The sequence below is a fragment of the Enterococcus silesiacus genome, from assembly GCF_001886225.1.
Lineage (GTDB): Bacteria > Bacillota > Bacilli > Lactobacillales > Enterococcaceae > Enterococcus_L > Enterococcus_L silesiacus.
On sequence record NZ_JXLC01000005.1, the window covers coordinates 1 to 57,671 of the forward strand.

The following is a 57,671-nucleotide window of genomic DNA, read 5'->3' on the forward strand; positions in this document are numbered from 1 at the left end:
CAAGGTCTTATTTTTTCACAACAATAAAAAAGCCTGATAAGAACGTTCTATCCTTATCAGACCTAGATTTCTATTCGGTTATTTGGCTTACCAACACAATTTGACGTAGAACCAAAAAATCCCGATACACCAACATCTAAAAACGTTGATATATCGGGATTTAACACTATGCCAGCTGTAGGAATCGAACCTACGACCTACGCGTTACGAGTGCGTTGCTCTACCGACTGAGCTAAGCTGGCAATACAATGCAAATTATAGAACTAAACCTTCTATTTGTAAAGTCAGGAACACTTCTTTTTTAAGATAAAATTAGTTTTCTGAAATTTTTCTTAATTTGTGGTATAATAGTGGTAGTTAAGAAAGGAAGTTTTTTTGAATGTCTAATTTCGGTAACTTTAATCGTCCTGTTGAGCCTTCTGCAGAAGGGGATTTATTCACTGTTGATACTCAGGTCACTTTCTTGATGCATGGTCAACCGCAAACAGGGATTATCACGAAACAATTAAATAATTCTGCTGTTGTGGAAATTGATGAGAACTCTGATAACACTGATTTGATGGTCAAAAGTAATGGTGTCATCGTCATCAATTACAAAAAATTAAAAAAAGTATAAATCCTTCCATCCATTATTATCGGATGGATTTTTTATTTTAAAAATAACAGACACGCAACCTACTTAGATTGCGTATCTGTTATTTACTTTTTTACTTAGTTCCGAATAAACGGTCACCAGCATCGCCAAGACCTGGAACGATGTAACCATCTTTATCTAAATATTCATCTAATGCTGCAGTATAAATATCGATATCTGGATGTGCTTCTTGTAAAGCTTTCACACCTTCTGGCGCTGCAACTAAACAAACAAATTTAATATTGCTGCCGCCGCGTGCTTTTAACGCATCGATTGCCATAATTGCTGATCCACCTGTAGCAAGCATTGGATCAACGACGAATAATTGACGTGCGTCAATATCTTCTGGCATCTTCACAAAATATTCAACTGGCTCTAATGTATCATGATCACGGTATAAACCGATATGTCCAACTTTTGCCGCTGGAATCAATTCCAAAATACCATCTACCATTCCAATACCTGCGCGTAAAATTGGTACGATTGCGACCTTTTTACCAGATAATGTTTTTTGAGTTGTTTCACAGATCGGTGTTTCGATCACAACGTCTTCTAAAGGCATATCTCTTGAAACTTCATATGCCATCAGCATTGCAATTTCATTCACGACTTCACGAAAAACCTTTGTTCCACAATCCTTATCTCTAATGATTGTTAATTTGTGTTGGATCAGTGGATGATCAATAACTTGGAATTTTCCCATGCTCATTCTCCTTCAATAATTTATTCCTTCCTATTGTAAAACAAAATCGAGCGATTGACTAGTCAATCACTCGATTCTTTTACTTATAAAGTGGATATTTTTTTGTAAGCGCACTAACGGATGCTCGAACTTCGGAAAGAGTCACTTCATTTTCGTGATCATTTAACACTTTAACAATTAATTTTGCGACTTCCACACAATCATCTTCTAAAAATCCTCGTGTTGTGATTGCAGGAGTTCCAATGCGAATACCACTTGTTTTAAATGGACTAAGTTGTTCAAACGGAATTGAATTTTTATTTGCCGTGATATTTACACTGTCCAAAATTGCTTCTGCTTCTTTTCCATTCAAGCCAAATCCACTCACATCGATCAATAATAAATGATTATCAGTCGATCCACTCACTAGACGAGCTTCTGGGGTTTGATTGAACACTTTTGTCATCGCTTTGGCATTTTCAATAACTTGTTCGCTGTATTCTTTAAAACTAATATCCAATGCTTCTTTAAAGGCAACTGCTTTACCAGCAATCACGTGTTCTAAGGGTCCACCCTGAATACCAGGGAAAATATTGCTATTGATTTTTTTCGCTAATTCTTCATTATTTGTTAAAATAAGTCCGCCACGCGGGCCGCGTAAGGTTTTATGTGTTGTTGAGGTTGTAATATCCGCATATGGTACTGGATTTGGATGTAAACCAGCAGCTACAAGCCCTGCGATGTGCGCCATATCTACCATTAATTTAGCGCCAACTTCATCCGCGATTTCACGGAATTTTTCAAAGTCGATCGTACGAGAATACGCACTAGCACCTGCTACGATCAATTTTGGTTGATGTTCACGTGCTAAAATACGCACGACATTATAATCGATTACTTCAGTTGTTGGATCCACGCCGTAGCTGACAAAGTTATAGGTTTTTCCACTAAAATTGACTGGTGACCCGTGAGTTAAATGTCCTCCCGCAGACAAATCCATCCCTAAAACGGTATCTCCTGGTTCAATTAACGAAAGATAGGCAGCTGTATTTGCTTGTGAACCTGAGTGTGGCTGAACATTAGCAAATTTGGCTCCAAATAATTCTTTTGCACGGTCGATCGCCAAATCTTCAACGATATCGATAAACTCACAACCACCATAGTAGCGTTTACCTGGATATCCTTCCGCATATTTATTTGTCAAAATACTACCTTGAGCCGCCATTACCCCTTTTGAAACAACGTTCTCTGATGCAATCAGCTCCAAGTTGTTTTCTTGACGTTCATTCTCTTTGGCAATTGCATCCCATAAATCTGGATCAAATGTTTTATAATCCATTAAACAAGCCTCCATTTCATTTGTTTGTACCGATTGTATCATACTTAAATGCTCTCTACTCAAAAATCGAATCAATTTTTAGAATTTTTTGATTTGCGGCTTTTTTTAGCCGATTCATATATGCTATCCCTAACCCAGATTCGGGAAAAGCTTGGGCAAAAATAACATCTATATCTTGTTCATCAAGGCTTCTAAGTCCAGCAAATAATAATTTAGTCCCTTGTTCTACTGACTCTTCACCAAAAGAAAAAACAGCTGCTACATCAGCTGAAAAAGTCGATGTGATTTGATCATCCGCAAACAAACCGATTCGTTGCTGTTTACTTTTAGCCCATTCGATGGCTTGTTTAAACACTTCCTGGTCACCGTCTATGATCCAAACAGGAACATCGGGAGCATAATGCTTATACTTCATCCCTGGCGCCTTAGGGGCTTCATTTTCGCTAATTAAGTGTTGATCAATCATTACTTTGCCGACAACGTGTTCTAATTGCTCTTTAGTAACAGCTCCTGGTCTTAAGATTACTGGAATACCATCTTTTGCGGTTAAATCTAAAACTGTTGATTCCACGCCGATTTGTGTTGGCCCATCATCTAAAATACCAGCGATTTCCCCTTGAAGATCATGATAGACATGTTGTGCTGTCGTAGGACTAGGTTTGCCAGAAGTATTGGCGCTTGGACCAACCAAAGGAACACCAGCTTTTTTAATCAACTCCAACGTTTTCTGATTATTAGGCATCCGAAAAGCAACCGTATTTAAGCCGCCTGTCACGCTAGTCGAAAAAGTAGTTGGCAATACATTAAAAATCAAGGTCAATGGTCCGGGCCAAAAAGCCTCCACTAAGGATTTTGTATGTTCTGGAAAATCGTTGACATATTGTTTGACCATTTCAAAATCACTGACATGTACAATCAGTGGGTTATCACTAGGACGGCCTTTAACCGCATAAACTTGTTTCACCGCGGTTTCATCTAATGCGTTTGCACCAAGTCCGTAAACTGTTTCAGTTGGAAAAGCGATTAATTCACCCTGTTGGATCAAATCTGCGGCTTGATCGATTTGATCTGCTGTAAATTTTTTTGTTTCCATTTGCTTATCCCTCCTCTTTTTTAGATGAAACGATCACCATGCGATCATTTCCCGATAAGTCTTGGGCAACTTCTACTTGTTTTTGTGGAAAAGTTTGCTGGAAAAGTTGTTTAACAGCTTGACCTTGCTGAAATCCAATTTCTAAGTAAATTTTACCGTTTGGCTTCAGGATCTTTTTGGCTTCTTTAGCTAATTGCTGATAAATTGCTAAGCCATCATTTTCAGCAAATAAAGCTGTCTTGGGTTCAAATATCCGCACACTTTCATCCATTAAATGCCATTCATCGTTACTGATATAAGGTGGATTTGAAATCAAGATGTCGATTTTTGTATCATTCATCGGTTGTAAGCCATTGCCATTTTTAAAGTGCATATCGACTGCTAAGCGTTTGGCATTTTTCTGGGCAATCTTTAATGCTTCTTTTGAAATATCGACAGCGGTTACCTGCCAATTGGGTCGAGCTAATTTTAGACTGATGCCGATTACACCCGTTCCAGTTCCTACATCTACAACAGTTAGGTGTTCATTTAAATTTTCTTTTAAACAACGTTCAACCAACTCTTCTGTTTCTGGTCGAGGAATCAAGGTATGCTCATTGACTAAAAATCGCTGGCCATAAAAGCCGCTATAGCCTAATAAATATTGGGGTGGGTAATTTGCTACAAGTTTTTTTAAGTCTTCTGCGATTTGCTGCTCGTCTTCTGGCAATACTTCTTCTTTCATATGAAGTAGCCAATGCGTTTTTGTCCAGCCTTTTCTTTCTAGAAAAACAAACAAAATGCTATAGCCTTCTTTGCCTTGTTTTTCTAAAAAAGAAGAAGCCCGTTCAAGGACTTCAAAATAACGGTTACCCATTTTGCATCTCTTCTAATTTTGATGTTTGATCGTATAAGACTAATGCATCGACGATTTCATCTAATTTCCCAGCTAGAATTTGATCTAATTTTTGAATAGTTAAACCGATACGATGATCGGTTACACGATTTTGCGGAAAGTTATAGGTACGGATTCGTTCAGAACGATCTCCTGTCCCCACAGCGGATTTACGATTTGCATCATATTCGCTTTGCGCTTCTTGTTGCATTTGGTCATAGACTCTAGCACGTAAAATTTTCATTGCTTTTTCACGGTTTTTGATTTGAGAACGTTCATCTTGCATGGCTACTGCAATCCCAGTTGGAATATGAGTCAAACGAACAGCAGAAGCCGTTTTATTGACGTGCTGACCGCCGGCGCCACTGGCATGGTAAATATCAGTACGGATGTCTTTGTCCGCAAGATCTAATTCGACTTCTTCTGCTTCTGGTAACACGACAACCGTTGCAGTTGACGTATGGATCCGACCTTGTGATTCTGTTGAAGGAACTCGCTGCACACGATGCGCTCCACTTTCATATTTTAGTTTAGAAAAGACATTGTCTCCAGAAATCATCATGATAACTTCTTTATATCCACCAATTCCAGTGATGTTGGCTTCCATGACGTCTGTCTTCCAGCCTTGAGATTCCGCATATTTTTGGTACATCCCGAACAAGTCACCAGCAAATAACGCTGCTTCATCGCCTCCGGCAGCACCACGGATCTCCATAATAATATTCTTGTCATCATTGGGATCTGTTGGTAATAGTAAAATTTTGATTCGTTCTTCAAGAACGTCTTTTTCTTTTTTCAATTCTGATAGTTCTTCTTTAGCCATTTCAGCCATTTCAGCATCTAGTTTTTCACCTAATAATTCTTCGGTATCACTGATCCCTTCGACTACTTGTTTATAGCGGCGGTACACGTCGACTGTTTCACGCGTGTTCGCCTCTTCTTTAGATAATTGCATAAAGCGTTTTGTATCACTGATGACTTCTGGATCGCTTAATAATTCGCCCAGCTCTTCATAGCGATCTTCGATTGATTGTAACTGATCGTACATAGTTAGTTGCTCCTTTTTCGTTAAGTAAGTGTCTTTTATTTTTCATTTTCTTATTAAATTAATCGTTCTCTACTTGTTCACCGTCGATTGGCGGATGAAAATAATGGTTACGGCAGACAGGGTAATAAGCTTCATTACCACCGATTTGGACTTGTGTTCCTTCATAAACGGGCTGACCGTCGATATAATGTAGATTCATCGTGGCTTTCTTGTGACAGAACCAGCAGATCGTTTTTAGTTCTTCTAGTTTGTCAGCATATAACATCAAGTATTTTGATCCTTCAAATAGTTCATTCCGAAAGTCATTCTTCAAACCAAAGGCCATGACAGGAATATTCAAGTCATCTACGACCCGGGCAAATTCGATCACATGTTGTTTCCCTAAAAATTGTGATTCATCCACTAGGATACAATATGGTTTATAGTCTAGTTTTTGGATCAATTCATAGACATTGGTTTCTTTGAAAATGGGGATAGCTTCTCGTCTAAGGCCGATACGGCTTGAAACGACACCCACGCCATCTCTAGTATCAAGTCCGCTTGTCATAATCACAACTGGTTTATCTTGTTCTTCATAATTGTGAGCTACTTTTAAGATCTCAATGGTTTTGCCACTGTTCATTGCGCCATATTTAAAAAATAATTGTGCCATTACTTCGTCGTCACCTCTCGTTTAGTTCCTCTCGTATTTTACTATAAAACCGAAGTTTTTTACAGTGGTAAATTTAATACTTATGTATTCAGTATTCTTTATTCTATAAAAATGTCCATAACTATAGTCACACTTACTTTTTACAGAACAATAATAGACATTTCGTAATAACCAATTCAACCTTTTTATATCCTCAATTTAGAAGTTACAAAAAAATGATGAACCTATATAAGTTCATCATTTTCCATCTTCTGTAATAGTTGTTAGTTTTTTAGAAGTATTTTCAAACGTTGTTTTTGCTTTTGTTACCCATGCACCTTTTGCAGAGGATTGAAAGTTTGAAATATAGTTTGCACTACTACTTTTTAATCGCTCCACTCGAGCTTGTCCCATGCTTTTAACTAGTTGCTTTTTCGTTTCTGCCGTTTGAACACATGGCGGAGCAACCATTCCACGTATCAGAGCTTTTTCTAACTCTTTTCTTAATCTCTTTAGCTCCAGTTTCATTTTTTCACTACTCATTTTCTTTTTTCCTCTCCTTCTCTTTTAAAAGAGTAAGTTCATCTTCTATTAATCGGGTTTGTTTCTTATAATGAATCGTATTTTCTTCTTGTTTATTTTCTAATTCTTTCATCGTTTGATTAACAACCCTATCCCCATCATCTTTACATTGTTCTAATAAATGATAGACTCTGCTCATATTTATTGGTTCACTGTATTCAGCTTGCTGATAATGATAGCGATAATTTTCTGAAAGATTTTCTAACTCACGACCAAATTTTTGCTTTTCATAAAAGGCTTCTTCTAACTCTTCTTCAATCTTTCTTTGGTTCTTTTCATACTCTGATTCTAACTCTGATAATTGATTTATATATGTTCTCTCCATGAGAGTTTATCCCCCTATTTGTCTCGCTAACTCTTGGTCTGTTTCTACTTGTTTATTTATGGATGTTTGTATTTGACCAATTAATTCATAGTATTCTTGTTGTATTGAAGATAATTCTGATATTTTTTGTTCATATTCTTCTTTTGGTTCTATTCGAACAATTGGCTCTGTTGCACCACCACCATTTAAAGAATCTAATACTTCTCCTTGATGTAATGTAGAGCCTATGGAGTCGGCTGTTTTCAACGTATCAGTCCATAATTTATCTGAATCTTTCTTTGCTTCCCGATACATTTTTTTAATATCATCTATTTCTATTTGAAGGGTTTTACTCATTCCTTGTGTTAAAATCAATGCTTCGGACGCATCCAAATAAATTTCTTCTGAAGCAGAAAGTCCTCCACCACTTTTTAGAAATTTTGCTCGGAGTAATTCCAGTCCAATTAGTTTTTTTGTTGTATCAGTTTGAACCTTTTTTTGAGCAACATAAATTTTATTTAAATCAGGGGTATGTTGACGAATAAAATCCTGTTCTTCCTTTGTTAAAAAACCAGTAATATCATGCTCTTTTCCGTTTTTTATGATGATAATTTTTCCTGGATAGATACTTCCAGGAACTCCACCCGCAGCTTTATTTAATGGGTCATTTTCAGATACAAAATAAATGATATTTCCGCTATATCGTCCAAATAAATCAGATAATTCTTGTTGATTCGACTTCTTTAAATTTCCTAATAAATTCATCAGTGGAGCTGAATTATAAAGTATAATATTGGGTATATTGTGTTCCATACCCATAATAGTCCCATTTCTTCCACCTAAAGAGTGCCCTGTGACTGTATCAATATCATAACCATTTGCTTTTAAATCGTTCATAAACTTGTTACTAGCATCAAAATATGCCGAGGAAGGGCCATCTCCTTTAAATGCTATATTCAGCCATTGGCCTATGTCTTTTGCGCTTTCTAATATACCATTGTCAAGGTTAGTACCAGTAAAGCCGACTACAACTTTTCCTGTGCTGTTATCCAGAAATGCTACGCCACTTGAGCTTGTTTTAGGGTCGTAGAATGCATCTACTAGTTGGAGATTAGAAGGGAATTTTCCATTGTCCTTTAAATCATTTATTTGAATATTTATATCTGAATTTGTTACCCCATTAACTTTTGCATTTTCAACTTCATAAGAAATAGTGGCTACTGCACTTGTTACTTCTGTCTCTTTTTTTAATCCTTTATCTTTAATATCATAATTACTCATTGATAATATCCTCCTCCGATAGAGGTTGGAAATTTACATAGTCTCTAAAAACAACATTTGGATTTTTAGAATAACGAAATTCTATATTTTTATTTCCTACTGAACTACCATTTAAATCACCAGTTCCTTTCAACAATAAGGTAGGTACTGAATCCGTTGGTATGTCATATCTTTTCTTCAGCGCAATAACGTTTGGATTATCAGTAGTTAGCTTATACTCTAGTTCATACATCGGAACTTCTGGATTATACATTTCTTTAATATTTTTATAAGTATCTATTTGTTTAAAGTTACCGTATTGAACGAAAAATTGAAACTTTTTTATTTTGTTAGAGAGTTCCTTATCGTGTAGCTCGTCAATTAAATGTATTCCTTGCTCATCAAAGGTAATTGGATATTTATTTTCTTCAATTCTTTTTTTTACATCATCATAATATTTTCTTACGAAGTAAAATCCTTTTGCCTCTCGTATATTTCTATTTATTCGTAGCACTGCTCCTTCCGAATATACATCACCATCAGCTTCGTAAGCAATAGACATATTAGTTTGTAACACCCAAACACCCTTATCATCTTTATCAAACTCATTATCTCGATAGCCTTCCATATCGTAGAAACTTTCTAGATTTGGTGTTGGATACATTGCTAATACTTTATCAAAACTTTGTTCAATTTCTGCTTTATTTTTTGTTTCACATCCAGTTAATCCACTCATTATTATTAGTCCTCCTATAAATAAATATAATTTTTTCAAAATATTTTCTCCTCCTAGACAGGATGAAATTTATTTACACCTTAATCAATATTTATTTTACCAAAACTAGACTGTAATAGATAGTTATATATTACATTTTCGTTATTTAATTTTAAATAATGTTACTGATTTATGGATAAAAAAGATAGTCTGTTTTGCAACTCACTATCTCTCCTATGTAGTATTATTGTATTAAACTAAATTATTAATTATCTGTTGCGAAGAGCTGAATTGTAAAGAATGATATTTGGAATATAGTGTTCCATCCCCTTTAAAGACTTTGGTTCACCATTGTTCAACATCTCTAGAAACTTCTCCAAAAAAAACATTATCAAAGTTAGTTCCAGCAAAAACAACTACAACTTTTCCTGTGCTGTTATCCAGAAATGCTACGCCGCTTGAGCTTGTTTTAGGGTCGTAGAATGCATCTACTAGTTGGAGATTAGAAGGGAATTTTTCGCCTTTTTGCAGCCTGTTTATTTGTTTATTAACATCACTTTTCTTTCCCCCTTGTTCTAAAGCATTTTCAACTTCATAGGAAATTGTTGCTGCTGTACTAGTCGTTTCTGAGTCTTTTTTAATCCCTTTATCTCTGATGTCATAGCTACTCATCTACAATATCCTTCTCTGATAAAGGTTGAAAATCGACTAAATCATCAAACACAATTGCTGGTTTTTTAGAAAATCTTATCTCTAACTGCTTATATCCTATAGAACTTCCTTCTAAATCACCTGTTCCTTTTAATAATAATGTAGGTGCTTTTTCAGTTGGAATATCATATCGTTCTCTCAATGCTTGAACATTATTGTGAGTATTTGTTAACTGATATTCTAATTCATACATGGGTACTTCTGGATTGTACATTTTTTTAATATTTTTATATGTATCTAAATGATTAAAATCACCATACTGCACAAAAAAATTGAAATTTTGTATTTTTTCTTTAATACTATTCTCATTCACATTATCAACTAGATGAAATCCTTCTTTATTATAAGTTACCTCGTACTTCTTTTTTGTAACTGGTTTACTCAAATCATTCCATGTTGTAAAAGTGTAATAATATCCCTTCGCTGTTCTTGTATTTCTGTTTAGCCTTAAAATCATCCCCTCTGTAAACAGCCCCCCATCTTCTGATTGACTAATGGACATACTAGAATCAAATACCCAAACTCCCTTATCATCCTTATCAAACTCGTCATCTCGATAGCCTTCCATATCATAAAAGCTCTCCAGATTTGGTGTTGGATACATTGCTAATACTTTATCAAAACTTTGTTCAATTTCTGCCTTATTTTTTGTTTCACATCCAGTTAATCCACTCATTATAATTAATCCTCCTATAAATAAATATAATTTTTTCAAAATATTTATCCTCCTAAACAGGATGAAATTTATTTACACCTTAATCAATATTTATTTTACCAAAAGTAGAATGTAATAGATAGTTATATATTACATTTTCGTTATTTAATTTTAAATAATGTTACTTATTTATAGATAAAAAAAGAGATAGTATGCTTTTTAGCTTACTATCCCTCTACTTAGTATTATTATATTAAACTAAATTATTAATTGCCTGTTGCAATGCTAGTGTAGCATTATCAATATCCGATTGACTAGCATTAGGATTCTCATATACACATTTGGCATCCGCTAGTTTAAACATCAAAATTGACCAACTATGCATACTATATTTATCTTCATTTAAATCTAACGCAATATTGTATGCCTCTAAGAGTTGATTTTTATTTACTGGTACAATTTCTATTTGCTCAGGTTCATTGTCTTCGATTGCAGGGTCTGCAATAATTTCATCTGCTGTTGTTGCTTCATTCGTTTCTAATTCTGTATTTTCAAATATTTCATTTTTTTCAACTATGCTCTCCACCTTTCTTTATTTTTATATGGATGACACCCATATAAAAATGTAGTCAAATCTTTCTAAAAAAATATACCTGCTCTTACAAAACTTCCTACATCTTTCATGCTCTCAAACTGGTATCTCATTTTTTAAAACATTATTTTATCAAGGGTATCGCTCTGTTCTACTTTCATCGTTCATCAGAAAAGAAAAATTACTATATTCTCAACAAAAAAGCAGTATTTTTGATAAATTGCTTTCTTAGTTTTTCATAAAAGCTCACTTTTTTTGTAAAAAAGGAACCAATAGACAAACACAAAGGTTTTATCTATTGGTTCCTTTAAACTTATTTATTTTTGTGCTGAAGCAAAGTTCGCTGCTTCTGTTCCAGATTGACGGCCAAAGATAATAATATCCGCCACAGCGTTTCCGCCGATACGGTTTGCCCCATGTAGTCCGCCAGTTACTTCACCAGCAGCATACAAGCCTTTGATTGGTGCTCCGTCTTCTTTTAATACTTCTGTTTTCGTATTGATTTTCACACCACCCATTGTATGATGGATTCCGGGTGCGATTTTGATTGCGTAGTAAGGACCCGTTGATAAGTCATGATCCATACCTGTTGCGCGATTAAATTGAGTATCAGATTTTGCTTGAACATCTTTATTCCATTGCTCTACTGTTTCTTTTAATGCAGCTTCTGGCATATCGAAATTTTTTGCAAGCTCTTCGATTGTTTTGCCTTCTACAACAAAGCCTTGTTCATCATAAAAATCAATCGCTTTGGCACGATCACGAACGCCTTGATCGAAGACTAAGTAAGCTGATTTTTCTGGCAAAGCAGTAATAGCAGCTGAAACTTTATCACGGGTATCCATTTCATTCACAAAACGGGCTCCTTCTTGTGAAGCTAAAATACCACCTTCACCACGAACAACCTCACCAATCAAGAATGATTTGTCTTGTTGAACAGTTGGATGGATTTGGATTTCTTTCATATCCACTGTGGCCCCACTAAGGTTTTCGATCATCTTGATCCCATCACCTGTCGTACCTTCTTGGTTTGTCGTTACGTAATCTTTTAATTTTGGATCGTATTTTTCTAGCATTTCTTTATTAGCACCGAAACCACCAGTTGTTACGATTACAGCGTTTGATTTAATCTCTTTGGTTTCTTTGTCGTTTAGTTTGACTTTGACACCGTTGACTTGACCGTCTTTTTCAGTGATTTCTGTCACGTTTGCATTTACAAATAACGGGATTTTTTCTTCTTTGACATTGCGGACAAGTCCATCAACCAAGTAGCCACCGATTGCCGAACCATCAGCTGGACGATGTGTGCGTTTTTCACTCATCCCACCAGTGATTGTTAAGTTGCTAAGCTCGATGCCTTTAGTATCTAACCAATCGATTGCATCCGCTGAATGATCTACGAAAAAGCGTAATAACTCTTTATCATTGGTCCCTTTTCCACCTTTAAGTGTCTCTTCAAAGAATTTATCGTTACTGTCAGTGATACCTTCTTCTTTTTGGTATTTTGTTTCGGAAGCATTCATACCTGATGACGATTTGATCGTATTGCCACCTGCAACGGGCATTTTTTCTAGAATTGCAGGATTCATTCCAGCTTCTTTGGCTTGTAAGGCAGCCGTCATTCCAGCTCCTCCTGCACCGATGATCACAATATCGTATTGATCTTCTAATTCGCTTAAATCTGTATAGCCATTGGCAGACGCTCCAGAAGTCACTTCTGTGCTTTCTTTGGATTCCTTACTTTTTTTTGTTGTCTTGTCTTGATCACTGGTACAACCTACAGCAATTCCAGCAAATAAACTCAATGATAGTAAACTCATGATGATTTTTTTCATTTTTTCCCCACCTCAGTAATTTTTAGCTCAACAACTCTTATTTATTCAACTTGAAACAGACATATCCACCTTCAATGTGAATGTAATCACATTATTAAAGAAAAAAATATCTTTTAAATCGCAGACTTATTCCTGTTTTTCAAAAAAAGAACCCTAAGAATGTTACTCCTCTCACAATAAAATAACATTTTCTACAAGATTTGTACTCTATTCTCTATTTTTTTAATCAATTTCTTATTTCTTTTCAGCCTTTATTCTTTGTTTGCCCATCATTTAATTTCTGCTATACTTGTTTTAACGATATTCAGGAGGTCCATTATGAATCGATTTCGGCTTTTATGGCTGGCTCAGCGCAAAGGAAGGCGTTTTATTTCTAATCATTTTTCATCTATTCAAATCATTGTTTCCTACTATATTCTTATGACGATTGTTTCTTACTTGCTTTTTTGTTTACCTTTTTTTAGAGAGCCAGGCTCTCAAGTTGGTTTTATTGATATGCTTTTTATGGCGGTTAGTACCGTAAGTGTCACGGGGTTATCTACCTTTGATATTAATTCTGTTTTTAACGATCGCGGCGTGTTGTTGTTGGAAGTTCTCTTTCAAGTCGGCGGTCTTGGAATCATGATGATTTCTACAGCCTTCATTATTCTGTCTAAACGGAGAATTTCCTTAAAACAGCGACAATTGATCATGACGGATATGAATCAACCAAAATTAAGTGGTATTGTTCGTTTGATTCGAATCACATTTACGATTATCTTATGGTTTCAAGTGATTTTCGGGACCTTTTTCTCCATCTATTTTTATTTTTCAGGCTATTATACAACTTGGCCAAAAGCGATTTTCTTTGGTTTTTATCAATCAATCTCAGCAGTCACTAACTCTGGATTCGATGTTACTGGAGATTCGATCATTCCATTTGCTCACGATTATCTTTTTTTGATTGTGATTATGTTCTTGATTTTCGTCGGGGGAATCGGTTTTCCAGTATTGATGGAATTTCGCGAATGGCTATTCTTTAAGAAGAAAAAACGAGGTCTGCCTTTCCGCTTTTCCTTGTTTAGTAAAATTGCCGTATTGGCATTCGTGATTTTGTTTGTTGGTGGCACGGTGTTGATTTATTTATTGGAGAAAGATCATTTATTTATAGGTATGGGTGAAGTACAGCGCTGGATTACCTCAATGTTCTATTCGATGACAACACGAAACGCCGGTCTTCAGATCAACGATTTAGGTGATTTTCAGGTGACTACTTTGATCGTATTTTCTCTTTTGATGTTTATTGGCTGTAGCCCTAGTTCAGTTGGCGGCGGTATTCGGACAACAACCGTTGCGATCATCGGTTTGTACTTATACTCTTTCTTGAAAAGCGAAGACAACATCAATGTGTTTGGACGTCGCATCGATGATGATGATGTGAAAAAATCGATTGTCGTCTTTATGCTTTCGTTGATCATGTGTTTTTTTGCTGTTTTATTTTTAACGGCAACAGAAGATCATCCCCTGATCGCGATTATTGTTGAAGTAGCTTCGGCTTTTGGTACAACTGGTCTGTCGTTAGGAATCACTGCTGATCTTACAACAGTTGGAAAACTGATGATTGCTCTATTAATGTTTATTGGCCGTATTGGTATGTTATATACTTTAATGTTATTCGTGCCAAAAGAAACACGAGATATTGGTTATGAATATCCATCTGAAAAAATTATTATTGGCTAAAAAAACTTGCTCACCACAGCTAAAATTGTGGTGAGCAAGCTTTTTAAATCAATACATTAACAATCAAATAGATCAGGAACAGCCCTGAAATCAGCCACATTGGCAGTGAAAGCTCAGATTTTTTCCCGGCAACCCATTTCGTTAATGGATAGGCTACAAAACCAAACGCCATGCCATCAGAAATATTCATGGTAAATGGTATCAAAACAATCATTAACATCGCAGGAAAATAGTCACTGAAATCATCAAAATGCAAGGTTTTGATTTGTTGGATCATCAAAAATCCTGTTATGATGATCGCTGGTGCTAACGCCGAATCGGGAATATAAGAAAGAAATGGCAAAGCTAATAAAGCTAAGAAAAAGCAGATACCACTTGTTATTGAAGTAATCCCAGTTTTCCCACCCTCTTCAATTCCTGTCGCACTTTCAGCGGCAGCCACAGTTGGGCTTGTACCAAAAATACCTGACAGCAATGTAATAAACCCGGTGACACGATACGCACGCAGATATTTTTTTTCATCTGCTTCTGGCATCAAGCCTTTGAGTAATCCCATTGATTCAAAAATCAAAATCATGGATAGAGCAAAGACACCTAGCAAAAAGCTCTTAGAAAAAAAAGTACTAAAATCCAATTTCCCAAATATTTGCGGATAGTCTTTTAATCCACTCAAAGAAAAATGCTCTGTAGCAGTCACTAACCCCATCACATTAGCAATTACGGTGACAACAACAATCCCAATGAAAAAACTTCCTTGCACTCCTTTTAAAAAGAGACACACGGTTAAAATCAATGAAAATAAGGTCAATAATGTCAAACTATCACTTAAAGGTGCTAACTGGGTAAAAGTATGTTCTCCTCGTATAATGAGATGTCCTTTTTCTAAACCAATCAAGACAAGAAAAAAACCGATTCCTACAGTAATCCCAGTTTTTAATGTTTCAGGAACCACTTCTGCAAACAATTTGCTTAATTTTGTAAACGCAACCATTAAATAAATAATTCCTGCACAAAAACTGACAGCCAGCGCTTGTTGCCAGGTCAAGCCCAAAGAAAGGACTAAGGTGTACGTAAAGAAAGAGTTCACACCCATCCCTGTCGTCAAAACAATTGGTGCATCTGCAACAAGTCCCATCAAAATCGACCCGATGATTGAGATAAAGATCGTTCCAAAGATTGTCAGCTCTTTTGGCATTCCAGCTTCAGCTAAAATCATTGTATTCACCATTATGATATAAGAAATAGCGAAAAATGACGTTGTTCCAGCTAAAATTTCACGTTTTATATCTGCTTTTTTGAGTTTTTTCCATTTAGACATGAAGGTCCTCCTTATATTAACCGCGTAGTAGGCTCGTTCAATTCTGAGTAAAAATAAATAAACTTACTTAATAAAATTATTTTTTACTGAAATTACAACACTGTAAGGATACCACAGTGTAAACGCTTTTTGAAATTTCTGAAGAATTTTTTATTTTAATTATTTTTATGCTAAAAAAAGCAACTGAGATCAACCCTTGGTTGCTTTTGATCTCAGTTGCTTTGTCCTATTTTTTGATCTGACTCACTAATTTAACATAATTATCTGATCGATCTTCTGCATCATCTTTCGTTTTTGTTAAAAGATGTTCGACAACTTCTTGGTTGTCCTTGATCGTATGAAGTGCAGAGAATCGCGTTTGTTTTTCAAGGAAATCACGCATCTTAGAAAAATCAGCTTTTTTGTAATCGATGACCATTGGATCTTTGCCTTTTTCAATAAGTTGTGGATTATAACGATACAACTGCCAGTAACCAGATTCAACCGCTTCTTTCGCTAAGGAGAGTGTTTCGATCATTCCACCTTTGACTCCATGATTAATACAAGGCGTATAGCCAATAATCAACGATGGCCCAGGATAACGTTCTGCTTCATCGATTGCTTTAATTGTTTGCATTGAATTGGCGCCTAAAGCAATTTGAGCGACATAGACATTGCCATACGTCATCGCCATCATGCCTAAATCTTTTTTGGAAGTTTGTTTGCCACCTGCTGAGAATTTTGCGATAGCCGCAGCTGGTGTAGCTTTTGATGTTTGCCCACCAGTATTGGCGTAGACCTCATTATCCATAACAAAAATATTCACATCTGCCCCACTTGCCAGTACATGATCGATTCCGCTAAAGCCAATATCATAGGCCCAACCATCACCACCAACAATCCATTGACTGGTTTTTACAAGTAAATCACTTTGTTGGTAGATTTTTTCTAAACATGGCTCTGTTTGATATTCTATACTCAAAGCAGCAGCGAGTTTGGTTGCCCGTTGTTGAGTGCCATCTCCTTCTAAATAATGGTCTAGCCAATCTTGCATAAGTGCTTGAAGTTCATTAGATCCTAAATTATTATCCAGTGCTTCTTGCACTTGATCTGCTAAATATTGGCGTTTTGTCCTGTTTGCTACATACATTCCATAGCCATATTCAGCATTATCTTCAAACAGCGAATTACTCCAAGCAGGCCCTTGTCCGCATTCATTTGTCGTATACGGTGTTACCGGAGACGAACCACCCCAAATAGATGAGCAACCAGTGGCATTGGCCATCATCATACGATCACCAAATAATTGGGTTAATAACTTGATATACGGTGTTTCTCCACAGCCTTCACAGGCGCCTGAAAACTCCATCAATGGTTGATTGAATTGTGAGCCTTTAACAGATAATTTTCTGACTGGGTTTTCCTTTTGTTGTAAGGTCATCGCAAAAGCCCAGTTGATGGCTTGTTCTTTTTGTTCTTCGTAAGGTTTCATTAAAATGGCTTTTTCCTTCACTGGACAAGCCTGAACGCACAAACCACAACCAGTACAATCTTCTAAGGACACTTGAATACGATACATCAAGCCGTCTGCACCACGCATTTCTCTAGCAACAAACCCTTCTGGCGCTTCTTGCATTTCAGCTTCATCTGCTAAAAATGGACGAATTGCCGCATGTGGACACACAAAGGCACATTCATTACACATTGTACATTTATCCATTTGCCACTCTGGCACTTCTAAGGCAATCCCCCGCTTTTCATAAGCTGCGGTACCCATCGGCATTTCTCCAGTTTTCATGCCATTATCAATTAAATCTCCTACAGTTAATTCATTTCCTTCTTGACGATTGATCGGTTGTAGAATATTCGTAACATATTTAGGCAATGTTTCATCTTTTTTCTCAGGTTCAATAACGATTGTTGCCCATTCAGAGGGAACCTCGATTTTTTGAAGAGAATCAAATGTTCTATCGATCGCTTGATAGTTTTTCTCTACGATTTCCATTGATTTTTTTCCGTACGTTTTTTTGACTTCTGCTTTTAGTAACGGCATGTACTCATCACGTGTCATAATATCCGTTACTTCAAAGAATGCAGTGGACATTACGGTATTAATTCTTCGCCCTAAGCCGACTTCCCGTGCCAATTCTACAGCATTAATAATATAAAATTGAATCGCATGTTCCGCAATATATTTTTTTAGTTTGGCCGGAAGCAAACGGTAGACTGTTTCTTTATCCCAAATAGTGTTTAATAAAAATGTTCCGCCATCTTTCAAGCCTTTTAGCAAATCATAATTATGAATGTAAGAAGCGTTATGGCAGGCTATAAAATCAGCTTGCTCCACTAAATAGGTTGACGTGATCGGTTCTTCACCAAAGCGTAAATGAGAAAGAGTTAACCCACCAGATTTTTTAGAATCGTAGCTAAAATAAGCCTGAGCGTATAAATCGGTATTGTCACCAATGATTTTGATAGCTTGTTTATTTGCACCAACGGTTCCATCTGAGCCAAATCCCCAGAATTTTGCTTGGAAGGTTGAATTAGGGGTTAAATCTAACAGCTCTCCTTGTGGTAGTGAACGGTACGTCACATCATCTACGATTCCGATTGTAAAGCGCTGTTTTAGTTCAGCAAACGGTAATAATAAATGATCATAGACTGCCTTAATCTGATTAGGTGTGACGTCTTTTGAGCCTAATCCGTAACGTCCACCGATGACAATCGGACGATTTTCATGTTGATATAACGCACTTTGGACATCCAAAAGCAATGGTTCCCCGTCTGCTCCTGCTTCTTTAGTACGATCTAAAACAGCAACTCTTTCCACTGTTTTTGGTAATTTTTCTAATAGATTTTCTGTTGGAAATGGCCGATACAAATGGATATTGATCAACCCGACTTTTCGTCCTTGTTCATTTAAATAATCCACCGTTTGTTGAATAACTGGTGAAGCTGAACCCATCGAAATGATGACTTCTGTCGCATTATCTGCTCCATAATAATCTGTTAAATCATAATTGGTGCCACGTAATTGATTGATTTGGTTCATATATTTTTGAACAATGCTTGGCATTGCTTCGTAATTAGCATTGACTGTTTCTCTTTGTTGGAAATGAATATCCGGGTTTTGAGCTGTCCCTGAAACAGTTGGGTGGTTTGGATTCATTCCTCTATTTCTAAATCGATCTACTGCGTCTTGATCAAGCATGCCTTTTAAATCATCATAATCAAGCACTTCTATTTTTTGTAGTTCATGACTAGTTCTAAATCCATCAAAAAAGTTAATGAATGGTAAACTGCCTTCGATACTAGCTAAATGTGCGACTGCTGAAAGATCCATCACTTCTTGAACACTAGATTCTGCTAACATACAAAAACCAGTTTGGCGTGTTGCCATAACATCTCCATGATCACCAAAAATACTCAATGCACCTGTCGTGATTGCTCTAGCTGCAACATGAAAGACCGCAGGTAAAAGCTCACCTGCAATTTTATACATATTTGGAATCATTAATAGCAAACCTTGTGATGCAGTGTAAGTTGTTGTTAACGCACCCGTTTTTAATGAGCCATGCACGACTCCTGCAGCACCTGCTTCTGACTGCATTTCAATGACTTGAACTTTTTGTCCATAGATATTTTTTAGCCCAGTTTCTGCCCATTCATCTACCAATTCCGCCATTGTCGAACTTGGCGTGATTGGATAAATTGCCGCTACTTCTGTAAAAGCATAGGAAATATAGGCAGCTGCTGTATTTCCATCCATTGTCTTCGTTTTTTTCATTTTTCTCACCTTTTATCTTTCCTCAGACTTTTGTTGTTACGGGCGTTTGCTTTTTTTCTTGTACATATTTATCGATTTGTACTGCTGCAACTTTTCCAGCACCCATGGCCAAAATAACTGTTGCTGCACCTGTCACGATATCTCCGCCGGCAAAGACGCCGGGAATTGATGTTTCTCCCGTTTTCGGATCCGCCTCAATGTACCCCCATTTAGTCAACTTAAGTTCTGGGAAAGTGGATAACAACACTTTATTGGACCCTTGACCGATTGCTTCGATCACTGTGTCAGCTTCGATAGTAAATTCACTGTTTTTGATTGGAACAGGACGACGTCTTCCCGATTGATCAGGCTCGCCTAACTCCATTTTGATGCATTTCACGCCATTTAAATTACCATGTCCATCATTCATATATTCGATTGGATTTGTCAGCCAATGATAGTTGATTTCTTCTTCAACCGAATGATGGTATTCTTCAATACGCGCGGGTAATTCTTCTAGCGATCTGCGATAGACAATACTGACATGTTCCGCACCTAAACGCTTAGCCGAACGTGCAGCATCCATTGCCACATTTCCACCACCGATGACAACGACATTTTTCGATCGTTTGATCGGTGTATCATATTTAGGAAACTCATAGCTGTGCATCAAATTAATCCGTGTTAAATATTCGCTAGAAGAATAGACCCCATTCAATGCCGTTCCAGGAATGCCCATAAAATTAGGTGCCCCTGCTCCGACAGAAATATAGCACGCATCAAATTCATTCATAATCTCATCCATGGTAATCGTCTTGCCAATCACAACATTGGTTTCGATCGTCACCCCTAATGCTTCAATACTTTGGATTTCTTTTTTTACGATGCGCTTTGGTAACCTAAATTCTGGAATACCATACGTCAAAACACCGCCAGCATCATGTAACGCTTCGTAAACTATCACTTCATAGTTCAGTTTGGCTAAATCCCCAGCGACCGTTAATCCAGATGGACCAGAACCGATTACGGCTATTTTCCCAATTTTTGGTTGTGTACTTTGGGAAAGGGTAGAAAAATCCTGATTTTCTAATGCCCAGTCAGCAACTAATCGCTCTAGTTTTCCAATTGCAACAGGTTCAAAATTTTTAGCCTTTCCAAGTTTACAAACCTGCTCACATTGCTTTTCTTGCGGACAAACTCTGCCGCAAATCGCCGGTAAATTGGTATATCTACCTAGAATATCGGCTGCTTCTTGCATATCACCTGCTTTGATTGCCAAGATAAATCCTGGAATATCGATCATCACAGGACAACTAGCAATACAAGGAGCATCTTTACATTGGAGGCAGCGAATTGCCTCTGCTTGCCCTTCTTCGATCGTATAACCTAAACATACTTCATCAAAATTTGATTTCCGAACAGCTGGCTTTTGCTCAGCAATCGGTGTTTTCGTTCTGCTTCTTCTAGCCATGAGGAGTCACCTGCACTTTTTGATCAGCAGTCAAGCATTGTTTTTCTTCGTCCGTATATTGTTTCATCCGGCTGATAAACTCGTCCCAATTAACATCTGTTCCTTTAAACTCGGGACCATCCACACAAGCAAATTTGATGTTACCATCAATAGTGACCCGACAGCCACCACACATACCAGTGCCGTCAATCATAATCGGATTTAACGAAACATAAATCGGAACCTCATGTTTTGATGCCGTTAGTGTGCAAAATTTCATCATCATACTTGGACCGATTGCCCAGCTACAATTGATTATTTCTCTGGCAATCACTTGCTCCATCGCTTCTGTCACAAGTCCTTTAACACCTAGTGTGCCATCATCAGTTGTAATAATTAGTTCATCAGAATAATAACGACATTCCTCTTGTAGAATCACTAACTCAGCCGTCTTTGCGCCAAGAATCGTAATTACCCGATTGCCCGCTTGTTTTAAGCCTTTGACGATTGGATAAATCGCAGCGATACCGACTCCTCCACCAACGATCAATACTGTACCGTAATTTTTTATCTCGGTTGGCATGCCTAAGGGTCCTGTCAAATCTAAAATCGAATCACCGGTATTAAGCTTAGAAAGTTCAGCTGTTGTTTTTCCAATAACTTGAAAAATCAAACGAATCGTTCCATTGGAGGGATCAGTTTCTGCAATGGTTAATGGAATTCGTTCACCATTGTCATTTATCCGCAAAATGACAAATTGCCCTGGTTGTGCTTTTGCTGCGATCCGTGGGGCTTCGATCCAAAAATCATATTCGTTTTCAGAAAGCTGTTCACTTTTGGTTATCTTATACATATGGATTACCGTTAATGAATGAATTCATTTATTCATTCCTTCCTTCACATGAATTAAGTTTATTTTACAGATCTGCTGTTAATTCTTTGACAAATTTTTTCAGTGCTTCGATATCTTCATCTTCGGCATTGTTTTCAATTTCAACCGTTTCAGCAACTTTTTTTGCACCAGTTTTTTCTAAAGCAGCAACAAAATCATGCGCTGATTTGCAGAATAAATCGCCATATTCTCGATCGCCGGAACCGACCACGCCAAAAATTTTACCAGCTAATTCTTTTTCTTCTAATTCATCATAAAAATCTTCAAACTCAAACGGTAGCTCCCCGTCACCATAGGTATAAGTAGCAATAATACATGCGTCCGCGTCATCAAAAAAGTCAACATCCACTTCCAAACATTCTTCTCTTTCAACATCAAAGCCTGCTTCTTGAACAGAGCTTTCTAAAATTTCTGAAATCTCCTCAGTGTTCCCTGTCATACTTGCATAAACGATTTTAACTAGTGCCATATTTACTCATCCTCTCATCTGTTTTATAAAATATTTCAAAGTATAAAAAGATAGACTGTAACGTCTTTCATCTACTTTATACTTAATATCCATAATGTTATGTAACGATAATAATTACCAAGATACGACTTCAAATTACCTTTTTCACATATTACCAACCATTATAAAAACGCTTTCTTTTTTTAGAACAGAAAACAATCAAAACTTCACTTACACTATAACATAATTGCCTTACCTAAAACAATAATTTTTAGGTAAAAAAAATATTTTTTAGCAATAAATTCTTATTTGAGAATAATTTTATCTAACAAACAGATATTTTCGAATTTAGAACAGATTTTTTTCACGACCTAGCCAAAGAACAGCCTCTAAAACAGAGCCTCCTAAAGCCCGAGCTTTATCTGAAATCGTAAAACAATCAACTTGCTCCTTAGGCCGTGGATCAACGTCTGCGCACTTCAAGCCCTTTTGACAGTCAACCTTATCAGACAGTAGTCCTCTCAAAACCCCTTCTAATGGAGACCGGACTGCTGTTTGTCCAACGTAAAAAAGCGTCTCCCCTTTATAGACAGCATCCCCGATTTTTTTTACGTGCCTCACTTTGCCAGTTGTGGGAGAATGGATCACTCGTTCTGAACTTTTCCCGCCGATCTCTCCTGGTATTCCAGTATTAGGCAGTGCACTTCCTTCAAAATATAAGCGCCCCAAATGATGCCCTCTCATCGTTTCGATTACAACATTTACATCATCTGGAGCTGAAAAACCTGGTCCTAAAGCAATCGTAATAGGAGCCATTTCTTTTTTTGTGCCTATATTTCTTTTTGCTAAAATGGCATCGACAAGAACGATCGGCTTTAACTCTCTTAAAGAGCTGGCTTTAGCGTCAATCAACAGTGGAACTTGATTATTACGCCAACACTCACTGCACTCTGATGCAGAGGAAGCTAAAATGGCTTTTATATCTTCAACCTGCTGCGTTTTTTGGAAAACAGCTGTGCATAGCGCTACTGTACGTCGGATTGCCAGTGGTTTAGCCGTCTCCAGAATAACAACTTTAAATCCTGCATGAACTAATTTTTGAATAACTCCTGTAGCTAAATCACCACCTCCGCGTACTGCAATGATTGTGTCGGAAATTGGTTGTTTTACTTTTCCCATAAGATTATTCCTTCCTCAGATTGAATGTTACAGGCAATGACTTTACTTAGACGCTTTAATAGCATCATTGGAAGTAACGACAGGATTTTTTTTGCTTGTATCAATTGATCTGGCGTTTCAACTTGGTTGATACATAACACTCTTTGACCATGACTTTTAGACCATAATCCTGTAGGACTAGCAATAATTTCAGCTAAGGTTGCTTCTGTGATAAGCTCCCCTTCGTTTGCACCAGTTGCCCGTAAGAAAAGCTCAAGACGATGAATTGTCCTTCGATCAATCGGTCGCCCCAAAACAGATATCGGTACCAATCCAATTGTAACTGTTGTTTCTGGTACAATCACCGGTTCAAATGTTTCCCAGCCTTTTAAAGGTAATTGTTTAGATCCGTCTGCTTCTAAAAATACTTTATCGAAACGCTGACAAGCTGCTTGAAAGTCAGTAAGTGGTAGCGAACTCAACTTATAACCTTCCGCCGTGACTTTTCCTGCTAAGGTGATCCCCACGCCATCTTTACCCAAATCAGAAAAGTAATCACTATAAAAAAAATCATAGAGACACTCATTAGAACGACCTATTTTCGTTGTTGTACTGACTAAAACTTTCTTATTACGATAACAGTTAGCTAGATACCACATCAAGCTTGTTTTTCCACCACTGCCGATCAGTGAAATGACCTGTCGTCCTTGTAAGTCAAAACAATTGCTCAAGGTTTCCATCGCGTATACGTCCTTTCATGGTTGACTCTGTCGATTTCAAAAATGCCTTCAACCGGTAGATTCGCCTCGCTTAAGTGTTTTCGTCCATCAATAAAGTCTGGTGCAGCTATTCTTAAACAAATTCCACAAAAGTCGCCCAAACTAGTTGGCAACGGCATCACTGACACTGGAATCTTATTTTTGATCAAAATTTTTTCACTATGGATCGCGTAATGCGTATTTTGAAACGTCAAAAGATATTCCATTTGATCACCTCATTTTTAAACATTGATCACCTTTTTAGCTTGCGCCATTACTTCTGTGATGCCGTACATATTAGTGATTTCGCCAATAGCCAGCGTTTCTTTGATTTGGTAAAAGTCCAAACAAGCACCACAAGTGCTGATCTGGGTTCCTTTTTCTGTCAAGACTTGTAAATCTTTTAAAACGGTAGATGCTTGACTCGTCAAAAATGCCCCACCGTTAAAAAACAAGAGGTGTTCAGGCGGTGTATCCAGTTCGGTTAAAGAATAAATATAGCTTTTCAGCAGTATTTCCCCTAATTCAGGATCACCGTTTCCCATCGTTTTTTGTCCAAAAGCAATAACTAATTCATTGTTCTTAAGGTTTGTTTTCGTTTGCTCTAGATCCTTAGGCACATCAATGGTTACTGTAAATCGATCATTTTCTAACAGATTCGTGATTGTATCCAAACCTAAGCCAACAGCCATTTTTTGAATATTTTTCACGGATACTTCATTGTCGACAACTATTTCTACAGTTCCCCCGGTCTTCTTTATTTCTCGAATCGCCTTTTTTGCTTCGATTACAGGAATTGGACAAGGTTTCCCTAGTGCATTGATCTTTTTCATCACAGCTCCTTCTTTCTCATAAAATAATGATTGATTGATTGAGTTCTTTTTTGCAGACTTCACCGATAATCGTGGCCGCTGGATCATCTTTTTGAATGGCTTTCAGACATTCAGCTGCTGAATTTGGGGCAACACTCAACAATAAGCCTCCGGAGGTCTGCGGGTCGCATAAAATTTCCTGGAAAGCTGGCGTGATAGAGCTCAAATCAACTTTTCCCTCAACAAATTGACGATTTCGTTGGCCAGCAGCCGTTGCTAAAAATTCTTCTGCATAATGATAGACATCCGGTAAAAGTGGCAACTGCTCCGTATCAATGACCAATGTCACCTTTTCATCAGCCATTTCAATAGCATGGACTAATAGACCAAAACCGGTCACATCTGTACAAGCATGAACAGGAAACATTTTCATCTTTTGCGCCGCATATTTATTTAACCGTTCCATTGAAGCAATTGCTGCACTTTCGGCCTCAATAGATGCTAGTCCTCCTCTAAGCGCTGACAAAATCAAGCCCACACCTAATGCTTTTGTGAGAATTAAGACATCTCCTACTTCTGGTGTATTATTATGAATGATCTTTTTCGGATTCACTTGGCCTGCTACCGCTAAACCATACTTTGATTCATGATCATAAATCGAATGACCGCCAGCTAAAGAAGCATGTGCTTCTTTAAGTTTTTCCGCACCGCCGATAAGAATTTCTGAAAGCATTTGTTTTTCTAGTTTCTCTGGAAAACAAACTAAGTTTAAAGCAAATAATACTTCTCCTCCCATCGCGTAGACATCGCTCATAGCATTTGCCGCAGCGATTCTTCCAAATGTACGTGGATCTTCTACCATCGGAGAGAAAAAATCTACTGTAGAAATCAGCGCAAGTTCTTCTGAGAGTTGATACACAGCTGCATCATCAGAAGAATCAAAATCTACTAACAATTTCTCATCTGAAAATTTAGGCAATTCGCTTAACAATCCAGCTAATTCGTTTGGTCCGATTTTGGCTCCGCAGCCACCGGATGTACATTGTGATAAAAAGTCCATTGACGTTCTCCTTTGTATCTATTCTGAAAAAATTTCACCTAACGCATTCAATGTATAATCAATTTCTTCAATCGTCGTATTCCAACCAAAGCTAAAACGAACTGCACCACTCTTTAGTGTTCCCGCTGTTTGATGTGCCAACGGTGAACAATGAAGCCCAGATCTGGTAATGATTTGGTAGCGTTCAAATAATAGTTGGGAAAGCTCGCCGGAATCAATCGTAGGGGCTGTGATTGAAACAACTGGTACACTCTGCGCTGGATCTGAGGTTCCTAAAACATTGAGCGGGATTTCTTTGACTCCTGCTAAAAAGCGGGCAGTTAATGTCCGTTCATGAGTTTCTATTTTTTTTAAGCCAATTGCTCTAATTTGCTGGATGGCACTTTTTAAACTCAAGATTCCCAGCATATTTGCTGTTCCTGGCTCAAATTTATCGGGTAAAAAATCAGGTTGTTTAAGCGCTAGCGAAGCACTTCCTGTGCCCCCGCTCAACCACGGATCAATCAGTCTTTCTATATTTTGGGCTAAAACAAATCCGCCAATTCCTGAAAGTCCCATCAGGCCTTTATGCCCTGTGAAAGCTAATACATCGATCGATAGTTCCTCCATATCGATTGGTAGAAAACCAGCTGTCTGTGCACTATCCAAAATCGTAATAATTCCATGCTCCTTAGCTATTTTAAAGCATTCTTTCACAGGTAAAATTGTTCCTAAAACATTTGAGGCATGCGTCATTATCAGTACTTTTGTTTCAGGACGAATGAGAGATTCAATTTGGCTAGGATCAAGACAGCCGTTTTGCTCACAACATAAACGGGTTACTGAAATATTTTTTTCAGTTTCTAACATATAAAGTGGGCGGGCCACAGCGTTATGTTCTACCGCTGTCGTTAATACGTGATCCCCTGTTTTTAATAGACCATTTAACACCATATTCAACGAGGTTGTTGCATTCGGTGTAAAAATAATATGTGCTGGATCCGGCGCTCGAAAAAAATCTGCTAAGGACTGACGAGCCTCAAAAATCAATTCAAGTTCAGCCATATTTTGGGTACCACGATTTGTATTTAAATTATTATTGGCCACTAAATAATTGGTTAAATCTTTGATAGTTGCATCGAATTTATGATTAGAAGTAGCTGCATGATTTAGATAGACTTGTTTCATTTTCTCCTTTCCTTTCTACGCTCGTCTAAGCTTTGGTCAAGTAAACAGAGATATTCTTCTGGTGTGTCGATATCAACTAACCGTTTGGTATCTGGTACTTGAATTTTTCGCCAAGCCTCTGGATGGTTATTTCGAACAGACCGGCCTCCTGCTTTTCCAGTGACTTGCAACAATTCTGAGCGAAATACCTGTCCAAAATAAATTGGACTATAGGGTCTGTCTTTTTGATCCACCGGAAAAACGATCGTCTTCTTAGAATACGCGGAACGAAGATGTTCTAATACTTCTCGATTTAAAAGCGGTTGATCAACGGTCAAATAAAGATAGCCCTCTCCTGAAGCTGCTTTTGTTCCTAACCGGACGCTTGTACTTTGCCCCATGTCTGCTTCAACATTCTGAATGACCTTGAGCGTTTTATCTTGAGGCATCTTGATATTTTGAAGATTCTCTGGTGATATGACTAAGATTCGTTCAAAAAAAGACATTTCCTTTGAAAGCTTCAATACATGTTCTAAGAATGTCTGCCCTTGATAATCAAGGGCAAGTTTATTTGTACCCATTCTAGAAGAACTTCCGGAAGCCATAATAATGGCACTGACTTTCAGCATTTGCAATGCTCCTTTTTTTACAAGATCTTTTCATAATCAATAAAAACGCACCCAATTTTATGTATCAGATGCGTTTCGTTCGCCTTTTGTGAGTCGTTTTCCAAGCACATCACAGAATCAGTTATTTATTTTTTCTTTTTTTGGTAAAACGTATCTTCCATTGGTAAGGTCGGTCTTAATTTTCCATCTAAAGCATAATAAGCACCAGATAAAGCGGGAGCAGTCGGAATCGTTGCCAATTCGCCTACGCCTTTGATACCATATGCCAAGCCATCATGAATATCTTTTGCTTGGACTAAAATCGTTTCGATTGGTGGAACTTGAGTGGCATTTAGTAGTCCTAACGTGGCATATTTTGCCTTAACATAACCTTCTTCCAGCACAAATTTCTCCGTTAAGGCGTAGCCCATTCCCATTACGATCCCGCCTTCGATTTGTCCTTGCGCAGCTTTTGGATTGACTACTTGTCCCATATCGTAGGCGGCAACGAATTTTTCGACTTTCCCTTTGTCATCCAAAATCGCTACCTCAGCTGCATAGCCGTACCCCGCATGACTAACAGGACTCTTTTTATCATTGATCAATGGGTCTGTTTTAGCCGAGTACTCACCATAAAATTCTTGACCTTCCAAATCAGATAAAACTCGGCCCATATCAAGTTCATAACGCAATTGCATGGCAGCTCTTCTAGTTGCTTCCCCTGTGAATAATGATTGGCGGGAGGCTGTTGTCGTACCTGAATCTGGTGTTCGGCGCGTATCTGGTGCTTCTGCTATGATCATTTCTGGTGGTAAATCTAACGTTTCACAGGCTACTTGAGTCGTAACAGTCGCCATTCCTTGGCCAATACAAGCCGCACTAGTTCTTACATGGACCTTCCCTTCTTCCACAGAAACAATACAACGACCTACATCGGATAAACCAACGCCGATTCCGCTATTTTTGAAGAAACAGGAAATACCCGCAATTTCGGCATTCTCATAAACATCTTTGACTGCCAGTAATGTCTCTTTCAGCGCTGCATTTTTAGAAACTAGCTGACCATTTGGCAGTGAATCTCCATGTCCAACAGCATTCTTGTAACGTATATCCCATTGTGATATTCCAACCTTTTCTGCCAATAAATTAAGGTTATTTTCAATCGCAAAAGCTGTTTGACACACCCCAAAGCCACGGAATGCTCCTGCTGGCGGATTATTCGTATACACGGCAAAGCCTTCGACATCAATATGCTGATATTTATAGGGGCCCGCTGCATGGGTACACGCCCGTTGCAACACAGGTCCGCCTAAAGAGGCGTATGCGCCAGTATCAGCATATATCACAGCTTTCATTGCAGTTAAATTTCCTTCAGTATCACAACCTGTAGTAAAATCCATTTCCATCCCATGACGTTTTGGATGAACCATTAAGCTTTCTTGTCGGCTTAGCAAGACCTTGACTGGTTTTTGCAAACACCATGCTGCAAGTGATGCATGATGCTGAACACTCATGTCTTCTTTTCCACCAAAGCCACCACCAACTAATTTAGCTTGAACATGCACCTGCTCTTTTTCTACGCCTAACATACGAGCTACTTCGCGTTGCTCATCATAGATGCTTTGACCAGCACTATAAAGAAGGATTCCCTTTTCACCTTCTGGCATAGCAATCGCACATTCTGGTTCCATGAAAGCGTGCTCATTAATTGGCACTGAATAATGTTGGGTTACCACATATTTCGATGCAGCTAATTCTTCATCAGCATTTCCTCGAACAAGATGCTCATGAGATAAAATATTGCCTTTTTCATGGATCAATGATGCATTTTGCGCCAATGCTTCTTCACAGGTAGTCATTGGAACAAGCTCTTCATAAGTGATTTCCACTAATTCTTTGATTTCTCCCAATGCTTCTTTTTCTTTTGAAACGACTAATACGATCGCATCTCCAACGTAACGAGTGATTTCACCTTCTGGAATCAGAACATCCCAATCTGAAATAAACTCTAAATGACCAATCTTATTGTTTCCAGGCACATCTTTAGCTGTCAGTACGGCAACACATTCAGGATGTTCTAGTGCTTTACTCGTATCGATTTTTAAGACTTTAGCTCTTGGATATTCACTACGAACAGCAGACGCATGAAGCATCCCTTCAACTGTAATATCGTCGACATATAATCCTGTTCCCAATGTTTTCTCAACCGCATCGACTCTTTTTAAGTCTTCACCTAATCTTCCATTTGAGCGTTCATCTGGAATGCTCAATTCTTCACGAATCATTTTAGCGACTAACTGAATCGCTTCCACAATTTTTACATACCCTGTACAGCGGCAAATATTGCCACGAATCGCTTTTCGGACCTCTTCGTCACTAGGCTCCTCTTTTTTGTTGAGTAATCCTTGCGCTGAAATTACGATGCCGGGGATACAATAACCGCATTGAACGGCTCCAGTTTTAGCAAAAGCATAAGCATACACATCTTTTTGACGCTGACTTAGACCTTCGATCGTCACAACTTCTTTGCCTTCCAACTTTTCTAGATTAAATAAACACGCTTTGGAAGCCCTTCCATTTATTAACACTGAACAAGCGCCACATGAACCTTGGTTACAGCCATCTTTGGTTCCAGTCAAGTTTAGATCCTCACGGAGAAAATCCATTAACTTCTTATTTGTATCGCAGGTTTCCATCTTTCCATTTACTACTAATGAATACATTTTTCTTTACACCTCAATTTCTGTCATAATTATAGCTTTTAATCACTATGATTATACCATAAATTTACGGTCTAAAAATTATTTTTTAGCAAAAAAAGTTTTTTTGTTGCATTCCGATCAAAGCAGCACCAATCGCACCAGCATATTGAGAAAGTTCTTGATCATAGTATACTTCTTTTTTAGTATATTCAGCAACTAGTTCTGTCACTTTTTTGCTGTGAGATAAACCTCCTGAAAAAAAGATTGGGCCTTGTTCCGGGTTGATTTGTCTATGTTGATTACTGATCCGAGCAGCAATCGAATGGAGGACTCCTAAAGCAATATCTTCTCTTTTTTCTCCTCTGCCGATCAAACTAATCACTTCTGATTCTGCAAATACAGTACACATGCTATTGATTTTTATAGGTTCAGCTGACGCAACGAAAGAATCGATGTGTTCAATTTCTTCACCTAATGTTCGCATCAACACTTCCACAAATCGACCAGTTCCTGCAGCACATTTGTCGTTCATATTAAAGTCTAAGACATGTCCTTTGGTATCCATCCTGATTACTTTGCTATCTTGTCCACCGATATCGATCACATTTTGAATCCCCTCACTCAGATATGCCGCACCCTTAGCATGGCAAGTGATTTCAGTTACTGCTTTATCAGCATTTAATAGCTTACGACCGTATCCTGTCGCAACAACTTGATATTGTTTATTTTCGTCTAATTCAGTGATGACTTGTTCAGCTGCTCGTATGGGATCACCTGAGGTTGATACCAAACATTTTTTTACAAGTTTGTTTTGCGCAAACAAAACGCCTTTTGTTGTCGTTGATCCACTATCAAGACCAATCACATTCATTAGCATCGATCCTCCAACATTTCTATAAATGCTGTCACTCGTGTATTGATTTGTTCGATATCAGCGGTAGAATAATCGGTCTCTAAATATAAATAAGAAACATTTTTTTCAGTTTGGCAGAATCGTCTCACTTTTAACGCTTCGATTGAATAGGGATGACAAGATTGCAATACCATATCTAAGACGCCGTCCACCTGATAGTCATCGATCATTTGGTTCAATAAATCAAATCGACTTGTATTATTAGACATGCAGGCGCAACCAATATCGATATATTTTTCAGCCAAAGCTTCATAAACATCTTTATTTTCTTCATCAACTAATCGTTCAACAGCCTTGGCAACTGTGCAATTTTCAAAACCAACGATCGTTCCACCATTTTCTTCGATAGCACGGATAACTTTTTCAGTCACACCGCCCATCGGTGAGCCTGTGATCAAAATTCTAGGTTTGCCATCTGATTGATGCTTTTCGGGATAGTGTTCTAGGATTGTTTCAGTTGTTTGATCTAGTTTTTTGATTAGACTTGTCTTATCAAACGTATAATTTGCGCCATAGATCACCTTAAAAATCTCTGAGCCTTCAATTGCTGGCGGATTTAATTTGCCTAGTCCGTAAAAGTTTTTTCTAGCCGTACGTTCTTTATTTTTAAGACGGATTGCGGATTGGATTTTCTCTGCTGTAATCGTTACGCCAAGAAAATCTTCTAATTTTTCTTTGAAACGAAAGATTTCATCTTTCCACAATTCAAAGGCGGCAGCTGAATTTCGTGCATTAGGTAAATTCATTAAATAAAGTGGTTTGAATTCTTCCATGTACTCGTACATTTTTTTCTTGCCGTCACAGGTCGTTTCGCCTACCACTAAATCGGAAAAATAAAAGAACGGACACTTATCTGTTTTGCCAAAACCATAACTGGATTTGATCAATGGACAAAGATTTCTAGGTAAGTCTTCTTCAGCAGCTGAGATTGTTTCATCCGATGTAGAACAAAGACTGATTTGGACTGCATCAGCGGCCAACACAATTTCTTCTGGCATAAACGTACAATAAACACCCACGACTGGAATGCCTTGTTCTTTTAGTTCTTTGACTTTGATAAATCCCTGACGTCTAGCATCATCAAACTCGACAAAAATTTCTGGTAGCTCTGTCCTAATTTCCATACAATACCTCCCTAAAGTCTTTTACACCTACTGTGCATTCGTAAGGATTGTTTTAACTTGTTCCGAAGTTGGCTCGACATGGTAAAATAATGCATAAAATTCTTTGATCTGCTCTTCGATATTGATTTGGTAATGCTCTGGATAAATCAATTGTCCCAACCATTCTATGCCTATCATTCGGTTTACAGATGGGGGCGAACCCATAAAATTATAAGGGGCTGTCGGTACCTGGTAAACCTTACCTGATTTGACAGCAGTCAATTCTTGCCAGGATGCATCTGAATTGATCAATTCATACACATCTTTTGAATCAGCTATAATATAATCTGGTTGCCACTGAATCAGTTGTTCCATCGATATTACTGTCCCGCCACCTTTTGAAACAATATCTACATCCACAGCAGCATTTTTTGCACCCACTTCATCAAGTACCTGAGCATGAAATGAACCTGCTGCATTGGTATTCAATCCGGCATTTCCAGAAGCGTAATACACCGTTTTTTGCTCTGATTCTTTCAGTGACGAGCGTGCTTGAGCTGCTTGTTTTAAAACAGTTTCGCAATACTTACTGAGTGTTGCTGCTTCTTTTTTATTTCCTAGAAGTTCACCGAGCTTTTGATAAGTTTCCGGCATACTTTTTAGGTTTGCTTCGATAAAAATTGTTGGAATATTGATTTGATCTTGCAAGTTGTCCATATCTTCTTTGACCGTTTTTTTCACTTCACCGATATCAATGATCACATCTGGTTCGGCTGCACTCAATGCTTCCATATTTAGACTGGCATTTTTTCCATAAAACTGACCAAATTCTGGTAATGATTGATATTTTTTATCAATGAATTCTTTTGCTTCAGTTGAAAACGGGCTAGCTAAACCAACTAATAAATCTGGTGAATTTGTATACAGTACGATTTGTGCTAGTGGACCTGATGGTGCAATTTTTTTGATTTTTGCGGGTATCACGACTTCTCGATCAGCAGAATCTACAAAAACGTGTGTCTCTTTTGATTCTACTTTTTCAGTACTCACAATTGACTCTGTTTTTTCGGCTTCATTTGTGTTCTTCGTTGAGCAGCCTATCAACATTAGAACTGCTATACTTAATACAAGAAGCCATCTAGATTTCTTTTTCATTAATGTACATCCTTTCTATTTTTTGTCGGCAAACAAATTTTCTGTTCACACTGTGTTAATTTATGGACTGTAATTGGCACCTGATAAATAGATTCTAATTGCTGACTCGTCAGGATTTCTTCTGGTCGGCCTTGATTTGTCAGCTGACCAGCTTGTAAAATCATTACATAATCAGCGTATTGGAGTGCATGATTTGGATCATGAGTTGACTGAACAATCAAAAAGCCCTCCGCTGCTAGTTTACGGATCATTTCTAACACCATGATTTGATTACCGTAATCCAAATTAGCGCATGGCTCATCCATAATAATGATTCGACTTTGCTGGGCAACTGAACGGGCGATGATTACTAGCTGTTGTTCTCCACCACTGATTTGCGAATAAATTCGATTTCTTAAATGAGTAATACGCAATGTTGCTAGTGCTGCATCGGCTAAATCATTTTCAGCTTGACTAGGTTGCTGGTAAGGTTTAAGCCGTGCAGTTGTGCCCATCAGCACCATTTCGAAAACAGTAAAATGAAATACTCCTCTTTGTTTTTGCGGAATATACGAAATGAGCTGGGAAAGTTCATTTCGAGCACAAGCTTGAATTGATCGATCGTTGATTTTAATACATCCAGCGCTAGGCTGTAAAATTCTTAGCAAGCATTTAAATAAGGTGCTTTTGCCTACACCATTTTTTCCTAGTAAACAAACCGATTGACCGTAGCTTAGTTTAAATGAAATATTCTGCAGTATTGGTCGTTGCTTATAAGCAAACCCTAGATTTACTACTTCTAACATAGGAATCCCTCCAACTCATGATCTCACCGAACGATTATTTTTCGCGATCAGCAATAAAAAAATCGGTGCGCCAATAAACGATGTCAATATCCCGATTGGTATTTCACTTGTAGCTAGCATCCGGGAAAAATCATCTACAATCAGTAAAAAAGTGCCGCCTAGTAACGCTGTAACAGGAATACTGTAACGATAATCATTACCAATCAACATTCTAGAAAAATGAGGTACTACTAGTCCCACCCAACCAATCAAGCCACTGACAGAGACCGCACTTGCTGTGATCAAGGTTGCCGCTAGAATCAAAATCACTCTTAAAATACGACTATTTACGCCTAAGCTCAACGCTTCCTCTTCACCTAAAGAAATAATATTCAAACGCCAACGTAACAAAAAAATTGGAACCATCCCTACTAAGATCAATGGTGCTGCAAACTGAACATTCTGTATTTTGATTGAAGCAAGACTCCCCATCAGCCAATAAGTGATTGCCGGTAATGTATTGGTCGGATCACCGACTAACTTTAAAAACGAAACGGCTGAAGAGAAAAGCGAACCGATCATCATACCGATCAAAACCATATTCAATACAGAATCGGTTCGTAAAAATCTACTCACTAAAAGAACTGCAGCCACTGCTAGCAAGCCAAAAACAAAAGACAATGAAATGACTTGTTCATAGGTGAAAGAAAAAAATAACCCGATTGCTGCACCAAAAGCTGCACCTTGTGAAGCTCCTAGAATATCCTGAGAAATCATTGGATTTTGAAATAACGCTTGATAGGTTGCACCAGCTACCGAAATCCCTCCGCCAATCACTACCGCCATGATAATTCTAGGAAAGCGAATCTTAAACAAAATCGTTTCAACCTGACTACTCCACGTTTGCTCAAGTGGAATGACTTTATTTCCAACTGCCCGAAAAAAATCAGTTACTGAGATTGAAAATTTTCCTAAAAAAAACGACAGGCTAAGCACAACTAAAAAAAGTAGTAGTGATCCCCAAATAACGATTTTTTTCTGATTGACGTTTGACAGCTTATTTTTCACTGAAATCACTCCTATTTTTGAGCAATTTTACTTTGCGGATTCTGCTCGTTTTTCAATTAATTCTCCTGCAACACTAATAGCGAGTTCAGCTGGAGTTTCTGCTTTTATTTTTAACCCGATTGGCATGTTTAAACGCTCGATTTCCTTCATTGAAAAGCCGCTTTCTTTTAGTCGGCTAATTTGGACCGCAATCTTTCTTCTACTCCCCATCACACCGATATAGTGTGCTTTTGTTTTCAATAATTGTTTTGACAGTTCAAAATCAAATTGATGTCCGCGCGTCATTACAATCGCATAATCTACTTCTGTTATTTGAATCGACGCTTCAATATTTCCCAAATCTATAACCATTCGCTGATCGGCCTCTGGAAAAACAGCTTCTGTTAAAAGTTGTTCACGATCGTCTAGAACAACACAATAAAAGTCCAATGTTTTTAAAATTGGAACTAACGCTTGTGCAACATGACCTGCCCCAAAGACAAAAACTTTCCCCCTTTGCAGTAAAGATTCGATCAAATAAACTTGGCTATTGACTGTTACTATTGAGACCCCTTGATTGAAAGGTTCTTCTTGCAGCTCAGTTGCTACTCGTCCTACTAAACCTGTCTCTAAACTATAGAAACCAATGGCGTTAGATTTTCCTCCATTTAGTTCAGTGATCAGCCAACATTGCTGATTACTTTCAAAATGCCGTCTAATTTCTACACAAATATCAGAAATAACTGGATCTAGCCAAGAACAGTATTGAAAATAAAGCGCAACATTTCCTCCGCAAATCATGCCCAAATCTGCCACATCATTTGGCGCTAAAACGAATTTTTCACTCTTTGAGAGCTTATTTTCCAATACCTCTTGCGCAATTTCCTCTGCTCGAAATTCGACTGCCCCCCCACCAATCGTTCCTTCCAAGCGACCTGTCTTAGCAATTAACATCCGCGCACCCGCACCTCTTGGCGTCGAACCCGAACTTGCAGTGACGGTCACTAAAACTGTATCTTCCTTTTGCTCGATTGCTTCCTTTAATCGCAGAAAAAGTTCTTTCATCCTCTTTCCTCCATCTCCTTTGTTTCTGGATTCAGCTCATCACAAAAAATTTCCGCAAAATATTGATTCGTGATTTGATAAGTCTTTTTTTGAAAAAGCAGAAATTTTGCGGTTAAACGTTTCCCATGAATCGTTACGGTTGAGCCTCCTCCATTACTGCCGCCGACACTTTTATCGATCAAAGGATACCCTAGCTCCTCTTCGGCTTTTTTGATCATTCGCCAAGCTTTGTTATACGACATTTTCATTTGTTTAGCTGCTGTATTCAGCGAACCCGTTTGGGAAATTCGCTGGAGCAGTTCGACCACACCAGGTCCAAAAAAAATTCGACTCGTTCGTAATTTTAAATTAAGTGTATAATCAAAAGCTTTTTGTTCCTCCATTCCCTAACCTCCTTCGTTATACTTGAAAAAGATAACGGCAATCAAAAAAATTAATTGTTAAGAAAACCGCTCAACTGCTTTTGGACCACTTGAAAATTATTGCCGTTTAACGTGACAATCTGTCCTTTGTCTTTACAGATTTCTTGTTTTAATGCGACTCTTTGCCAATCAATTTCCAGTTTTTCTCTCATCTGTTGTTTTTGTCTTTGATAATTCGCTTCTGATTTAAAGACACCAATAATTTTCTTGGGTTGTCGCATCACTGCCAATAGCGCTTCTCTAAAAGATTTTGCTAATAGTTCTACTCCGCCGATTTCATCCAATAAAATAATCTCTGCTGCACTTAATTGGGCTTCCTTTAATAGCTCAAGACCAAACGTTTCAAATACTTTGAGGTTCCTAGTTCGTTTTCCATTTTCAGTTTGAATGAAGCAATGCTCTGGTACCTCCTGCAGATCTGGCTGATCTTCAAGCAACTCTTTTGCTTCTCTCAGTTCAAAGCCTACGATTTCTCCCTGATCATTTATCTGCCGTTTGACATAAAAACCGCTGACTGAAAAATTTCCGGCTAAAATTACTTCTTTCAATAAGGTCGACTTTCCAATCAATTTATCCCCTTCTAAAAAAAACTTTGTCATCGTCTATGTTCCTTTACTTAATCGATTTCTAAAAAACAATGCAAAAGACAAATCAATTTTATTCATTTATCTTTTGCATCTTTTTTAAAAAGATATTCTTTCTCGTTATTCGATTGCCAGTTGTTTTTCTTCTTTAAGTACCACATTCAAAATAACTGCAACAATCGTCGTCAAAATGACTTCTGAATTTCCAAAAATGGTTGTTACCCAAGGTGGAAAGCCACTCAAACAGCCTACCGACAATGTCACGCCGATACCAAAAGCCAAAGCAATTCCTACAACACCAGTATTTCTAGGCGTTAATTCTTGTGTTGATATCATCCGGACCCCAGTCATCGAAATCGAGGCAAACACCGAAACTGTTGCACCACCGATTACTGCATATGGGATTGTTGTCAAAATCGAGGCAACTTTTGGAACAAAACCTGCGATTAGTAAAATAACTGAGGCGAAAACCATAACATATTTATTGATTACCCTAGTTACGGTAACGAGTCCTACATTTTGACCAAAAGTAGCAACTGGTACTGAACCGAAAAAGCTACCAATAAAATTAGTTAGTCCGCTTCCCATGATTCCCCCAGAAAGTTCTTTATCTGTTGGTTCCCGATCCATCGCACCGACAGTTGTTGCAGTAAATTGACCAATTGCTTGAACCGCATCAACAATAAACATCACTACTAAGGTCAAAATCGGAACAATTTGAAAATCCAAACCAAAATAAAACGGCGTGATCACCTGAAATACGGATGCCTCTTTGACTGGAGTAAAATTGACCATTCCTAAAACTAAAGAAACGATATAACCAATGATCATCCCATTTAGAATAGACGACAATTTAAGAAAGCCTTTTGAAAAATAATTAAAATAAAATACCACGCCAAAAGTCAACAACGCTACTAACCAGTTCTGTGCTGAACCAAAATCTGAACTTCCAGCTCCTCCTGCCATGTATTTAATTGCCACAGGAAACAGTGATAAGCCAATACTCAAGATGACTGTTCCCGTAACAAGTGGCGGAAATAAGATACGGATTTTTTTTATTGATAACCCGACAATAATCACTAAAATACTCCCGACTAACTGAGCCCCAAAAATCGCTGCGATTCCAAAATCTCCCCCAATTGCCATTAAAATCGGGACATAGGCAAAACTTGCACCCATCATGACTGGTAACCTTGACCCGACTTTACCAAAAATCGGAAAAAGTTGAATAAACGTTGCTACGGCAGAAAAAATCAGTGACGTTTGAATCATGATCGTCGTGTCACTTGAGCTTAGATTACAAACTTTCGCAATCATGATTCCTGGTGTAACGATTCCTACCACTGCTGCTACTACGTGCTGTAAGCCCATTGGAAGGGCTTCTTTGATCGATAACTTGGCATCATACTCAAACAATGCCTTTTCTTCTTTTTCACTCATAGGCAAGTTTCCTTCTTCACTTTTTATTTTAAAAAGGACTGCACTTATCCGAGTCTTAAAATCCGCAACCCTTTTCTTTGATCAGAAATTATTCAAAAATTAATTTTTGACTGCGATTGCTTCTATTTCAAAAAGTCCACTCTTAGGTAATTCGCATACCTCTACGCAAGAACGAGCGGGAAGAACATTTGCGAAATATTTTCCATAAATATCATTAATTTTAGCGAAATCAGACATGTTTTTTAAAAAGACTGTTGTCTTTACAACATGGTCATACGTCATACCCGTTTCTTTTAGAATTGCTCCTAAGTTGATCAAGGCTTGTTCTGCTTGTTGTTCAACTGTTTCTTGCATTTCTCCACTCGCTGGATCCAATCCTAATTGACCAGAGATGTATTGGGTTTGTCCAGCTAAAACTGAATGGGAATAAGGCCCTACAGCGGCTGGAGCATTTGCTGAATTGATCATTTGGTTTGTCATCGACTCACTCCTTCACTTACTTCTTTTAAGTTATTGCTCAATGATCGTTCCCGTTTTCCCGACGATACCGTCTTTGGCTTTTTCTAATAATGTGATCAGTGTTTTACGACCTGGTTTTGATTCAGCAAATTGGATTGCTGCTTCAACTTTCGGCAACATTGAACCTGGTGCAAACTGACCAGCTGCTGCATGTTTCTTCATTTCAGCCGTTGACACTTGGCTCAATTCTTTTTGCGTTGGTTTTCCAAAGTCGACACAGACTTTTTCGACTGCTGTTAAGATAATCAGCAAATCGGCATCGACCATTTCAGCTAATAGTTCACTACAGAAATCTTTATCGATAACAGCTGCGATTCCGCTTAAATGATTGCCTTCTTTCACTACTGGAATTCCGCCGCCACCGCAAGCAATCACCGTTTGCCCTGAATCGATCAGAGTCGTGATCGTTTTTATTTCAACAATTTCTTTTGGTTTTGGCGATGCTACAACTTGGCGATAACCACGCCCAGAGTCTTCAACAACGCTAACCTGTTTTTCTTTTACAAGTTGGTCCGCTTCTGCTTTAGACATAAAGCGTCCGATTGGTTTAGCTGGATGATCAAACGCTGGATCTTTTGGATCAACAGCGACTTGAGTGATCACGGTACCAACAGGTTGATTTAAATTGCGGCTCAGTAGTTCTTCTCTTAATGCATTTTGTAAATCATAGCCAATGTAGCTTTGACTCATCGCCACACAAACCGACAATGGAATCGTTGGATATTTCGCTGGATCACTTAATGAAAGTTCTTCCATTGCTAATTGAATCATACCGACTTGAGGACCGTTTCCATGAGACAAAATAACTTCATAGCCTGCTTCAATCAAATCTGCAATGGCTTTTGATGTTTCTTTGACTGCGGTCATTTGTTCTGTTAAATTATCGCCTAGCGCATTTCCGCCAAGAGCGACCACCACTCGCTTTACCATTCAGCGATTCACCTCATTTCAATTTTATCGTTATTTTTATTTATTGATTATTTTAAAAGTAAGATGCTTTCTCTCAATAAATCACATCGATGATCGTTAAGTAAACCCTGTACTTTGCATGAAGTGGTCAGAATCTGTGGACAGCAGATTCTTTTAAGTCAGCGTTATTCTTAACTGATAGTATTTATAAATGGACTTGGAAAGGTCTTATTATCATTTCTAGTTTTTGAAAAGAGAACACATTATTTTATTTACAGCTATCATCATCAATAGAAAAAGCATCTCACTTCATGCCAGTGATTGATTGTTACTTATTTTACTTCTCTAGGTGTCGCTTTTTTTTCAAGCTCTTTTAACGTTGTTTGCGGACTCTTCACTTTACTCAAGAAAATCATTGCCGCAATGATATATGGTTTGTAGCTTGCTTCTTTGTATAGTTCCACACGGTAACGATCAAAGACAGAGGCTTCAACTTCACCTTCTTCACAACTTACGCCTGTGATATCGGCAGGTAAGCAGTGCATGTACAAGGCTTTTCCATCTTTCGTTGTTTTCATCAATTCTTCTGTACATTCCCAATCTTTGTGGTTGGTATTTTGAGCGAGCAATTCTTTTTCTAACTTATCAATACCGGCTTGGTCACCTTCACCGTATAATTGTGTCCGTTTTTCCATTGCGGCAAACGGTGCCCAGCTCTTAGGATACACAACATCCGCATCTTTAAAGGCTTCAGCCATACTGTTTGTTTTGGTAAATGAGCCACCAGCTTCAGCTGCATTTTTCTTCGCTACTTCTTCAACTTCTGGCATGATTTCATAACCTTCTGGATGCGCTAAGACAACATCCATACCTAGACGTGTCATTAATCCAACAATTCCTTGCGGTACTGACAATGGTTTCCCATAAGAGGGTGAATAAGCCCACGTCATCGCGACTTTTTTGCCTTTTAAGTTTTCGACTCCACCAAATTCATGGATCAGATGCAGTGCATCGGCCATTGCTTGAGTAGGGTGATCGATATCACATTGTAAGTTGACTAATGTTGGGCGTTGTTCTAACACACCATCTTTATGTCCTTCTTGCACAGACTCTGATACTTCGCGCATATATGTGTTTCCTTTACCAATATACATATCATCACGAATTCCGATAATATCTGCCATAAATGAAATCATGTTCGCTGTTTCACGAACGGTTTCACCATGAGAAATTTGGCTTTTTCCTTCATCTAGATCTTGTACTTCTAAACCTAAAAGGTTACAAGCAGAAGCAAAGCTAAAACGAGTTCTTGTAGAGTTATCACGGAATAATGAAATCCCTAAACCACTATCAAAAATTTTCGTTGAAATATTATTTTCACGTAAATAACGTAACGTATCAGCAACAGTGAAGACTGCCTCTAATTCATCACGTGTTTTTTCCCATGTTAAGAAAAAGTCGTTTTCATACATTTTATCAAATTCTAATTTGTCCAATTTTGCAATATAGTCGTTAAAAGTTTCCATGTCATTTCTCCTCTATATGAATAATACGATAGCCGATATTCTAACGTCCTTTACTCATCAGAATATCGGTTCGTTTTTCCCATGTATTTTTTTCAATGCTGATTAGTTATTTTCGCAATAGACAGTTGGTAATGCAGCATAGACTGCGGCACAACGAACTAAATCATCTTTCCATGTTTTTTCATTTGGCGCATGCGCTTGTGCTTCAGCACCTGGTCCAAAGCCAATACAAGGAATACCGTTACGTCCCATGATCGATACACCATTTGTTGAGAAGGTCCATTTATCTAATAGAGGACGAGCTTTACGCATATCAATCGTTTCTTTTGAGCCTTCACGTTCTTCGCCGTAAAGATTTCTATGTGTTTCCATCAAGGCTTTCGTCACGCCATGTTCTTCTGGGATCACCCAAGTTGGGAAGTAACATTCGATTGGATAAGTTAAACCTGTATATGATGGACGGTCATAGTCATACATTGAAACGACTACATCTTCCCCATATTTTTTAACTGCTGGTAGATTACGGATCTCATCTAAACAACTTTCCCATGTTTCACCAGCAGTCATACGACGGTCTAACGACACAGTACAACCATCTGCTACCGCACAACGGCTTGGTGATGAATGGAAAATTTGTGAAGCTGTAACTGTTCCTTTTCCTAAGAAACGTGCTTCTTTCCATTCAGGGTTATATTTTTCATCAAGCATGCGTACAAGGCCTCTGATTACAGTACTTTCAGTATCCCCATTATTGTTTAACGCACGCACATCTTGTAAAATGTCGGCCATTTTATAAATCGCATTATCCCCACGTTCAGGAGCTGATCCATGACAAGATACCCCTTTGACTTCAACTTTGATTTCCATACGACCACGTTGACCACGATAGATTCCACCATCTGTTGGTTCAGTTGAAACCACAAATTCTGGGCGGATACCATCTTCTTTGATGATATATTGCCAGCATAGACCATCACAATCTTCTTCCTGTACAGTAACAGTTACTAATGCTGTATATTTTTCATTTAATAAGCCTAAATCTTTCATGATTTTCGCACCGTAAACAGCTGAAACGATCCCGCCTTCTTGGTCAGAGGTACCACGTCCGCCAATTTCTGTATCTGTTTCATAGCCATCATAAGGATCAAATTCCCAGTTACTCATTTCACCGATACCCACTGTATCCATATGACCATCAAAGGCGATCAATTTTTTACCCGTTCCCATGTATCCTAGTAAATTTCCTTGAGGATCTACTTCAATTTTGTCAAAACCTAATTTTGTCATTTCGGCTTTAGCACGATCCATTTTTGCGCCTTCTTCAGCACTTTCTCCTGGAATTTTGACTAAATCACGTAAAAACTTGATCATGTCCTCTCTATAACCTTCTGCTGCTTCGTTAATTGCTTTGAAATCCATTTATATTACCTCCATAAGATTTTTTTATAGTTATCTGGATCTGTGTCGCCTTCTGTTGAGAACATTAGGACGCTTGAATTTTCATCAAGCTCTAGTGCCTCACGTAACTCTTTGTATTCATGATCTTGCATAGCAGTTGCAACTAAGCCCATTGCGACTGCTCCTGATTCACCTGAAATCACTTGAGGGTCACCTTTTAATGGTGCTCCAAGCATTCTCATCCCTTTTTCTGAAACCCAGTCAGGTGCTGAAACAAAGACTGCAGTGTGATTTTCTAAAATATCAAATGAAATCGTGTTTGGTTCACCACAAGCTAAACCTGCCATGATTGTTTGAAGATCCCCTTCAACAAAACGAATCTTGCCATCTTTTTCAATCGCTGATTTATATAGACAATCCGCTACCTGTGCTTCGACAACGACCATTTTAGGCGGGTTATCAGGGTAAAGATTAGCAAAATAACCAACAACAGCTCCCGCTAAGCTCCCGACACCAGCTTGAACAAAAACATGTGTGGGACGCTGATTCCCAGCTTCTTCTAATTGTTTAGAAGCTTCTAGCGCCATCGTTCCATAACCTTGCATGATCCATGTTGGAATTTTTTCATAGCCGTCCCACGCAGTATCTTGCACCATGACACCGTTTTCAGTTTCTTCAGCCATCTTGTTAGCCATTCGCACACATTCGTCGTAATTGACTTCTTCAATGGTAACTTTTGCGCCTTCTTTTTCAATGTTTTCTTTACGCGTTTGTGTTGAGCCTTTAGGCATCAATACAACTGCTTTTTGCCCTAATTTATTCGCTGCCCAGGCAACTCCACGCCCATGATTTCCATCTGTCGCCGTGAAAAATGTTGCTTGACCAAATTCATTCCGAAGTGTATCGGACGTTAACACATCATAAGTCAAGTCTGCAACATCTTTTCCTATTTTTTCTGCAATATAGTTGGCCATAGCGAATGATCCACCAAGCACTTTAAATGCGTTCAAACCAAAACGATAGGATTCATCTTTGACAAAAAAATCTTTTAGTCCTAAATGCTCAGCCATATTTTTTAATTCAGCTAATGGCGTCTGATTGTATTGAGGGAAACTACGATGAAAAGCTAAGGCTTTTTCGATTGCTTCCTTTGACATCAGTGTTAAATACTGATCATCTGTTTTAGGCATTTCATTTGCCGTCCATTTTATTTTTTCCAAAAAATTTTCCCCTCCATCTTTTTATTTAAATCAACATCGGTTGATTGATTCTGTTAGTGAGTCTTTGAGATTTTTCGGAAAATAAATTTTCCTTGTCTCTCTGCGATAACTTGTCCGTGTTCAACTACTTTTTGACCTCTTAAATAGACGGATCTTGCATGGCCTTTTGTCTGCATGCCATCATAAGGGGTGTAGTCGACATTTTGAAGTTGCGTTGTTGCTGAAATAACCCCCGCCGTATTCGGGTCCCAAATAACGATATCCGCATCACTGTCTACTTGAATGATCCCTTTTTGCGGATACAGTGCAAATTGTTTGGCAATATCTTCTGAAAGTAAGCCGATCATACGCTCTAAACTGATTTTGCCAGTTGTTACCCCGTAGGTATAAATAAGCTCTGGGCGAGTCTCAACACCTGGCATGCCATTTGGAATTTTACTAAAATCGTTTTTTCCAATTGTTTTTTGCTCATTAAAATTGAAACTACAATGATCGGTTGAAATCGTATTGACTTGACCGTTGATCACACCATCCCATAATGCGTCTTGATCACAGATTCTTCGCAATGGCGGTGAGCAGACATATTTTGCCCCTTCAAAACCAGGCCCATCATACAAATGATCATCTAAAACTAAATATTGAGGGCATGTTTCCACATAGACTTTTTGATTGCAAGCTCTTGCTCGTTTGACAGCTTCCAATGACCGCTTTGTGCTTAAATGAACAATATTAACCGGCAAACCAGCTAAATCTGCAATCATTAAGTAGCGTTCTACCGCTTCTGCTTCAACTGAATCTGGTCTGGTCAATGGATGATAATGTGGGGAAAGTTTACCTTCAGCTACAAATTGGGCAATCATTTCATTGACCATATCCCCATTTTCACAATGAACTCCCAGCATCGCTTGATACTTACGAATCTCTCTCATTGCTTCAAAAATTTCAGCATCTTTGGTTCTTAAATTGTCATAAGCCATGTACATTTTAAATGAAGTGATTCCAACATCGATCATTTCTTTGATTTCTGCTTTGATACTAGGATTCCATTCTATGATCGACATATGATAAGTGTAATCACAAGAGCTGTTTCCCTGAGCTAAATGGTCCCAAGCCTTTAGGCAGTCTTGTAAAGAACTGCCTTTACTTGGTGTTGCCATATCGATCACAGTTGTTGTACCTTTGGCAACAGCTGCCTTACTGCCCGTATAAAAATTATCTGCAGTACCCATCGATCCTTTGCCATTATTTAGCTCCAAATGGGTATGAGCATCGATAAATCCTGGTAGTAAAAAGTACCCTGAAACATCTTCCACTGTAGAACCTGCAGCTGTTAAATTTGTACCCATTTCAACGATTTTCTCGCCATCGATTCTTACATCTACTTGACGACGAGCCTTTGCGGAGACGACTGTTCCGCCTTTTAAAAGAATAGACATTTTTTAACCTCCATCATTCAGAAGTTGTTTTTGCGCAACTTATGTCTTTTTACATTTGCATACAGTATTCATAGTCTTTGATCATCGTATCCATTAAGTCGATGATATCCGCTGGAATATCTAATCCTTGGGCATCTAAACGAATCATTGAGGTATTGCCCCATAAACGAACAAGACACGTCTTTTCTCTTGGATCGATAACATAGAAACCAGAATTCGTGCTATTTTCAAAATCGGCTTCTGTATTGAATAGCGTGAATTTATCTTTATAAGGTGCACTTGCGTATGGACAGAAAGTCTCGCAGTTGCCGCATTCATTGCACATCCGATCGACATGGACGATTTGTGGTTGCGGTTGCCCTTTAACATTTACCACAATGTTTGCTCTATTTGGACAAACATCCATACAAGATTCACAGATCGTTGAGCATTCTAAACAATTACTTGCTTGCCCACAAAGCGCTTCATTTGTTTCTAACACGCCTCGCTTATTACGAACAGACGCTACATTTTGATTAAGATTCGTTCGTTCATAGTGATCATTATGGATTTGGCAAATGTTCCCTGCAGCTTTTGTTGCATCAGCTATCGCTTCAACAATGGTTGCAGGTCCAAGATTTGCGTCCCCAATCACATAAACATCTTTTAAGTTCGTTTCAAGCGTTTCTTGATTTGAGACAACTTTTCCGTATTGATCCGTTGTGATTCCGATCGTTTGATAAAAGTCTGTATCCACTTTCTCACCAACTGCCGCAATCACAGTATCAGCTGGAACTTCTGTAAATTCACCTGTAGCTACTGGTCTGCGACGCCCAGAATGATCGCGTTCACCTAAGCGCATTTTTTCACAAGTTAGTAGACCGTCGTCTAATTTAATTGGTGCTAGCAGTTCTAGGAATTCTACACCATCTTCTAAAGCAAAATACAATTCTTCCTCATCTGCAGGCATATTCCGTTTGTCTCGACGGTAAACAACTGAAACTTTTTTCACACCTGGCAAGGTAGTAGCTGCTCTAGCACAATCCATCGCTGTATTTCCACCACCGACAACAACGATTTGCTCACCATAAGGGTTTATTTGAGGATTTTCACGATTTACCTTTAAAAATTCTAATGAGTTTAAGGTTTCTCCGGTTTCTAAGCTCAGCTTGCCATGTTTCCACGCACCGATTGCGTAGATAATATTGGTATAGCCTTGTTCACGTAAGGCTTCAATAGATGGCGCAGCTTGCCCGGTCCTAAATTCGGCTCCCATAAACTTAGCCATCTCAACATCATTTTGGACAGATTTCATTGAAATTCTAAATTCTGGTACGATCTGGCTACAAACACCACCAATCGTATCGGCTTTTTCAAATACAGTAACCGGCATCCCTTCACGAGCAAGTAAGAATCCGGCAGATATTCCCGCTGGTCCACCACCGACTACAGCTGTTTTAGGTGCATTTTCTTTAAGCATTGGTTTTTCCATTCCAGCCATTAATTCATCGTATGCGTGTTCTGCTGCCTCTAATTTTGCTTCACGAATTTTGATTGAGCCTTCATAAAACTGACGGGTACACTTTGTCATACATGGATGAGCACAAATTGTTCCAGTAATAAATGGTAATGGATTTTTATCTACAATTACTTTTAAAGCCTCTAAATAGTTTCCTTCGCTCACAAAACGAAGATAAGCTGGAATATCCTGATTGATTGGGCAACCACCGTCACTACGACAAGGAGCTGTGTAACAATTGGTCAAGGGAACCGTCGTACGTAGTTTAGGGCTCTCTGGCAGTTTGATTGATTTTTTATAACGTGCTTGCGTTTTTGCTTTTTCAACAATGCTTGCTACTTTTTCTAAGTTTACTTGAACTTGGGTTGGATACGGCGATTCTCCCAATAAATTAGCGACTTGGTTCATCCGTTGATAGCCACCTGGTTTCAAGAGTGTCGTGGCCATCGTGATCGGCCAAATTCCAGCATCAAAAATGTCTTTGATATTGAAAATATCCGCGCCTCCAGAATAAGAAATCTGCAGCTTTCCGTCAAAAGCATCTGATAATTTTTTAGCTAAAGAAATACTTAATGGGAATAATGAGCGTCCTGACATATACATTTCATCCCCAGGTAGTTCCTCTTCAGCAATACCAACAGGAAATGTGTTGGTGATCTTTACGCCAAAATTTAACCCTTTATTGTCCGCCAAAGCTTGAAGACGTTTCAACATCGGCACTGCGTCTTCAAATTGTAAATCTTCGACAAAATGATGATCGTCAAAGACCATGTAGTCAAATCCTAGTTCATCCATAGTTTGACGTGTATATTCATAGCCTAACATCGTTGGATTACACTTAATAAATGAATTCAAGCCTTTTTCTTTTAATAAGTAGGTCGTGATCCGTTCAATTTCATCTGATGGACAACCATGCAGTGTAGAAAGCGTGATTGAACGGCAAAGTTTGGGACTGATTGCTTCAATATACTCTTTATCAATTTTTTTAAATTGTGGTAAATATTTATAAGCTGCTTCAAGACATTCTTGCCAAATCGGTGTCTTTTCAGCATTTTGCATATCTGTAATATACTTATCCACTTTCGGTGACTGAATTCCCGCCAAATCATAGCCCACACTCATATTGAAAATAAAGCCGTCTGGATCGCCTAAGTCAAGCTCTTTACTAAGCAATTTTAAAACAAACCAACCTTTGACATATTCATCATACGCCTGTGGAACCCGCAACTCGGTTGACCATTCTACGTTATAGCATTCATCTGCAGCTGTAATACACGGCTTACTAACTGGCAAGTCTTCTCCATCAATCACTTGAACCGTTTTCACTTCAAAAAATCGTGAACCAGTTAAATAAGAAGCAATAATATTCTGCGATAATTGCGTATGCGGTCCTGCAGCTGGCCCGCAAGGTGTTTCCATTTTTTCACCAAACAAAGGCAATGTTTTACTTGGATCGGCTTTATAAAACTTTCTTATACCAAAAATAGTTGCTTCGTTTTTGTATTCATTTAAAATCCAGTTCAATAACCCATCAATCGAAATCGGGTGCATGATGTCACTCATGTTTGTCACTCCTTTTTTATTTTTCTAAGCTAGCGTTGACTAGCGATTAATTCTGCTCCAAAGCGATTGTGCTTGTATCTGCGCATCATGCCAAAGCTTTTCTTCATCAATCCCTTGCACTTCCCGATTTCTCATCCGAATTTCGCCATTGATGATCGTATCTGTAACTACTCCGCCATTCATGCCAAATAAAATATGAGCATTGTAATTATCTTTCGTCATAGGTGTCGGTCCTTTATAATCCAACACAATCACATCTGCTGCTGCCTCTACTTCTAAAGCACCTAATTTCTTTTCAAAATAGCGATTGGCCATTTGCGGATTATTATTGAACAACATTTGTGGTATTTCTGCCCAGGCAGCATTGGGATCTGCTAGATGATGTTTATGGATAAGGTTGCCAACTTTGTATGATTCTGTCACATCATTGGTATAACCATCTGTTCCAAGTCCCATTAAAATACCATACTCATTGAGCATGCGCATTGCTGGCGGACATCCCACTGCATTTCCCATATTTGATTCTGGGTTTGTGACAACCATTGTCTCGGTATCACGTAAGAGCTCCATTTCATGAGGATTAATATGAATACAATGACCTGCCATCGTTTGTTTACCTAAAATACCTAGATCATACAAACGATTTACAATGGGCTTGCCATATTTAGCTAGTGAATCATACACATCAGCAATGTCTTCTGCGATGTGGATATGATACCCCACACCTTCTGGAGTATAGGCTGCACAATGTTCTAACGATTTATCAGATAAAGTGAAGGCCGCATGCATCCCCATCATCGCCTTTTGCATGTCATCTGTACGTGCAGCACTTGCTTTAATAAAATCAGCATTTTCTTTTACAGCTATTTTCATTTTTTCTTCGCCATCTCGATCTGATACTTCATAACATAAACAAGTACGCACACCTAATTCATCCGCGGCATTTGAAAGTTGTGTCAAACTCCCTTCAATTGCGCCATAACTAGCATGATGATCGAATACCGTCGTTACACCGTTTTTGATACTATCCAAGTAAGCAACTTTAGCACTATGATAAGAATCTTCTAAATTCAATGTTCTATCGATACGCCACCATTGCCCTTCCAAAATATCCATAAAATTTTTAGGATGGTAACCATTGATACTTAATCCTCTAGCAAAAGTACTGTAAATATGATTGTGCATATTGATAAAACCAGGCATGATCACTCCGCCTTTAGCATCGATAAATTCAGCTTCCGGAAACTCTTTTCGTAAATCTGTGGTTGTTCCGACTGCTTTTATTTTCTGTCCCTCGATTGCTACACAGCCATTATCAAAGAATGTCCCTTCCTTATCTCTTGTAATTAACCGTCCATTTCCTATTAATAACATCATTGCCCTCCTATAGTTTCATTTTATTTATTGCTAAAATAGAAATCGCTTACAAAAAAGATAGTTCAAACATTCACGAATCAATCGGTATTTGGATAGCATTTTTTGCTCTTTCAGATAACCAAAAAAGCGCTTGCAACCATACTCGTAATGAACTATTTCCCTTATCTCGAATAAATTATACCACTTAACCTAAAAAAAAACAATGCTACCTAAAAATTATTTTTTAGTTCAATATGCCCATTGTCTTGTATTATGATTTACCGCATGATATCATTACACACGGAGATCGTTATATAGCAGATTTTTTTATTCAATACGCTATTGCCTCTCAATTTTCTTCCCAAAATTTAATTAGGCATACATAAAGAAGTACCTAATCAATATTTGATATACCTTCCTATAGAAAGGAGTGAAACTATGCTCTCAGATGAAAAACTAAACTTTCTGACCCAAGTTGCAAAAGCTCTTGCTGGTCAATTCGGTGATAATTGTGAAATCGTTATTCATAAGATTAACGAAAACAATGTAAACAACACGATCGTCTCTATCGAAAATGGCCATGTTTCTTCTCGCCAACTTGGTGATGGACCTTCTCAAGTGGTTTTGGAAGCATTAAAAAAAGACCCTGCTGATTTAATTGACCATGTCAATTATTTAACAAGAACACATGATGGTCGAATTTTAAAATCAAGTACTGTTTATTTCAAAGATAAATCAGGTAGCTTAGATGGTATTTTTGCGATCAATTATGATATTACGGCACTAATAGCTGCTGAATCGACGCTAAAATCACTAATTGCCATTGATGAACAAGAAGATGATAAAGAACCTGACTACATTCCTCAAGACATCAATGAACTATTAGATGACTTGATTGAAGAGTCCGTTAAATTAGTCGGAAAACCGGTTCCTTTGATGACAAAAGATGATAAAATCAAATGCATCCAGTTTTTAAACAGCAAAGGCGCATTTCTTGTGACAAAATCGGGCGATAAGGTTGCTGGATTTTTCAATATTTCTAAATATACGTTGTACAGCTATATTGATGCCAAGTAAAACATTCTCTTATAGTAGGCAGTTGTGTTCTTTTAGAATACAGCTGCCTCATTTTTATTCTTCCTAATATAGTAAGAAAGAGTAAAAGGAATTAATTTTTTTTTTTAATTGTGGTATTATAGATTGAGTTTATTTTTGAATGTAACAACGATAGTTGATATAAATTGGAGGGCACTTTATGGGAATCAGAAGTCACGTAGCGATAGCCGCTGGAAAAACTTCTCAATGGATATTACAAACTTTCTTCAAAGGCGGCAGTAGCTATCCTGGAAAATTAGCGTTAAAAATCGATCCAAAAATTTTGGATACCTTAGCTAAAGATTATGAAATTGTCGTTGTCACTGGTACAAATGGAAAAACGTTGACAACAGCTCTAACAGTGAATATTTTAAGACAAGAATTTGATCATGTACTGACCAACCCAACTGGCGCAAATATGGAACAAGGAATTGTTTCAACTTTCTTATCTGCTAAAAATAAAGGTGCAAAGCAGAAATTCGCCGTTTTAGAAATCGATGAGGCCAGTTTAAGTCGTGTCACAAAATATATTGAACCAAAATTATTTTTATTTACTAATATTTTCCGGGATCAAATGGATCGTTACGGTGAAATTTATACCACCTATAAACTGATCGTAGACGGTGCTGCCGCAGCGCCTAATGCACCGATTCTTTGCAATGGTGACTCCCCGATCTTCAACTCAGTTGAAACGGTCAACCCAAGAAAATACTATGGTTTTAATCACAAAGCGGATGAAGAGCAAATGGCTCATTACAATACAGACGGTTTACTTTGTCCAAAATGTCACCATATTTTACATTATAAAATGATCACTTATGCTAATTTGGGGAAATATTACTGCCCAAACTGCGGTTTCCATCGTCCTGAACTAGATGTTCAATTAACTGAGATGGTCGCAATGGACAATACCTCTGCTGATTTCGTGATTGATGGAGCACAATACAGTATTGCCGTTGGCGGGATGTATAATGTATACAACGCTTTAGCTGCCACCTCAGTTGCTGAACATTACGGCGTTTCTCCTGAAAAGATCAGAGCTGGACTAAACTATGATGAAAAAGTCTTTGGTCGCCAAGAAACAATCAATATCGAGGGCAAATTATGTACCTTAATTCTAGTCAAAAATCCTGTTGGCTTAAATCAGGTCATTGATATGATGGCTCTTGCACCTTACTCTTTCTCACTTGTCTCTTTATTAAATGCGAACTATGCAGATGGAATCGATGTTAGCTGGATCTGGGATGGGGATCATGAGGCATTTGCCCAAATGAATATTCCAGAAGTCATCGCAGGTGGTGACCGTCATCAGGACATGGCTTTACGTTTGAAAGTGGCAGGAATTTCTGAAAACAAATTAAAAGAAATCCCTAATCTAGATGATGTAATTACAGCAATCAAAGAATTACCGACAGAACATGTTTATATTTTAGCTACGTATACAGCTGTTTTACAATTACGTAAATCACTCGCTGCACAAGGTTATATCAAGAGTTAACCTTTCGAAAAAAGATAAATCAGGAATGAGGTAAAGAACAATGCCTAAAGAATTAGTTGTATGTCATTTATATGGAAATTTACTGAACACCTATGGCGACAATGGTAATTTACTGATGTTAAAATACCTTGCCGAAAAAATGAATGTGACTTTCCGTTCTGAAATCATCAGTATTTACGAACCATTTGACCCTAATAAATATGATCTAGTGTTTGTTGGCGGAGGTCAAGATTTTGAACAGCTGATTATTTCAGACGATATCCAAACGAAAAAAGAAACCTTAACTGAATACATTGAAAATGACGGTGTTATGCTCGCTATATGTGGCGGCTATCAATTATTAGGTCATTATTATATGGGCGCTAAAGGCGAAAAAATCCACGGCATCGGTGCTTTGGATCACTATACATTAAGTCAAGATAATAACCGCTATATCGGCGATATCGTGATTCACAATGAAGAATTTAACGAGACTTATTATGGCTTTGAAAATCATAATGGCCGAACATTTTTAGGTAAAGGAGAACGTCCTTTAGGCAATGTCGTAAAAGGAAAAGGTAATAATAACGAAGACGGCTCTGAAGGCGTGATCTACAAAAATGTCTTTGGTTCTTACTTCCACGGACCGATTCTTGCTCGTAATGAAAATCTAGCGCTTCGGTTAATCAAAACGGCTTTAGAGAAAAAATATGATGAACCTTTCAATGTACCTCAAGAAATGCAGACGGTTGAATAAACAAAAAAGTGTTAGGAAAATTTCCTAACACTTTTTTTCTTGAATTTTTTATGCATCAATTCCTGGTTCAGAAGCAATAATCGTCAGATCACCTTCAACACGCCATTTCACAATATCATTCGGTAAAATAAAGCTTGTTCCTTTTGCCAGTTCATAGCTTTCAGTCTTGATTGTCTCTGCGTCCTCAATAATCAAATGACCAACACCTTCGATAACAGTTGCTAATGTATACGGTGCATTTTTCTTCACATTCAATACACCTTTAACTTGCCATTCATAGACATTGAAAAATGGTGTTTTCAAATACGTAATAATGCTTGATTGTCCTTGGTTTTGTTGTTGGATCGATAATTGTGCATCTTTTGCCGGAACTGTCGTTACATCCACTGATTGTTGAATATGCAGTTCTCTAGCATTTCCTTGATCGTCTTTTCTATCATAGTCATACACACGATACGTAGTATCACTACTTTGCTGTGTTTCTAAAATCATGATCCCTTTACCGATTGCATGGATCGTTCCACTTGGCACATAGAAAAAGTCGCCTTTTTTAACAGGCACTTTCTTCAGTAAATCATCCCAGCGTTCTTCTTTGATCATCGCTTCGAGCTCTTCTCGGCTCTTGGCATTGTGCCCATAAATGATCGTTGATCCTGGTTCAGCGTCAATAATGTACCAACATTCTGTTTTTCCCAGTTCGCCTTCGTTAGCCAAACCATAGGCATCATCAGGATGTACTTGTACAGATAAATCATCTTCAGCATCTAAAATTTTAGTCAGTAAAGGAAATACATCTCCCTTGGCATTACCGAATAATTCACGATGATTCGTCCAAAGTTCGTCTAGTTTTTGTCCAGAAAATTCACCATTTTCTACTGTGCTTACTCCATGTGGATGGGCACTGATTGCCCAGTCTTCCCCGATCTTATTACTTGGTAAATCAAAACCGAATACAGTGTGTAAACGATCGCCACCCCAAATTTTTTCTTGGAATACCGGTTTTAAAAATAAAGGTTGCTGCATAGTTTAGAGACTCCCTTCCATTTATACTCGTCAATTATACCACTAAAAAGAAAGCGATTCATCTTTGAATGTTATTTTTTCTTTTAAATAAATACCAATGAGTTCATCTCTTTTTTTAATGTATTCCGCTCTTTTATCCACTGGATGAACTCGATTGGAGAGAAAGACAAACCCTTCCTTCTCCTCAGGATCGATCAATAAAAAAGTGCCAGTATAGCCCGTATGAAATAACAGTGATCGCCCAGATAAATCATCTTTCAAATCCCAACCTAAAGAACGATGTCCTTTTCCATTAGGAGTTTGATCATCTAGTAATGAACGAATTGTACTTTTTTCTAATACGGGAGTTGTCTGATACATTCCGTCATTTAAATACATTGACGTAAATTTTTTAAGGTCAGTCAAATTAGTAAATAGACCCGCATTACCAGCATGTTCCGCTAAAACGAACGCTTTTGGATCATGCGTTTGACCACGAATCAATCCTCTGATAGGATGATTTTCAGTTGGCACAATTTTAGAAGCGTCCGTAGGTAAAAAAAGACTTTCTGTCATATCCAAAGGCTGTAAAACACGCTCTTTAAAAATCTCGATCACTGTTTTGCTTAATACTTCTTCCATCATAAATCCAAGTAAGATTGTTCCAGTATCTGTATAGACTACCTTTTTACCTAAATGTTCACCTGAGCTGACCCGATTATAGGCCGTTTTCAATTCTTCTTTTGATAAAATATCTCGATTTTCAATATAACTCTGAATATCGGATGTGTGCGTTAAAAGATGACGAATCGTTATTTTTTCATCTTCAAAAACTGAGTAATAATTTTTGAATGGAACATCTATGTTGATTATTCCCGCTTCCATTAACTGTAAGACCACCGTTGTTGTACAAACAACTTTAGTTAGCGATGCTACATCAAAAAGGAATGTAGGCTCTAATGACTCAACTGTCGGTAGGATTTGGGCATTTCCCCAGGTGTGATCCTCGGATTTTCCGTTTGCTATAAATGAAAAACTGACACCAGAGAATACCTTCTGATCCATCAATTCTTTGATTTTTTCCTTTGTTTTTTCATACATAATTTGTTTACCTCGTTGCTTTTCGGACTATTTTTGTGGCTTTAATTTCTAACGAACCACCATTCAATCTGGCTAGGATCATAGATCGTTAAAATCGTTAATTTTTTATCAACGAAAAATGCTTGTTGTTGTTCTTCTAAATGGCTTTTTAGCTGTTTCATTTCTGCTTCATGATGTAATGTTAAAACAAAAAAATCCACCCCTAAGGATTCTTCAGAATCGACTTTCGCGCTATTTATTTTGACTGCATCATCTAAATGGATCCAAAAATTTCCATCATTCATTGATAGTGCATCAAGTCGTTTACTCTCAGGAGTCATCCCCAAAATATTTTGGTAAAAAGAATGATGCTTCATTTTATCTTTCACGTTTAGTTTGATTCGATCAAATCTTACTCCAGCAGACAGGCTCGAATACAAGACGTTACTTTTCTGGATCAAGGGTTGTATATCAAGTACTTCAGTGCCAGCTTCCAATTGATCTTTTGCTCCTTGATAACTAACTTCCAGCTCATTTCCCTCTGGGTCTTCTAAAAATACACTCTTGCGTTGTTCTTTTTGTGTTGCTTTCTTAATTGGATAATTATGTGACGTAATTCTTCTCAAAAGGCTGCCAAACTCTTCCTCTGTTGGAATCAACAAAGAAAAGCAGACAGCTTTATCAGAAACTTCTATTGGCTCATCTTCAGAATCTATTTCTTCTAATATCAATAATCGACTATCTTTTTCTTGCGAGCCGAATATTGATAAATTATTCTCTTCTAGCTTCAAAACAAATCCCAACACATTTTTATAAAAGCTAACCATTTTCTCTACATCTTTTATACGAAGAGCAACCGTTTTCACATATACATCTTCTGATAATTGAAACTTTTCCATTCGTCTTCCCCCTCCGAATGTCTCCCTACATTTATTCTAAACATCTCTAGTGATTTCAGCAAGTAAATGCTCTTTTCAAAAAAATAACAAATATAAGAAATTTTTGAGAAAATGCCGTTGCTTTCACCTATACCAATCCAGAAATATTATGATTTTTTTTGACCCCAACTTAATCTATACCGATGTCAAACAAGCCCATTTGAGCGATAACAAAGATACACCAAAAATAAATAAAAAAGATGCTGAATATTCAATTCAAGCATCTTTTTTACTGGCTAATTGACTCATTTATTAATTATAAATAGCTTTGATTGGATCCATTCTTGATGCACTGATTGCAGGTATGATTCCGAATACAACACCTGTAAGGATAGATACCACTGTTGATATAGCAAAAATCGATGGCGTCATGACTGGAATAATATCGACAAATCTGCCGACTACGGTAGATAAGAGATAACCTAATCCTACTCCAATTAATCCTCCCAACAAGGTTATAAATGCTGCTTCTAAAAGAAATTGCAGCAAGATCATCCGCGGTTTGGCGCCGATTGCTCTACGAATTCCAATTTCTCGTTTTCTTTCTGTAACAGAAACATACATGATATTCATGACACCAATCCCACCAACTAAAAGAGAAATTGCAGTGACAGCCATCAAGAACATTGTCAT

Annotated in this window: 53 protein-coding genes and 1 tRNA gene (1 of these 54 running past the window's edge); 5 read left to right on the plus strand and 49 right to left on the minus strand. The window is 37.9% G+C overall.

Annotated features, from left to right (window positions below; genetic code table 11):
- Nucleotides 1–169: 169 nt before the first annotated feature.
- Nucleotides 170–242 (minus strand) — tRNA-Thr (locus tag RV15_RS04560).
- 137 nt (nt 243–379) lie between these two features.
- Here RV15_RS04560 and RV15_RS04565 point away from each other — a divergent pair.
- A complete protein-coding gene (locus tag RV15_RS04565; protein ID WP_010763354.1) occupies nt 380–616 on the plus strand; it encodes a hypothetical protein in 237 nt (78 codons plus the stop codon).
- Nucleotides 617–707: 91 nt separating this feature from the next.
- Here the strand turns inward: RV15_RS04565 and upp are convergent, their stop codons facing one another.
- From upp to RV15_RS04635, 14 genes are all read right to left on the minus strand, one after another.
- A complete protein-coding gene (gene upp, locus RV15_RS04570; RefSeq protein ID WP_069645130.1) occupies nt 708–1,337 on the minus strand; it encodes a uracil phosphoribosyltransferase in 630 nt (209 codons plus the stop codon).
- 79 nt (nt 1,338–1,416) lie between these two features.
- Nucleotides 1,417–2,655, minus strand: a complete 1,239-nt coding sequence (gene glyA, locus RV15_RS04575; RefSeq protein ID WP_071876878.1) for a serine hydroxymethyltransferase — start codon at nt 2,653–2,655, stop codon at nt 1,417–1,419.
- 55 nt (nt 2,656–2,710) lie between these two features.
- Entirely contained in the window at nt 2,711–3,748 is a 1,038-nt protein-coding gene (locus RV15_RS04580; protein WP_071876879.1) for an L-threonylcarbamoyladenylate synthase, read from the minus strand.
- 4 nt (nt 3,749–3,752) lie between these two features.
- Nucleotides 3,753–4,604: a peptide chain release factor N(5)-glutamine methyltransferase gene (gene prmC / locus RV15_RS04585; protein WP_071876880.1), complete on the minus strand. Its 852-nt coding sequence runs from the start codon at nt 4,602–4,604 to the stop codon at nt 3,753–3,755.
- Nucleotides 4,597–5,670: a peptide chain release factor 1 gene (prfA, locus tag RV15_RS04590; protein ID WP_010763349.1), complete on the minus strand. Its 1,074-nt coding sequence runs from the start codon at nt 5,668–5,670 to the stop codon at nt 4,597–4,599. The genes prmC and prfA overlap by 8 nt, the downstream gene beginning before the upstream one ends.
- A gap of 58 nt (nt 5,671–5,728) precedes the next feature.
- Nucleotides 5,729–6,322, minus strand: coding sequence for a thymidine kinase (locus RV15_RS04595; protein WP_071876881.1), 594 nt, complete (start codon nt 6,320–6,322; stop codon nt 5,729–5,731).
- A 237-nt stretch (nt 6,323–6,559) separates the two neighbouring features.
- A complete protein-coding gene (locus RV15_RS04600) occupies nt 6,560–6,829 on the minus strand; it encodes a hypothetical protein (protein WP_217265800.1) in 270 nt (89 codons plus the stop codon).
- 7 nt (nt 6,830–6,836) lie between these two features.
- The gene (locus tag RV15_RS04605) at nt 6,837–7,208 is read right to left on the minus strand and encodes a hypothetical protein (protein ID WP_071876883.1); all 372 of its coding nucleotides are present in this window, start codon (nt 7,206–7,208) and stop codon (nt 6,837–6,839) included.
- Nucleotides 7,209–7,214: 6 nt separating this feature from the next.
- Nucleotides 7,215–8,468, minus strand: a complete 1,254-nt coding sequence (locus RV15_RS04610; RefSeq protein ID WP_071876884.1) for an alpha/beta hydrolase family protein — start codon at nt 8,466–8,468, stop codon at nt 7,215–7,217.
- Nucleotides 8,461–9,222, minus strand: a complete 762-nt coding sequence (locus RV15_RS04615) for a tandem-type lipoprotein (RefSeq protein WP_071876885.1) — start codon at nt 9,220–9,222, stop codon at nt 8,461–8,463. The genes RV15_RS04610 and RV15_RS04615 overlap by 8 nt, the downstream gene beginning before the upstream one ends.
- Before the next feature lie 285 nt (nt 9,223–9,507).
- Nucleotides 9,508–9,834 carry a hypothetical protein gene (locus tag RV15_RS04620; RefSeq protein WP_071876886.1) on the minus strand — a complete coding sequence of 109 codons (327 nt, stop codon included), beginning with the start codon at nt 9,832–9,834 and terminating at the stop codon, nt 9,508–9,510.
- The gene (locus RV15_RS04625; protein ID WP_083429102.1) at nt 9,827–10,588 is read right to left on the minus strand and encodes a tandem-type lipoprotein; all 762 of its coding nucleotides are present in this window, start codon (nt 10,586–10,588) and stop codon (nt 9,827–9,829) included. Before RV15_RS04625 ends, RV15_RS04620 begins: the two co-directional genes overlap by 8 nt.
- Nucleotides 10,589–10,781: 193 nt before the next feature.
- Nucleotides 10,782–11,114 carry an FIVAR domain-containing protein gene (locus RV15_RS04630; protein ID WP_071876888.1) on the minus strand — a complete coding sequence of 111 codons (333 nt, stop codon included), beginning with the start codon at nt 11,112–11,114 and terminating at the stop codon, nt 10,782–10,784.
- Between the two features lie 323 nt (nt 11,115–11,437).
- Nucleotides 11,438–12,955 carry a flavocytochrome c gene (locus tag RV15_RS04635; protein WP_071876889.1) on the minus strand — a complete coding sequence of 506 codons (1,518 nt, stop codon included), beginning with the start codon at nt 12,953–12,955 and terminating at the stop codon, nt 11,438–11,440.
- 318 nt (nt 12,956–13,273) lie between these two features.
- Here RV15_RS04635 and RV15_RS04640 point away from each other — a divergent pair, with 318 nt between their 5' ends.
- Complete coding sequence (locus tag RV15_RS04640) at nt 13,274–14,674, plus strand: TrkH family potassium uptake protein (protein WP_071876890.1); 1,401 nt, start codon at nt 13,274–13,276, stop codon at nt 14,672–14,674.
- Nucleotides 14,675–14,717: 43 nt separating this feature from the next.
- Here RV15_RS04640 and RV15_RS04645 read toward each other — a convergent pair whose 3' ends face one another.
- The 30 genes from RV15_RS04645 to ssnA form a co-directional block, all read right to left on the minus strand.
- On the minus strand, nt 14,718–15,992 hold the full coding sequence (locus RV15_RS04645; RefSeq protein ID WP_071876891.1) for an NCS2 family permease: 1,275 nt from the start codon (nt 15,990–15,992) through the stop codon (nt 14,718–14,720).
- 226 nt (nt 15,993–16,218) lie between these two features.
- Nucleotides 16,219–19,758, minus strand: coding sequence for a pyruvate:ferredoxin (flavodoxin) oxidoreductase (gene nifJ / locus RV15_RS04650; RefSeq protein WP_071876892.1), 3,540 nt, complete (start codon nt 19,756–19,758; stop codon nt 16,219–16,221).
- Between the two features lie 22 nt (nt 19,759–19,780).
- Nucleotides 19,781–21,208: an NADPH-dependent glutamate synthase gene (gene gltA / locus RV15_RS04655; RefSeq protein ID WP_071876893.1), complete on the minus strand. Its 1,428-nt coding sequence runs from the start codon at nt 21,206–21,208 to the stop codon at nt 19,781–19,783.
- On the minus strand, nt 21,201–22,040 hold the full coding sequence (locus RV15_RS04660) for a sulfide/dihydroorotate dehydrogenase-like FAD/NAD-binding protein (protein WP_071876894.1): 840 nt from the start codon (nt 22,038–22,040) through the stop codon (nt 21,201–21,203). The genes gltA and RV15_RS04660 overlap by 8 nt, the downstream gene beginning before the upstream one ends.
- Nucleotides 22,041–22,104: 64 nt before the next feature.
- Complete coding sequence (locus RV15_RS04665) at nt 22,105–22,548, minus strand: flavodoxin (RefSeq protein ID WP_071876895.1); 444 nt, start codon at nt 22,546–22,548, stop codon at nt 22,105–22,107.
- A 327-nt stretch (nt 22,549–22,875) separates the two neighbouring features.
- The gene (gene yqeB / locus RV15_RS04670; RefSeq protein WP_071876896.1) at nt 22,876–23,706 is read right to left on the minus strand and encodes a selenium-dependent molybdenum cofactor biosynthesis protein YqeB; all 831 of its coding nucleotides are present in this window, start codon (nt 23,704–23,706) and stop codon (nt 22,876–22,878) included.
- The gene (yqeC, locus tag RV15_RS04675) at nt 23,694–24,425 is read right to left on the minus strand and encodes a selenium cofactor biosynthesis protein YqeC (protein WP_071876897.1); all 732 of its coding nucleotides are present in this window, start codon (nt 24,423–24,425) and stop codon (nt 23,694–23,696) included. The genes yqeB and yqeC overlap by 13 nt, the downstream gene beginning before the upstream one ends.
- The gene (locus RV15_RS04680; RefSeq protein ID WP_071876898.1) at nt 24,413–24,670 is read right to left on the minus strand and encodes a putative Se/S carrier protein; all 258 of its coding nucleotides are present in this window, start codon (nt 24,668–24,670) and stop codon (nt 24,413–24,415) included. Before RV15_RS04680 ends, yqeC begins: the two co-directional genes overlap by 13 nt.
- Before the next feature lie 15 nt (nt 24,671–24,685).
- Entirely contained in the window at nt 24,686–25,276 is a 591-nt protein-coding gene (yedF, locus tag RV15_RS04685; protein ID WP_071876899.1) for a sulfurtransferase-like selenium metabolism protein YedF, read from the minus strand.
- Nucleotides 25,277–25,292: 16 nt separating this feature from the next.
- Complete coding sequence (selD, locus tag RV15_RS04690) at nt 25,293–26,315, minus strand: selenide, water dikinase SelD (protein ID WP_071876900.1); 1,023 nt, start codon at nt 26,313–26,315, stop codon at nt 25,293–25,295.
- A gap of 18 nt (nt 26,316–26,333) precedes the next feature.
- Nucleotides 26,334–27,482, minus strand: coding sequence for a selenocysteine lyase SclA (gene sclA / locus RV15_RS04695; protein WP_071876901.1), 1,149 nt, complete (start codon nt 27,480–27,482; stop codon nt 26,334–26,336).
- Nucleotides 27,479–28,090, minus strand: a complete 612-nt coding sequence (locus RV15_RS04700; RefSeq protein WP_071876902.1) for an NTP transferase domain-containing protein — start codon at nt 28,088–28,090, stop codon at nt 27,479–27,481. The genes sclA and RV15_RS04700 overlap by 4 nt, the downstream gene beginning before the upstream one ends.
- Nucleotides 28,091–28,215: 125 nt before the next feature.
- Nucleotides 28,216–30,792: a selenium-dependent xanthine dehydrogenase gene (gene xdh, locus RV15_RS04705; RefSeq protein ID WP_071876903.1), complete on the minus strand. Its 2,577-nt coding sequence runs from the start codon at nt 30,790–30,792 to the stop codon at nt 28,216–28,218.
- Nucleotides 30,793–30,877: 85 nt separating this feature from the next.
- Nucleotides 30,878–31,642: an acyl-CoA dehydratase activase gene (locus RV15_RS04710; RefSeq protein ID WP_083429103.1), complete on the minus strand. Its 765-nt coding sequence runs from the start codon at nt 31,640–31,642 to the stop codon at nt 30,878–30,880.
- Nucleotides 31,642–32,808 carry a double-cubane-cluster-containing anaerobic reductase gene (locus RV15_RS04715; protein ID WP_071876905.1) on the minus strand — a complete coding sequence of 389 codons (1,167 nt, stop codon included), beginning with the start codon at nt 32,806–32,808 and terminating at the stop codon, nt 31,642–31,644. The genes RV15_RS04710 and RV15_RS04715 overlap by 1 nt, the downstream gene beginning before the upstream one ends.
- A 27-nt stretch (nt 32,809–32,835) precedes the next feature.
- Nucleotides 32,836–33,942, minus strand: a complete 1,107-nt coding sequence (locus RV15_RS04720; protein WP_071876906.1) for an ABC transporter substrate-binding protein — start codon at nt 33,940–33,942, stop codon at nt 32,836–32,838.
- A complete protein-coding gene (locus RV15_RS04725; RefSeq protein WP_071876907.1) occupies nt 33,942–34,727 on the minus strand; it encodes an ABC transporter ATP-binding protein in 786 nt (261 codons plus the stop codon). Before RV15_RS04725 ends, RV15_RS04720 begins: the two co-directional genes overlap by 1 nt.
- A 15-nt stretch (nt 34,728–34,742) precedes the next feature.
- A complete protein-coding gene (locus RV15_RS04730; RefSeq protein ID WP_083429104.1) occupies nt 34,743–35,774 on the minus strand; it encodes a FecCD family ABC transporter permease in 1,032 nt (343 codons plus the stop codon).
- 27 nt (nt 35,775–35,801) lie between these two features.
- On the minus strand, nt 35,802–36,818 hold the full coding sequence (locus tag RV15_RS04735; protein WP_071876908.1) for an XdhC family protein: 1,017 nt from the start codon (nt 36,816–36,818) through the stop codon (nt 35,802–35,804).
- Complete coding sequence (locus RV15_RS04740) at nt 36,815–37,201, minus strand: winged helix-turn-helix domain-containing protein (protein ID WP_071876909.1); 387 nt, start codon at nt 37,199–37,201, stop codon at nt 36,815–36,817. The genes RV15_RS04735 and RV15_RS04740 overlap by 4 nt, the downstream gene beginning before the upstream one ends.
- A gap of 50 nt (nt 37,202–37,251) precedes the next feature.
- Nucleotides 37,252–37,839 (minus strand): nucleoside-triphosphatase, encoded by a 588-nt coding sequence (locus RV15_RS04745; RefSeq protein WP_071876910.1) that lies wholly within the window; start codon nt 37,837–37,839, stop codon nt 37,252–37,254.
- 105 nt (nt 37,840–37,944) lie between these two features.
- Nucleotides 37,945–39,264 (minus strand): nucleobase:cation symporter-2 family protein, encoded by a 1,320-nt coding sequence (locus RV15_RS04750; protein ID WP_071876911.1) that lies wholly within the window; start codon nt 39,262–39,264, stop codon nt 37,945–37,947.
- A gap of 99 nt (nt 39,265–39,363) precedes the next feature.
- Nucleotides 39,364–39,744 carry a RidA family protein gene (locus RV15_RS04755; protein WP_071876912.1) on the minus strand — a complete coding sequence of 127 codons (381 nt, stop codon included), beginning with the start codon at nt 39,742–39,744 and terminating at the stop codon, nt 39,364–39,366.
- A gap of 30 nt (nt 39,745–39,774) precedes the next feature.
- Nucleotides 39,775–40,713 carry a carbamate kinase gene (gene arcC, locus RV15_RS04760; RefSeq protein WP_071876913.1) on the minus strand — a complete coding sequence of 313 codons (939 nt, stop codon included), beginning with the start codon at nt 40,711–40,713 and terminating at the stop codon, nt 39,775–39,777.
- Between the two features lie 311 nt (nt 40,714–41,024).
- On the minus strand, nt 41,025–42,218 hold the full coding sequence (ygeW, locus tag RV15_RS04765) for a knotted carbamoyltransferase YgeW (protein ID WP_071876914.1): 1,194 nt from the start codon (nt 42,216–42,218) through the stop codon (nt 41,025–41,027).
- A 102-nt stretch (nt 42,219–42,320) separates the two neighbouring features.
- Nucleotides 42,321–43,637, minus strand: coding sequence for a YgeY family selenium metabolism-linked hydrolase (locus RV15_RS04770; protein ID WP_071876915.1), 1,317 nt, complete (start codon nt 43,635–43,637; stop codon nt 42,321–42,323).
- Nucleotides 43,638–43,642: 5 nt separating this feature from the next.
- Nucleotides 43,643–44,836: a diaminopropionate ammonia-lyase gene (gene dpaL, locus RV15_RS04775; RefSeq protein WP_071876916.1), complete on the minus strand. Its 1,194-nt coding sequence runs from the start codon at nt 44,834–44,836 to the stop codon at nt 43,643–43,645.
- Nucleotides 44,837–44,889: 53 nt separating this feature from the next.
- Nucleotides 44,890–46,272 carry a dihydropyrimidinase gene (gene hydA / locus RV15_RS04780; protein ID WP_071876917.1) on the minus strand — a complete coding sequence of 461 codons (1,383 nt, stop codon included), beginning with the start codon at nt 46,270–46,272 and terminating at the stop codon, nt 44,890–44,892.
- A gap of 49 nt (nt 46,273–46,321) precedes the next feature.
- Entirely contained in the window at nt 46,322–49,333 is a 3,012-nt protein-coding gene (ygfK, locus tag RV15_RS04785) for a putative selenate reductase subunit YgfK (protein ID WP_071876918.1), read from the minus strand.
- A 39-nt stretch (nt 49,334–49,372) separates the two neighbouring features.
- The gene (ssnA, locus tag RV15_RS04790) at nt 49,373–50,707 is read right to left on the minus strand and encodes a putative aminohydrolase SsnA (RefSeq protein WP_071876919.1); all 1,335 of its coding nucleotides are present in this window, start codon (nt 50,705–50,707) and stop codon (nt 49,373–49,375) included.
- Between the two features lie 420 nt (nt 50,708–51,127).
- Between ssnA and RV15_RS04795 the strand changes: the two genes are divergently transcribed.
- The 3 genes from RV15_RS04795 (at nt 51,128) to RV15_RS04805 (ending at nt 54,018) form a co-directional block, all read left to right on the plus strand.
- Nucleotides 51,128–51,766: a helix-turn-helix transcriptional regulator gene (locus RV15_RS04795; protein ID WP_071876920.1), complete on the plus strand. Its 639-nt coding sequence runs from the start codon at nt 51,128–51,130 to the stop codon at nt 51,764–51,766.
- A gap of 178 nt (nt 51,767–51,944) precedes the next feature.
- Nucleotides 51,945–53,282 (plus strand): Mur ligase family protein, encoded by a 1,338-nt coding sequence (locus RV15_RS04800; protein WP_071876921.1) that lies wholly within the window; start codon nt 51,945–51,947, stop codon nt 53,280–53,282.
- A gap of 40 nt (nt 53,283–53,322) precedes the next feature.
- Nucleotides 53,323–54,018 (plus strand): type 1 glutamine amidotransferase, encoded by a 696-nt coding sequence (locus tag RV15_RS04805; protein ID WP_071876922.1) that lies wholly within the window; start codon nt 53,323–53,325, stop codon nt 54,016–54,018.
- A 48-nt stretch (nt 54,019–54,066) separates the two neighbouring features.
- On the opposite strand, the gene manA is transcribed toward RV15_RS04805, so the two are convergent.
- The 4 genes from manA to RV15_RS04825 all read right to left on the minus strand — a co-directional run.
- On the minus strand, nt 54,067–55,041 hold the full coding sequence (manA, locus tag RV15_RS04810) for a mannose-6-phosphate isomerase, class I (RefSeq protein ID WP_071876923.1): 975 nt from the start codon (nt 55,039–55,041) through the stop codon (nt 54,067–54,069).
- A 42-nt stretch (nt 55,042–55,083) separates the two neighbouring features.
- The gene (locus RV15_RS04815) at nt 55,084–56,121 is read right to left on the minus strand and encodes a serine hydrolase domain-containing protein (protein WP_071876924.1); all 1,038 of its coding nucleotides are present in this window, start codon (nt 56,119–56,121) and stop codon (nt 55,084–55,086) included.
- A 41-nt stretch (nt 56,122–56,162) separates the two neighbouring features.
- A complete protein-coding gene (locus RV15_RS04820; RefSeq protein WP_071876925.1) occupies nt 56,163–56,999 on the minus strand; it encodes a VOC family protein in 837 nt (278 codons plus the stop codon).
- 291 nt (nt 57,000–57,290) lie between these two features.
- On the minus strand, nt 57,291–57,671 hold the 3' portion of the coding sequence (locus RV15_RS04825) for an ABC transporter permease (RefSeq protein ID WP_071876926.1). It continues 855 nt past the right edge of the window; 381 of the gene's 1,236 nt are visible here — the last part of the coding sequence; the start codon falls outside the window, past its right edge — the gene reads right to left on this strand; its stop codon occupies nt 57,291–57,293.

Coding starts and splice junctions, on each gene's coding strand:
- RV15_RS04565 (WP_010763354.1), top strand. CDS start 380: ATGTCTAATTTCGGTAACTTTAATCGTCCTGTTGAGCCTTCTGCAGAA.
- upp (WP_069645130.1), bottom strand. CDS start 1,337: ATGGGAAAATTCCAAGTTATTGATCATCCACTGATCCAACACAAATTA.
- glyA (WP_071876878.1), bottom strand. CDS start 2,655: ATGGATTATAAAACATTTGATCCAGATTTATGGGATGCAATTGCCAAA.
- RV15_RS04580 (WP_071876879.1), bottom strand. CDS start 3,748: ATGGAAACAAAAAAATTTACAGCAGATCAAATCGATCAAGCCGCAGAT.
- prmC (WP_071876880.1), bottom strand. CDS start 4,604: ATGGGTAACCGTTATTTTGAAGTCCTTGAACGGGCTTCTTCTTTTTTA.
- prfA (WP_010763349.1), bottom strand. CDS start 5,670: ATGTACGATCAGTTACAATCAATCGAAGATCGCTATGAAGAGCTGGGC.
- RV15_RS04595 (WP_071876881.1), bottom strand. CDS start 6,322: ATGGCACAATTATTTTTTAAATATGGCGCAATGAACAGTGGCAAAACC.
- RV15_RS04600 (WP_217265800.1), bottom strand. CDS start 6,829: ATGAAACTGGAGCTAAAGAGATTAAGAAAAGAGTTAGAAAAAGCTCTG.
- RV15_RS04605 (WP_071876883.1), bottom strand. CDS start 7,208: ATGGAGAGAACATATATAAATCAATTATCAGAGTTAGAATCAGAGTAT.
- RV15_RS04610 (WP_071876884.1), bottom strand. CDS start 8,468: ATGAGTAATTATGATATTAAAGATAAAGGATTAAAAAAAGAGACAGAA.
- RV15_RS04620 (WP_071876886.1), bottom strand. CDS start 9,834: ATGAGTAGCTATGACATCAGAGATAAAGGGATTAAAAAAGACTCAGAA.
- RV15_RS04635 (WP_071876889.1), bottom strand. CDS start 12,955: ATGAAAAAAATCATCATGAGTTTACTATCATTGAGTTTATTTGCTGGA.
- RV15_RS04640 (WP_071876890.1), top strand. CDS start 13,274: ATGAATCGATTTCGGCTTTTATGGCTGGCTCAGCGCAAAGGAAGGCGT.
- RV15_RS04645 (WP_071876891.1), bottom strand. CDS start 15,992: ATGTCTAAATGGAAAAAACTCAAAAAAGCAGATATAAAACGTGAAATT.
- nifJ (WP_071876892.1), bottom strand. CDS start 19,758: ATGAAAAAAACGAAGACAATGGATGGAAATACAGCAGCTGCCTATATT.
- gltA (WP_071876893.1), bottom strand. CDS start 21,208: ATGGCTAGAAGAAGCAGAACGAAAACACCGATTGCTGAGCAAAAGCCA.
- RV15_RS04660 (WP_071876894.1), bottom strand. CDS start 22,040: ATGTATAAGATAACCAAAAGTGAACAGCTTTCTGAAAACGAATATGAT.
- RV15_RS04665 (WP_071876895.1), bottom strand. CDS start 22,548: ATGGCACTAGTTAAAATCGTTTATGCAAGTATGACAGGGAACACTGAG.
- yqeB (WP_071876896.1), bottom strand. CDS start 23,706: ATGGGAAAAGTAAAACAACCAATTTCCGACACAATCATTGCAGTACGC.
- yqeC (WP_071876897.1), bottom strand. CDS start 24,425: ATGGAAACCTTGAGCAATTGTTTTGACTTACAAGGACGACAGGTCATT.
- RV15_RS04680 (WP_071876898.1), bottom strand. CDS start 24,670: ATGGAATATCTTTTGACGTTTCAAAATACGCATTACGCGATCCATAGT.
- yedF (WP_071876899.1), bottom strand. CDS start 25,276: ATGAAAAAGATCAATGCACTAGGGAAACCTTGTCCAATTCCTGTAATC.
- selD (WP_071876900.1), bottom strand. CDS start 26,315: ATGGACTTTTTATCACAATGTACATCCGGTGGCTGCGGAGCCAAAATC.
- sclA (WP_071876901.1), bottom strand. CDS start 27,482: ATGAAACAAGTCTATCTAAATCATGCAGCTACTTCTAATCATAAATTC.
- RV15_RS04700 (WP_071876902.1), bottom strand. CDS start 28,090: ATGCTGAAAGTCAGTGCCATTATTATGGCTTCCGGAAGTTCTTCTAGA.
- xdh (WP_071876903.1), bottom strand. CDS start 30,792: ATGTATTCATTAGTAGTAAATGGAAAGATGGAAACCTGCGATACAAAT.
- RV15_RS04710 (WP_083429103.1), bottom strand. CDS start 31,642: ATGAATGTGATTGGTCTTGATAGTGGATCAACGACAACAAAAGGCGTT.
- RV15_RS04715 (WP_071876905.1), bottom strand. CDS start 32,808: ATGGAAATTAGGACAGAGCTACCAGAAATTTTTGTCGAGTTTGATGAT.
- RV15_RS04720 (WP_071876906.1), bottom strand. CDS start 33,942: ATGAAAAAGAAATCTAGATGGCTTCTTGTATTAAGTATAGCAGTTCTA.
- RV15_RS04725 (WP_071876907.1), bottom strand. CDS start 34,727: ATGTTAGAAGTAGTAAATCTAGGGTTTGCTTATAAGCAACGACCAATA.
- RV15_RS04735 (WP_071876908.1), bottom strand. CDS start 36,818: ATGAAAGAACTTTTTCTGCGATTAAAGGAAGCAATCGAGCAAAAGGAA.
- RV15_RS04740 (WP_071876909.1), bottom strand. CDS start 37,201: ATGGAGGAACAAAAAGCTTTTGATTATACACTTAATTTAAAATTACGA.
- RV15_RS04745 (WP_071876910.1), bottom strand. CDS start 37,839: ATGACAAAGTTTTTTTTAGAAGGGGATAAATTGATTGGAAAGTCGACC.
- RV15_RS04750 (WP_071876911.1), bottom strand. CDS start 39,264: ATGAGTGAAAAAGAAGAAAAGGCATTGTTTGAGTATGATGCCAAGTTA.
- RV15_RS04755 (WP_071876912.1), bottom strand. CDS start 39,744: ATGACAAACCAAATGATCAATTCAGCAAATGCTCCAGCCGCTGTAGGG.
- arcC (WP_071876913.1), bottom strand. CDS start 40,713: ATGGTAAAGCGAGTGGTGGTCGCTCTTGGCGGAAATGCGCTAGGCGAT.
- ygeW (WP_071876914.1), bottom strand. CDS start 42,218: ATGGAAACTTTTAACGACTATATTGCAAAATTGGACAAATTAGAATTT.
- RV15_RS04770 (WP_071876915.1), bottom strand. CDS start 43,637: ATGGATTTCAAAGCAATTAACGAAGCAGCAGAAGGTTATAGAGAGGAC.
- hydA (WP_071876917.1), bottom strand. CDS start 46,272: ATGTCTATTCTTTTAAAAGGCGGAACAGTCGTCTCCGCAAAGGCTCGT.
- ygfK (WP_071876918.1), bottom strand. CDS start 49,333: ATGAGTGACATCATGCACCCGATTTCGATTGATGGGTTATTGAACTGG.
- ssnA (WP_071876919.1), bottom strand. CDS start 50,707: ATGTTATTAATAGGAAATGGACGGTTAATTACAAGAGATAAGGAAGGG.
- RV15_RS04795 (WP_071876920.1), top strand. CDS start 51,128: ATGCTCTCAGATGAAAAACTAAACTTTCTGACCCAAGTTGCAAAAGCT.
- RV15_RS04800 (WP_071876921.1), top strand. CDS start 51,945: ATGGGAATCAGAAGTCACGTAGCGATAGCCGCTGGAAAAACTTCTCAA.
- RV15_RS04805 (WP_071876922.1), top strand. CDS start 53,323: ATGCCTAAAGAATTAGTTGTATGTCATTTATATGGAAATTTACTGAAC.
- manA (WP_071876923.1), bottom strand. CDS start 55,041: ATGCAGCAACCTTTATTTTTAAAACCGGTATTCCAAGAAAAAATTTGG.
- RV15_RS04815 (WP_071876924.1), bottom strand. CDS start 56,121: ATGTATGAAAAAACAAAGGAAAAAATCAAAGAATTGATGGATCAGAAG.
- RV15_RS04820 (WP_071876925.1), bottom strand. CDS start 56,999: ATGGAAAAGTTTCAATTATCAGAAGATGTATATGTGAAAACGGTTGCT.